A 51,191-nucleotide genomic window follows, 5' to 3' on the forward strand; every position below is an offset into this window, starting at 1 on the left:
CGCTGGCCGAACGCAGGCTTGAATTCGTGGGTAACCCGGCAGGACGCCGGGTTAGCCGCCCCGCGCCATGGATGGCGCGTGGCGGCGGCCCACGGATTCAAGCCTGTGTTCGGGCACACCGAGCCTAAGCGAGGTGCCGAGTGGTGGGGCAAGAGCGCTTTGGTTACTTTCGCGCTTTTCGAAAGTGACCCGCCGTCAGGGCGGAACCCTAAGTAGCCGTTACCGCAGGAATGGATATGTACACAATCCAGCTGTGTTGGCTGTCAGGCCGCTATCGCAGGCAAGCCAGCTCCCACAGTTAGATCGCGGGGGCGTCAGGTAGATAGCCATCGGCTGGCACGCCGCCATCGCCGCGATACGGCGACCCAACAAGCCAACTTTCATAGTGGGATCCAGGGCATCTCTCAGCGCTGGGTGGGAATACGAATATCGCCCCTCCGACACTGGCTCTTCACACTGCGCGGGCAACCGGCAAACGCGAGATCCTTGGTCAGGCACACCCGCACTTCCGACAGCACCTTGCCCTTGCAGATCACCGCCATACCGTGGTTGCCCATGCGTGGGTTGCTTTCGCGAAACAGCGCCTCGATCTCGTTGGCCTGCAATGACGGCGGCGTATTGAACGGCTGCAGTTGCTGCGGAATGGCAACCGCACCGAGCGCCACATCGGTCTTCTCCAGATACTCCAACGGCTCCAGCCCACTGCAGGTGCCATGCTTGGCCCATTCATGCTTGAGCAGCGTGCGGGTGGGAAACAGCGCCGCGCCCTTGTCCATTTCTGCCTCGCTCAAGCGCGTCTGCGGTGTGCAGGACGCCGGCCACCCTCCTCGCGCATATTGCGGCCACAAGCCATGCAGCACAAAGCCGTAGCCTTTACCTGAGCATTGCTCGTTGCCTGGGTGCGTGAGGCCAAACGTGGGTGACCACGAGAGCGATAGCACATAGAAATCAAACTCACCCGCCTGCCCTTGGCTGCGTGGCGCCGCCGTTGCCGCGGAGGCCATCAGCAGCCACACCACCATCCAGTATTTCATCCCGGTATTCCTTTAAAAGAGTAAAGCCTTACGCTATCGCCACGCCTAGGGATGCTGGGAGTAACGGTGTAACACCTTGTCCAGGATGATATCGGTCTTCAGCGCTTCGATGCCCAGCGACGGATGCTCGGCCTCGCCACGAATATGCGCGTTCATGTTCATGACATGGTGCCATTGAATATGGGTGTGACACGGCACGTCCAACACCTCGGTGGTCTCGCCTTCAAGACGCAGCGGCTGGTCCTCGAACACCGAAAACTGAATACGACCGCGACTGCCGATCAGTTCGACCCTGTCTTCGCGTCGGTCCGCCACAAAATTCCAGCAGCCCATGCCCAATGCACCGCTGGCAAATGTCCAGCAGGCCGTCACGGCATCTTCTGCCGCGTAGCGCCCAGCCTGTCGCGCCGAAAAGCCTGAGACCTCGACGATGTCCCCGGCCAGGTACTGGAACAGGTCGAACCCATGGCTCGCCAGGTCGGCAAAGTAACCGCCACCGGCAATGGCCGGATCGGTGCGCCAATTGGTAGCGTCGGAGTCTGTTACGGCAGCGGGTTTGCACAAGGTCCAGGTCAGGTGGCGCAACTCACCGATACGGCCTTCCTGCAGCCAGGTGCGCACTTGCTGGAAGCGTGGCAATGAACGCCGGTAGTAGGAGACAAACAGGTGCAGCCCGGCGCGCTCGAATGTGCGCTGCATCAACGCGCTCTGTTCAGCATTCAGCGACATCGGCTTTTCGACGCAACAATGTTTGCCCGCCGCGGCCACTCTCAGGGCGTACTCAAGGTGACTGGCGGGCGGAGTGGCGATGTAGACCGCATCCACCTCGGGGTCATCGATCAAGGCCTGGGCATCGGTATAACAACGGGCAATGCCATGGCGCGCCGCATAATCGCGCACCGCCTCGGCACGCCGCCCCATCACGGCGACCAATGCCGAACCTGGCGCTTTATAGAAAGCCGGTCCACTCTTCAATTCAGTGACACTGCCACAGCCGATCATGCCCCAGCGTATGGTCTTCATCTAATGTCCTCGGTCGTATTCGTCAATCGGGCAGTATCCACATACCGGCCCTAGCGCGCCATAACCACTTAGCATGACAATTGCATTACACTTTTATGACATTCATCCGGCGCGGGGGCACACTCGATGAAAATTAGGGCGACCGTCATTTGCGAACATGAGGGGCATATCCTCTTCGTACGCAAGGCCAGATCAAAATGGGCATTGCCCGGCGGGAAAGTAGAAGCGCACGAGCGCCCGGTAGGCGCGGCGGAACGTGAGCTGGAAGAAGAAACTGGTTTAAATGTGGACGGCTTGCTGTACCTGCAGGAGCTCAAGGCCCGCGACACCGTCCACCATGTGTTCGAGGCCTCGGTGGTCAATATCGACGAGGCACGGCCGTGCAACGAGATTGTCGATTGCCAGTGGTATGCCTACAGCGCCCTGGATGAGCTGGACACCACGGACGCCACCCGCCACATCGTCAAATCCTTCCTGCGGCGCCTCTGACGCGCTGGACGGCCGCTAACCTACCGCAGCAAACCCACGGCGCCCGGCCTTTATCTCGGTACGCAACTCACCAATCAGGTTGGAGATTGCACGGATGCTGTCCAGGCCCTCGGGCGATACACGGGTCAACAGCAAGTCGACACGACCGGACGTGGGCTCGAACACGCTGATGCGCAGCGAGCCGTCGCTGTTGAGGCAGCACTCGCACGCAAGCGGCAGGAAGCCTGAGGCCATGATGCGGTTGAATTCGGTGATGGAAATCATGATCAGCCCCCCGTCCCTGGGTTCTACCCGATTGAGGTGATGCAAGCAGCATAGATAAGGTTTTGCCGGCCGCCGGACAATTAATGCAAAAGTGTTAGCCAGCCCTCACTTTGTAGGGCGTCACCGGCCATGAACGACAGGCCGAGATTAAATCGCGGGCAAAAAAAATCCCAAGTAGCTGATGGAAACTTGGGATTTAAAAATGCATAAACCGTGGGAGGTGAACGCCCGGCTATAGTAGCGATTGTAAAAACATGTAACAAGATTATTTTAATCCTTTCGTCGGATTGAAAGCGTCGTAAGTCATTCAATAACCACATGTTTTTTAAGGTGGAAGGCAGTACTCGTGCTACTTTTTGGTGCGAGTAACGACAGTAAGTCCCTGTAGAAAAAATGGTTATTAACCGGGCGCAGCGCTTTCACGTAACTGTTCACTTAACTGCTTGCATGTTTCTTGAAGGGCCTCACGACTGGAAGCTGTGGCGCCCACCACGGCCTCCAGATGACGACACAGCGTCAGGCGTTCAGCCGCCTCTTTGCGCTGGCGGTCGACCTTGGCGTTAAGTTGAATGAAATAGAACCCCAGCAGCACGGCGACGCCAAGCACACCCACCGCGAGGTAGCGCAAGCTGTTGGATGATGGAGGCTCCGGGGCATTCATGGCCTTATGGCGCCCTGCGCTTTTCATAACGAACGTCATCACCATCGACCGGCCCCACAACGGACCAGCCGAGGCGCTGATAGAACCCATTGGCGCGGATTTCATCACGTCCATCAGTCAACAGGTAGAGCGTGTCGTGGTGCTCAAACAGGGCCGCCTCGGCCACCGCCATCAGTTGACGGCCCAGCCCCAGCTTCTCGTGCGATGGCAGCACGAACATTGCGAACACTTCACCTTCATCCAGGTCGACCATGGAAAACCCCGCCGCCTGGCCGTCCACTTCCGCGATCCAGCCGCAAGGTGCTGCGCGCAACGTATCGCTCAATACCTGCGGGGTAATCCCCAGGCCAGCCATCTGTTCAAGGCTCAGGTGGTTTTGCACTACCGAGGTGCGAATCGCGCACAGCGTGTCGACGTCATCAGGTGTCGCCGTTCGAATCAGCACTTGCATACCCGCCTCCATCAAGAAGTGCGCAATTGTATGCAAATACTCACACGGGGTTTGTCGTGGATTTGTAAAGGCCCCACGGCTGGTGCGGGCTACGGATTACTTGCGCGCGACCTTGTAGCGCAGGCAATCCTGGTAAAAGCTTTGACGAATCGCCTCGGGCTAGAGCCTTGAGCGGCTGTCATAGGTCTGCTCGGTGATGCCCATGGCCATCATGCGCATCCACGATTTGCTGAACTTGAGGGTCTGGATCTTCTGCCGGGCCGCGTATAGCGAAACGCCGGATAACTTTAGCTCCTGGGCCCTGGCGGCCGTGCCTGCGCCCCAACTGCACATGTACTTGTCACCCTCGCGCAATTCCCTGGCCTGCGCGACAGTCGCGCCGCCGGCCAGGGAGCAGGCAATCAGCATCATTCCCACAGAGCGCATTTGCATCCTCACCTAACCACCTGAAAATAAAAATGATTTTGGCGAGGATTTTGTTACAAAGGGGCCATTAAATTGCCTTACTGCGCAAAGCGACTCGTGGATGCTTCCTATCAAGGCTTGAGTTCGAAGAGCGCCGGCATCGGTGGCCACTGCGAAGGCACTTTACGAAAGCGGCTGAACCCGGCTGCCTCAGCCATCTGGCGGGCACGCTTCTCGCCCATGAATGCCCCCAGCCCTGCCCCACCATGGGACAGCGAACAGGTCATGCAATAGAGCGTGCTCTGCGGGTACATGACGCGCCCGAACAAGTTCATGTTCTCGTGCAGTTCTTCGGACAGGTTGAGCTCCACCATCAGGTAGGTACCGTCTTCGGCCGTGGCGGCGCGCAAATCCTTGAGCATCTGCTGAGGGTCGGTGGCATCGTGGATCACCACAAAGGTGGTCACGAAGTCGAATTGCTGGCCGCGCAAGGCGTCGGAGTCGTTCACCTCGAATTGCACCCGGTCACCCACGCCAGCCGCCTCGGCGTTGGCCCGCGCCAACTCGATGGAAGGCAGGTGGAAATCGCAGCCGACAATGCGCGCCTCGGGGTAGGCCTTGGCCATGGTGATCGCTGCAAGGCCTGCACCGCAGCCGAAATCCAGCACACTGCCGCCGGTCTTGAGCTTCTCTTCGACGCCGTCCAGGGATGGAATCCAGTGCTGGACCAGGTAGTGCTTGTACCAGGGCATGGTCATGCGCTCCATGCCTTTCCAGGTTTCCAGCGGGAACGCCTCTTCAGCGCAACCACCACCATGGCGGAAGGCCTCGATGACCTTGGGCGCCATGCTCACGAACGGCACGCTCAGCTGGATAATGCCACCGGCAAAATACGGCGAGTCTTCATCGGCCAGCACCGGCACAAACTCGGCGGGCATTTGGTAACGGCGGGTTTGCGCGTCGTAGGTCACATAATTGCCGGTGGCCATGCTGCCCAGCCATTCGCGCAAGTAACGTGCGTTGTAGCCGGTCTTGTGCGCCAACTCTTCAAGGGTCACCGCCTGGCCGTCGGCCAAAGCCTTGAACAAACCGAGCTGGTCGCCGATGTACAGCATGGCGCCGCGCAGCGTGTTGCCGTAATCCTCCATGATGCGCGCCGAAAACTGCTGGACCTTGGCTTTATCAACTTCCATAACGTTGGACATCTGTCGCTCCTTGATGAATTTGCGAATCTGTTCAGAGATCAATGGTTAGTGGCCAGCGAGTTTGGCCAGCACGTTGTCAACGATGCGCCCGGACATGCCCAGGTGCGTACGGGGCTCGAACAGCCGGGCCAGGGCGCCGTCATTCATGACCGCAAGCACCCGCGCATCGGCCTCGATTGCCTCGCGGATCGACACGTGATTGCGCTGGCTGGCCTGGGATACTTCGAAGATGATCTGGTAGGCGCTGCTCTTGCCCAGCTTGCGCGCCATTTCGAACACCACCGCTTCGGTGCAGATGGCATCGCCATAGGCCTGGGCGGTGCCTTCCATCTTCTGCACATTCACGGTGAGCCCATCGATGGTCTCGGTCAGAATCGAGAGCGCCATCAGCGCATAGTGGGAAACGTCCGCGACCGCGCACCACTCCAAGCGCGTACCGCGGTAATCGCGCTCATGCTCAAGAATCATCGCGTCCAGCGCGAGCATGACCTGGGCCTTGGCCAGCCGTGCCAACACCACCACCTGCTCGCAGCCTTCGGGGTTGCGTTTGTGCGGCATGGTGCTGCTGCCGATCTGCTGGTCGCTCCAGCCCACTTCCACTTCAGCGATTTCCCAACGATTGAGCGTACGGATTTCATCGGCTACGCGGGCCAGCGAGGCGGTGACCATGGCCAGGGTGCTGACGAACTCCGCAACGCGGTCACGGGACACATGCCAGCCTGTCAGGGGCACTTGCAGCGACAACCGCTGGGCAAAACGCTCCAGCATCGGCATGGCGTCCGGGCCGAACGCCGCCATGGTGCCGACCCCGCCGAACAGTTGCACCACCAGTACACGCTGGCGGGCTTCGGCCAAGCGCTGCCGGTGGCGCAACAGCTCATCGATCCAGCCGGCGACCTTCAGCCCGAAGGTGGTCGGCAAAGCGGGAATCGAGTGTGTCCTGGCGACCATCAGCGAGTCACGGTGCGCATCGGCCAGGGTCGACAACTTGCCCAGCAAAGTCTCCAGGGCCTGATCCATCGCATCAAGAACATCGCGCATCTCCAGGGATTGGGCGGTGTCCTGGATGTCTTGGGTGGTAGCGCCGTAATGCACGTATTCACGGGCACTGGGGCTACAATTTTTTTGCAGGGCGCTCAGCAATGGCATCAGCGAATGCCCAGTGGCAGCCACGCCCTCGGCCAGTTGGCGCACATTGATGCCCGATAGCAACGCGGCCTTTTCGATCTCCAGGGCCGCCTCGCGCGGGATGATGTTGACATCGGCCTGGGCCATGGCCAGCGCAGCTTCCACGTCCAGCCAACGTTGCAGGCGACAATGACTGCAGAAGATCTTGCGGCTCTGCGGGCCGGCATAACCCGAACCGTGGGTTTTCGAATCGAGGATGTGGCTGTGTTCGTGGCGGCATTGCTCGCCGTCATGATCAAAGCCCGGGTGGTCCGAACGTGCGGTGCAAGACGCACGGGCTGTCTTTTCCAATGTTTGCGCATCCATCACATACCCTCCGTAGCGTACAGGGACTGACTGATATTGCCTTGGGTTGCCATCACTGCTTCAGCGCCATCGCCTGAAGCGCGAGGTCGTGCTTTAGTTGCCACCAGATCGACCATCTCGGCCGCCAGCCCTGTGTAGGCTGTCGGGTCAAGCAAGTCATCGAGCGTTTGCGCGCTGAAACAACCGCGCAGCCGAGGGTCGCCAAGCAGCGCGTCGCGAAAGCAAACGCCCGCGTCCTGGGCCTGCAGGGCGATGTCGTGCACCAGATGATGGGCCGTCTGCTTGCCACACCGAGGCGCCAGCGCAAGCATCACGCGCTCCGACAGGATCAGCCCGCCCAGCAAGTCCAGGTTGCTGCGCATGCGCGCTTCACGCACCTGCAGCCCAGCCTGCAGCAAGCCTTCCATACGAGCGAGCAACGCACCGGCGTAAATGAACAGCTCGGGTAAGGCCGCCCATTCGATGCGCCAGGTGGTGCCGTCACGCTCGTGCATCTGGAAAGCGGCGTCGGTCAGCGCAACCATCTGCGCGCGCACCAGCCGCGACAGCGCGCTGATCAGGTCCACCGTCGATGGGTTTTGCTTGTGGGGCATGGTGCTACTCCCCACTTGCCCTGCTCGCCGCCCCTCGCGCACTTCGTCGATCTCGGTGCGCTGCAGGTGGTAGATCTCATTGGCGACACGGCCCAACGTCGCCGACGCCTGCACCAGCAACCACGCTGCTTCCAGGATTCGGTCGCGGGCGCTGTGCCAACTGCTCAACGGTGCCGACAGGCCGAGGCTTTCCAGGGTACGGCGCTGCACTTCCAAACCCTGCGGGCCAAGCCCGGCCAGGGTGCCCACGGCGCCGGTCAGGTTGCCGACCATCACCCGGGCGTAGGCTTCTTCGAAGCGTTCAAGGTGTCGATCAATCTCATCGACCCACACCGCCACCTTGTAGCCGAACGTGGTGGGCAGTGCGTGTTGACCATGGGTCCTGGCGACCATCGGCGTGTGCTTATGGCGCAGGGCGAGCGTGAGCAGATGCCCACGGATCCCGCGCAAGCGCTGCACCGCCAGGCCCCAGGCATCGCGGATTTGCAGGATCAGCCCGGTGTCGAGGATGTCCTGGGTGGTCACGCCGTAATGCACGTATTCGCCCAGCCCATCGGCGCATAACCCCTGCAATGCGCGCAGGGTCGGCACCAGGATGTGCCCGGTTTCCAGGCCTTCGCGCCCCAACGCGTCGAGGTCCAGCAGTTCCACGCTGGCTACTCGGGCAATCTCCCGGGCGGCCTCGTGGGGGATGAGGCCCATCTGCGCCTGGGTCGCCGCCAGCGCTGTTTCAACATCGAGCCACTTCTGCACCTGATTGGCATCAGAGAAGATCGCAGCAAATTCCGGGGACGAGTAAGCGCCCCCGTGGATACGGGATTCAGTGATATGACTTGGCATGTCGAGTTACTCGGGTTGTCCAGGGAGGGCTACTTCACGCGCTGTACTTCTTCCCAGACTGCATCGTAGTAAGCCCGCTCCAGCCGGAAGTGCTCGGCCAAAGACGTCAGGAACGCGTTCTGGAACCCGAGGTCCGGAATACGCCGTGAGATCAGTGCCCATTCACGCTTGGCCCGCGGCGGCACCAGGCTGATATGCACTTCGTAGTACTCCGCATCATCCTGGCTCAAGCCCGCATTGCGCAGGGCGTTGTACAGCTTGCCGTGGTTGCCCGGCACCACCAGTTCGGTGATGTAGAACACCGCCAGGCCCCAGCCGACATCGGGGTTGCGGAAACAGCGTGCGCGGTTGTTGAGGTAGGCGATTTCCTCGGGCATCGTCGAGAGCGCCTCGAAATCGGCATTCAGGCCCACGGCGGCAAGCAGCTTGGCCAACAGGCGGGGGTGGGAGCGCCGCTCGTCTTCTTCGCCCAACTCGCCGTAGAGATAACGCGCCAGGGCGGCCGCCTCGTCCACATCGGTCAGGTTGACCAGCAGGTCGGCGGCATCCCGGTACAGGCGGTACGTGCGGAACCATTGATGGCGCAAAAACACCTGCAGTTGCTCGCGAGAGGCTTTGCCTTCAAACACATACTGCGACATCGGATGGTTTTCCCGCGACTGCGCGGCAATCTGCTCTTCCAGGCGTTGCTGGAAACCAGCCTCGGACAAGGGTGATGCCAGGTCGGCTGACGGCATGAAACGCTCTTGCACGCTATAGACGGCATTGGCCAGCCAGCGCCGGGTCGAGGCGGTGGCCACGTCATCGCTCAGCGACAGGATGTACAGCAATTGCTGGCACTGCGCTGCATTCGCGGCGTCGCCACGTTGGCCGGTCTCGCACAGGGCGCGCAGCATATTGGCGGCAATTTCGATGCGATTGAACGTCGCGTCCGGCTTCAAGGCTTCCGCCAACAGACGGGCTTCGGGCGTGTGAATATTCTGCAATTGCGGCAGGGAAAAATTATGCGGGCTCATCATGTGCTCCATTATTTTTGTTTTCGGATCGCAGGTCGTTCAGGCAGACAGGCGTTGGGCCTGCATCTGCTGCCACAGGCTGTCGAAGTAGGCTTTGTTGATTTCGAAGTGGCGCTTGAGTGCGCGCATGAAAGTGCGCTGAAAGCCCTCCTCGCTGGCGAACTTGGCAATCAGTGCCCACATTTCCTCGGTGTCGATTTCATCCTGGGTGCCATGCAAGCGGTGGAATTCGCTGGGCTGCTCTGGAACGTCGAGGCGCTGCAACAGCTCGTAGATGCGCCGATGGTTGACGCAACTGACCGACTCCACCGCATACAGCAGCGCAAGGCCCCAGGCGACATCCGTGTGGCGCACACAGCGAATGCGATTATTCAGGTAGGCCTTTTCCAGCGCATGCAACGCGGGGAAGTCGATGGCCAGCGGAATATCGAAATACTCCATCAGATGGGCGAGCATCGCCGGGTGCGAACGCTCCGGTGTCTCAGCCCCTGCTTCGCCGTACAGGTTGCGGTAAAACACCGAGGCGTCCTCGATGGCTTCGAAGCGAAAGGCCAGTTCGGCCAGCAGGCTGTAGAAGTTGTAGGAACGGGTCCAGTGATGCTCCAGGAAGAAGCGCACATCCTGCACCGGCGGCGTACCTTGGAACAGGTGTACCGACATCGGGTGGTTGACCCGGCTACGTGCGGCGATTTCAGCGTCGACCTGTTGACGGAACTCCTCCACCGGCAACGCGGTGAAGCCCGGCACGTCGGCGGCGAACTCATCTTCGACGCGGTAGACCTCGCTGGCCATCCAGCGCCGGGTCGGCTCGGTGCGCGGGTCACCTGGAATGTGCAATTGCAGCAAGGCTGACTGATAGTGCGCGTAGGCGCCAGCGTCTCCCGACAGGCCTTGTCGAGTCAGTGCGAGCAGCGCTTCCAGCGCGCGGGTGACCTGGGTGTAGTTGGCGCCGGGTTCCAAGGCATTCGTCATCAGCCGCGAGGCGGTGGTGAACAGATCGGAATCCGAGCGTTGTTGCAGGGTAGCAGTATCCATTGATAACCCCTGAATCTTGTTTTTGTGGTTGGACATACTCGGAAAAAAGCCTAAAGGTTCCCGTAGTGGCAAGGTCAACACCTGTAGGAAAATTCTTTCAAGGCTTGGCGATGGGAGGTGATGGCCTCAGGGCGGAGCCCTAAGTAGCCGTTACCGCAAGAATGGATATGTACACGATCCAACTGTATCGGCTGTCAGGCCGTCTTCGCAGGCAAGCCAGCTCCCACATTTAGATCGCGGTGCGTCAGTTAGATCAGCGTCGGCTGTCAGTCCGTCACGGGAGCAAGCTCCCTCGCCACAGGTCCAGCGTCGCACCAAAGTTGTGTAGTTACCTATGGCCGTCGCCGGCGAGCCAGCGCCCACAGTTGGATCGGGGTGCCAGGTAGATAGGGTCGGTCATCAGACCAACGCCCTGCGCTCAAGCACAAAGCGCGGCAACTGATCCCCAGGCAGTGCCCTGCTGAAATACCAGCCCTGGATAAACAATTCAGGCCCGTTACTCAAGAACGCCAATTGCTCAGCCGTCTCGACCCCTTCCACTACCACGCCCAGGTCCAGGGCCTCGCAGAAGCGCAACATACCGGTGAGCACCTGGGCCCCTTTAGGGTCGTGCTGGGCAACCACAAAACTGCGGTCGATCTTGATGAAATCCACAGGAAACTGGTGCAGATAGCTCAACGCAGAAAACCCAGTGCCAAAATCATCCAGATAGACCTTGGCCCCCATGGCTTGCAACTTCTGGATGGTCTGGCGGGTGGCCGGGATGTCGCTGACCAGTGCGTCTTCGGTAATTTCCACTGAAACTTGCCCACGGGCCTGGCCCAGAATTTCCACCAGGCGGTCGCCATAGGCGGCATCCTTTAGTGTGGTGCTGGAAATATTGATGGTCATCGGCAGTTCAAAACCCACCTTCTGCCATTTCTGATACTGGCGCACGGCCTGGGATGCCACCCACACATCCACGTCCGGCATCAGCCTGGCGTGCGCCAGCCATTGCAGGAACTCCCACGGCGAATGCACCGTGCCCTGGCTGTCCCGGGCGCGCATCAGCGCCTCGCACCCGGTGCACAAACCGGTGCGGGTGGAGACCTGGGGTTGAAACTCAAGATAGAACTCGTAATCGCTGATCTGCTGGATGCGGTTCAACTCAGCCGCCTGGCGGGCCAATGTCTGGTGGGTGGCCAGCACCGGGTCGAACTCTAGCAGACGGCCTTTTTCCTCAAGGCCGCGGAACGTCATGTCCAAAGATTTGAGATACACCGTGCTGCCATCGCTGGACTGGCGATGAATCGCTCTCACGTAGGGCGCATACACCAGCGTCCCGGCCCCCAGCAGAACGATCTGCAACACCACCGCCGCCACGTCGCCGTGGGTGCTGAGGTATGCATTGAGCAGCACCGGGGCGGTAAACGGCACGCTGGCCACCGCCGGCGATACCCAGCCCAGTTGCACCACCATCAACGCCACCATCGCGTTGAACGCCGGTACCAGTAGAAACGGTATAAACAGGCGCGGGTTGAGGATGATCGGCAAACCGAACAACAGCACCTCGCTCACATTGAATAACGACAACGGCAAACTCGCCACCGCCAGCAAGCGCATGGACTGGCTTTTGGAAAACAGCAGGATCGCCAGCAGCAGGCATAAGGTTGCCCCCGAACCACCGATAAACGCAAAACTGCCCAGCAAGCCGTTATTGAGCAAGTACAGCACCGGCTCGCCCGCCGCCAACGCTGCGCCATTGAGCGCCACGGCCTGGTCCAGGGCATCGAATAACGGCTGCATGGCATACACGCCGTGAATGCCGAAGAACCACAGCAGCGAATTCATCAGTGTCACAAACAACCCGCTGCCGTAAGGCGTCTGCAACGCATCAAGCACCTGCGGCCCCTGGATTTGCGCCACATGGGGGATCAACAGCAGCAACGACAACACGGTCACCAACGACAAGGCCGTGAGTGCGCCGGGTATCACCATGTTGATGGTACCCTTGAGGTTATGGCCGACCAGGTCCTGGTTGACCAGGCGTGTCCAGCGAAAGCGGTGCAGCCAGGCAATGGCCGGCACGTTGATCAAGGGCGAAGCAATGGCAATAAACAGGAGGAATGTGGCCGAAGCACGCGGGTACTCACGCAGCACGAAGGTGGCGACCACCACATGGGCCAGGCACAGGAAGGCAACCGGCAGCTGTGGCAGACGGTGTTGAATCGCCAACATATAACCGATGGAGGCCGCGACCAGCAGTGGGATCACCGAACTGATCTGTTTATGCAACCCCGCCAGGAAACTCACCACTTGGGGATCGAACCCCAGCGCCAGGGCGCACTCGGACAGAATCAGGAAGCCGGCGGACACCAACAGGCACGGCAGAATCCACAGCAGCCCCTCACGAATTGCACGCAACGACTCCGTGCTGGCCAGGACCGCCAGGCGCTGAGTCAGGAAAAGTTTGAACAGGGTGTGCGCCATGGGCCGTCCTCTGCCTGTCACCGACTGCCGCTGAAGATCAGCGGCCGGAAACACCGCTAACGCTACACGCCCTGATAGCCGAAGCGAAAGCCTTTATCCCCGTCCCAACCCGGCTTTTTACCAGTGAATGCCGGGCTGCCAGGATAATTCCCTACAGATTTAACGAACTTTCTGACTTGAATCATCCCCTAAGGCTGTCTGAGTCGGTATCATCCGCACGGTTTGTGCGTGTTAAACGATGTTACAACCTGTCTGATAATGGGTACGCACTCAGGGAATCTTGCCTGGAACGACAACAGGCCAAAGGAGAGAACCTCACTATGCAAGACAAGCGCTCAAGTAACATGCGTCCTCTATTCGTCACCATTGTGCTGTGGTTGTGCAGCGTGGTGTTGCTGTTTGTGATCAAGAACGTCATTGAATTGTTTACCGGGCCTGTGGCTGAAACCTGGGTAGACCTGACGCTGGTGCTGATCGCCTACCTGATGTTTTTCTTGCTGGCGCCGTTGCAGAACTGGATGCGACGCAGGTCGCGCAAGCGTGCCCGCCATCACCTCAACGCACGCACGTCCGATGGCAGCTCTCATCCTTCGCGTTAAGGTGTCTACCTGTGTCGGCACCTAACGATACTTATCAGCTTGCACTGGACAGGTTCCTGCGCGAACAACCGCAGGTCGCTGCCGAGTTGGACAGTCTTAACCCGCTGGTAGCCCAGGCCAGGGGCGAAACCCTGGCGCAGTATCGCGCCGAACGCCTGCATGAGGCCTTCGAGGCACACGCTGAACAGCAGCAGCTGTTCGCCTGGGAATTGACCCTCAAGCTGACGGCCGATTCCACCGAAGCCTTCGAGGCCCAGCGCCGTGAAGTGCATAAAGAAGTCGCACAGATGGCGGGCATGGAATGGCTGGAGTACTGTCAGCTGCACGGCTTGGCCGTTTGACCTCTTCCCTACAAGCGCCAGCGTGGCCGGTTGCGCCCCATGACTTGGCGCAACTCGGCGACCGTTATGCTTCGGTGCTGCGGGTCCACCGCCAGCGCAGCCTGTAACGCCGTCCAGCAATGCCTGGGCAACTGCGCAGGCCGGGACAGTCGGTCCATTGCGCAACGTTCGCCAACACGCTTGCCATGGGCCAGTTCGTATAGGATGCAGGCCACGCCGTACAAGTCGGCGGCCGCAGTCAACGCCCCGCCGGCCAACAGTTCCGGGGCTGCGTAGGCAGGTGTCCAGGCATTGAAACGACTGCGGCTGACACTCGGCAAACCCACCCCAGCCTGCCCGGCGGCATGGCCCAGCCCAAAGTCGAACAAGCGCACGCCCTCCTCGCCCACCATGACATTGGCTGGTTTGACGTCACCGTGCAGCACGTTTTGCTGGTGGGTGTAGACCAAGGCATCCAGCAACTGCAAGGCGATGGGTTGCAATTCGCGCCAGGGCAACCCATAAGGGCATTCCAGCAGCAGACGGTCCAGGGTCAGCCCCTGCAACAACTCCATGGTGAAGAACGCGACCTGGCTGTGTGTGTCGACTTCGAACGAGAACGTCCGTACCACGCGGTCGTGCCGAAGGCTGCGGGTCAACGCAAACTCGTTGTACAACAACACATGCGCATCGGGACATTGGGAAATGGATTCGTCCACCAGCTTGAGCGCCACGTTCGAACAGCGCTCGCCTAATTGCTCGTGCAGCAGGTCGCGCGCACGGTACACAACGCCCATACCCCCTCTGCCCAAGACATGCTCAAGGTGATAACGCCCAACCAGCAGACGCAAGGCTTGTGGGGACGCGCTCAAGGCTGCACGACAACCGCAGTCAGGTCATCGTGTACCGGCCTGCGCAACGCCCCTGCAAATAGCCGATCCACCGCCTGCTGGGGCGTTTGCATACTCAACGCCCGTCCCAGGTCCACATGGCTGAGGGCCTGATACAAACCATCACTGCATAATAAAAATACATCCCCTGGGCGGGTACTGAGTTCCAATGCCTCAAGGTGCAACCGCGAACCCGCGCCCACGGCTCGGGTCAAGGCCCTGGCATCGGGGTAGGCCTGGGCTTGCGCGACGCTGAGGTGACGTTCGTCCATGAGCCGCTGCAGCAACGAATGGTCCTTCGACAATTGGTAGAGACTCTGCCCGCGCCATAGGTAGCAGCGACTGTCTCCCGCCCAGAGACAAGCCGCCCGGCCTTTCTCCAGCAGCAGTGCAACTACGGTACTGCCCATCGTCGCGTCACCAGGTGCGCCAGGTTCTGTCCATGCACGCCTCAACCCTTGGTTGACGCCTTGCAAACAGCTGCGAACGGCCTGGATACGCTGATCAAGGTTGCCCTGAGCCGACACGGCTGCCAACTGCCTGACCACCCATTGGCTGGCGACATCCCCGTTGCGATACCCGCCCATGCCGTCCGCAACCGCCCAGCAGCTTCGGCGCGGGTCGTCCAGGAATGCATCCTCGTTGCGCAGCCGCGCCTGCCCCTGCTGCGTACGACCAGCGCTGCGCCAGGGGGCTGCCATCTTCACAGTTGCTCCGGCAAGCGAAAGGTGCGCCATGTATCCACATCAAACGGGACAGGTGTGCGTTGGCTGGTCAGCAGGTAAGTGACGCGCAGGCCGGCGAGGTCTGCCTTGAAAACCTGAGCATTTTGCCCACTGGCGGGTTCTCTCTGCAGCTGGTCCAGAAACCGGAACAGTGACCAAGCCCCTGTGTTCTTCTCGATTCCCAAGGGTCGCTGCTCGGTGCCTTTCTCCAGGACGAGACTGCTGCGCCCATTGTCTGCATCGGTGGGCCAACGGAACGCCACGGGTACGATGGGACCGTGGCGATATTCCAATTGCTGGTCACCCACGCGCAGAATCGCACGACTGATCGATGGGTCCAGGCTGTAGGGCGCCACGGTAAACCGCACAGATAACTCCTCCGTGTCCTCGGTAAAAAAACCGCGGCGTATGGCCTGGGTTTTTGTCAATTGCTCCAACAGCGAACGCGAAACCGGCAAGCTCTGGCCATCCAGCCCACTCAATCGGTAGCGAGTGCCGTCGACACTGATGAAAGGCCGCAGGTAGTTCTCATAAAAGCGCGCCATCACCCCTCGTGGCTTGAAGAACTCCTGAAAATCATGAAGGGCTACGTCATTGCTCGCGTTGGCATGGAACGGGTAACGTCGTCCAATTGCCTTGGCGTAAGGGCTACGCACATCGCTCTGATAGCGTTGGTTGACGTGCACATAGGCCTGCTCCAGCAAATGCCGCCAACTCTCGTCGGCCAGGCCCTCAAGCCAGCCGGCAACGGGTAGCGGCAGACGCGCAGCGGCATCACGCAGGCTACCCAGCACATCCTGCTGCCCCTCCATACGCTGCCGGGCACGCAGGAAGGCTGCCTGCTCGGGTGCGCTGTCACGGTTCAATGCCGTCAGTTGCAAGTGCAGTTCATCCAACTGACGCAAAGCCTGGGTCAACTCTGCTCCGGGGTTGTTCTGCTCATCCAGCAATTGATGCAAAGGCTCGAATTTTTGTTGCAGCGCCCGCCGCGCAGCATCAGCAAACGCCACTGGCCCAGCCACCAGCGCCGCCTTGGCCACGTCTGCAGGATGTTGCACTGCTTTATCGAGCAGCTCATGACCTGGCAGCAAACGCGTGTTTTCACGCAGCTGTTGCAACAACCGAATCAAAGGGGACTGGGCCGAAGTCAGGCTCATGAGCTGCTCGGCGTCCTGGCGTAGGCTGTCGGTCTCTTGCAGCGTGATACGGCCGAGAACATCGCTCCAGGCATCGGCATATTCACTGAAATAGCGCTGCTGCAATTGCGCCATCAGCCGACTCAAATCTTGATGGCCCAGGTCGGTACCCTCACCGAGCACCCAGTTATCCCGGGCAATGGTGTCAACCAACCGCGGGCCCTGCGTCTCAAAGTACTGCAGATACCTTTTGGTATAGAAACCCGGTACGGAGGGCGCGATACCAGCGAATACATTGCCCTCGGCCAAGCGCAAGGGTTCCAGGTCGCGGGCTTGTTCGCGCAGTACCCGATACACCACGTCGGCCAATGACTCGCCCCTCAGTGCTTCGCGAGCCTGAGCCACCCGTTCCTCGTTGAGCGGCCCGACAAACGGGCGCTCAAGCAGCCGCGCAAAGTGATCATTCAGGCGCTTCTGTGTCGACAGGTCCCCGGCAAAACGCTCCGACCAGAGTCTCGCCATATGTTGTGCCAGCCAAGCAGCCTCACGGCGCTCGCGCACGTTGAGCATCAAATACGCGCGCAGATTGTCCAATAGCCGGTCCCGATCTCCCAGGCTGGCATATACCTGCTCGTCCAGTTGGGCGGTTATCCAACGCAGCAATTGCTGGTGCAGTGCCTGCTCATAGGCGTGTTCGACACTGGGCCGACTCAGCTCGCCCTGATACAGCCCAACGTGCTCGACCAGGCGCACATCTGCCGACCTGGGAAAAACCCGGGTCGCCGCCAGCCGCGTATCCAACAGCGCCAACAGCGCCGTGCTGTCATCGCTGGCTTGCGAGCCAAGCGGCGGGAGAGCTACCAGTGCCGCCAACTGCGCCAGTCGTTGATGGTTGACGGCATAACTGTGCCACCACAGCCCGCCGACACCGCCAATAACCAAGGCTACGGCCATCGCTTGCAACCCCTGGCGCCAACGGATTCGCTGTCGTTCCTCGGCCTGCAAGCCCGCGAGGTCGGCTTCGGCAAAGATTGCCTGGCTGAACAGGCCCTGCACAAATCGCGGGTGCCGGCCATCGGCGCAGGTCAGGAAAATCCCTCGCAGACCATTGATGGGTTGGTAGCGATGAGAGGAAAACGCCATTTCAGCGAACAGATTCACGCGTTCACCTATTCGTGCCACCTGCTGGGGGAATCCCAGCATCTGCCCCCGGCGCTCGACATTGCGCTCCTGGTGCAATCGCCCGATCAGCTCACTATTCAAGCGCTCTAACAATCGCTCGACCGCCCGGCGAACCTGCGTAGTGTCAGTATCCTCGACATGGGCGTCCAAGTGCTGCCCAAGCAAGCTGTCAGCACTCTCTGCGTGGGGCAGGTCGAAGAACTCAGCGAATCCCGACAACCGATCGGCCTGGGTCAAAACCAGGTAGATCGGCACATCCACATGCAACGTCTGCTGGATCTCCTGCAAACGTGAGTGCACACGGCGTGCGTGATGATCCAGGTCGTACTCGTTGATGCTCAACAACGTGTCGACCGACAGCGTCACCACCACACCATTCAGCGGACGCACTCGGCGCCGCCATCTGAGCAGATTGAGCAGGGTTGCCCAACCTGCGGCATCCACTAAACTGTCAGGCTGGGTAAGGTAGCGCCCCGGCGTGTCGACGAGTACGCCTGTGGCGGCGAAGTACCAATCACAATGAACGCTACTGCCCATTGGCCGACTTTGGGCAGGGTCGAGCGCCAACGGCAAGCCGGCGGCAGCCAGTAACTGCGTTTTGCCACTGCCCTGCTCGCCGATCAACAGGTACCACGGCAGATCATCGCGCCAGCGTGCGTTATGCACGCCATAATGGCTGGATGTTTTCAGCAGATGCACAGCGTTTTTGAATCGAGCGCTTACCTGACGGCGCTCATCCTCAACCCACTTCAACGGCTGCTGACGCGGGGGCCTTTGGCGCCTGGTAGCACTACCAGTATCCGTAAGCGCTATCACCAGCCCCCACAGTAAAAACACGATGCTGATGGTAAGCAGGCGAGCAGTCGTCCCCTGCCAGATACGATAGTCATCCACTGCCAACAGCGGCCCTAAAAACCACACGAGTGCCGCACAGGAAAGCGCCAGCAGGAGGCTCCAAACCCAAACCCTGCCCAGCACGGCGCCCATCCTTTTGAAGAATGCGCTCATTCATTGCTCCAGCGTTTACAAGGGCGTACGAATCAGGTCCGACGCCGAGAATTGAAGGGGTTGCAGTGCATTCGATCGCTCCTTGCTCAGTACCCAGGCAAATCCTGTATACAGAGCCAACAAACAGCTCAGGGTGAATGCCACACACCAGGTGACGGGAATGACACGGATCCGCTTGTGCAGGTCCTTCCCCTGTATGACAGGCAGTAGCGGCGCCTTCAGAGGTTCCCCACGTACATGCCTGATCTGGCGATACAAGGCATCACGAACAGCCTCAAGTTGTGACGCGCCCCGCTCCATGACCCGGTATTTGCCTTCGAACCCCAAAGACAGGCACAGGTACAAAAGCTCCAGCATCGCCAGGTGCTTGAGGGGGTCGCGCGACAGCCGCTCCAGCAGTTGGAAAACTTTTTCGCCCCCGAAGGTTTCGTTATGAAAGCGGCTCAACAGGCTCTTTTTCGACCACTCGCTCTGCGCCCCCCACGGAGTTATCAAGACCGCCTCGTCAATCACACTGCACAACACATAACGCGCCGATATTATCTGGCTGCTTTCCACGCCGCCCTGCAAAGCGTGGGTTTCAAATTGATTGACAGCCAACGACAACCGCTCGTTGAGCGTGTCCCAACTTTCACGGCCAGAACAGCGCCTGAGCCCTACGACCTCGGACAATACCGCCCAGGCCGCGTCGACTATAGGGTTGAGCCCAACCTGGAAGCTTTGCGTATCGAGCCTGAGGCCGGCGTAGATCATGCGATCTTCCAGCTGCTCATAACGCGGCGGCGACGGGAAGTCCGTTAAGGGTCCTTGGGCTGGCCCATGACTTTCCCGGTCGAGCAGGACGGTTTTTTCATCTTGAGTGCATTCACTTTCCATGGCATTCAATTCCTGATGGCCCAGAAGTCAAGTTCAAGCCCGGCGAACTCACCTCCTACGTGGAAAGCGAAACCACCTGACTGCTCCAGTTGTGCGATATCACGGGCACTCATATCGAGCATGAAGTAGGTCTTGCCGGCATGAAATGGAATCTGTCGCGGCGCCACTGGCAACGGCTTGACCTTGATACCGGCCAAGTGCAGGTTGACCAATTCACGTATGCGCTCAACCGGCGCGACTTTCAGGTGTGCCGGCAGACGCTGGCGCAGCTCCTGCGCCTCACACTGCGCAGTGGCCGCCAAAATGAAGGTGGCCGTACCAAGCAATTTCAACTCGCTGACTGGGCATACCAGGACGCCATATTGGCGCGGCTGCAAAGCCAACTTGATCGCCTGTTGCTCCAGCACCACAGACAGCACCAAGCGCACCTGCTCCATCAGCCCACGAAAACTGGCGCCCTGATCACCGTGTTGGTAATGAACGTTCAACTGCGCACGCTTACTGTCACTGGCGAACGTTGATAACTCACCGAGCAGCGACACCAGCGCACGGAACACTGCTTCGGGCCGCACCTGGGCCTGGCTCAGGCAGTGGCGAAGCTCCAACTCGGTACGATTGATTACTTGCAGCATCAGGAAGTCAGCGATTTGTGTGCCTGCGGTCGTGCTCTCGCCACGAATACGTTCAGCGATGGCATCGCCCCTGCTGACAAGCAGGCCGATCACCTCCTTGAGACACGACGCCACGTACCCATGCTCCTGCACGAAAATGAACGTAGGGATGAACGCTGTATCCAGGTTCACTCCTCCCTCGCCGGTGGCGTCCAGTACCTGGGCAATCTTGAGTTTGACGAAGTGCTCGTCATGCGGTTGTTCGCCCAACAGGAGACGTAAGTCGGGACGTGCGCAGTTGATCCGGCAACGCGTATCCACACCCGCATTGGCATCTCCCACTTCCACTTCGCAGCTGACGTAGCGTGCCAGCACATCACTCTGTCTTGGCTGGCGAACTTCAAGGTGGCTGCCACTGGCCAACGGGAGCGCCAGGAAAACGCCTTGTCTGCGCGCGTCGGTTGGTATCTGCAACACCAGAGGTTCCATCCCGGCGCTCAACTCAAACAGGCTACCGTCCGGCAAAACGCCGCTGGCCTGGTTGACCACCAGCTTGCCCAGCTTGAGGTACTGCAAATTGAGTTCCAGCGTGAGCAAGCCCCAGGTATCACTGCCCAACAAGCGCGTCTGGGTGAGTTGTTGATGATAATAACGGTCGTTGTGCTGCAAGTGCTGTGGCCGCAACAGCATGCCTTCTTGCCAGATAACTTTCTGAGCCTGCATGTCACTGCGCCTCCAGGCCGGCGAGTGAGCCAGCAACGCGTATACCCGTCTGATCCAATACCAGATCAGCACGGTTACGTTGTTGCACGGTCAGCGGGATCAGTAGCCGCCACTGGACATTGGGCAGGTCTCGATAAGCCGCCAGCACCCCCACGAAACGACTGTCAGGTCCGATACGAAGCTTGAGCCCCAGGCGGTCCCCAGGGCGCAATTCAAGTTCGTCGCTGTTTACCCAGTCCTTGGACAGCGTCTGCTGCGCATTGCCATACAGACCGAAGAAGTCGGCATGTTCAAAAGCGACGCCCTGGCGCAGTTCAATCAACTGCACCACAACTGGCGAGGGGCGGCCATGCAGATCCGGGTTGACGAGTTCACTGGCGGTCAGCGCCATGTCTAGCTTGGTCAGCTTAGAAAAAGGCGAGGCGGCGCTGCAACCCGCCAATAGCCCGAACATGAGCAACAGCAAAGCAAGGGTGACTCGGTACATGAGCATTATCCTGGAAAATCAATATGCAGGCTGGAGATCAGGCGCACCTGCTCCTCATAGGCCTTGGCGAAGTCGCCCCCCAAAGGACGATCATTCAATCGCTCTTGCGCCACCAGACGCTGGTAATGACGCTGGTATGCACGCCAATGCCCACCATCCGAGAAAAACCCGACCGACTTGCCCGAGGACTCGAAGCATCCCAACAGATAGCTGGGCTCAAAGGCCGCACGGGCGTTGCGCAAGGTGCTTTGACAGGCGGCCAACAGTGCGATCTGATGCGCTTGCAGTTCCCGGTGAGCCTGGGTAATAGCCTGTACAGCGGGCATCTGACCTAACGCACTTATATCCAACATCGCAGCTACCGCAGCATCGATGTCGCTACACGCTTTCAAGGGATTAAGGCCCACACCATGGCTGCCGAACGGCGCTGTATCCAACTCGTTATTCAATTCGTCACGGGTGCGCAAACTTTGTTGCAGCCCTTCGATCGTCAAGCGAAATAAGCGCGCCACCTTGATCGCCAGTGCTTGCCGACCCGGTTGATCGAGCGTATTCAGGTCCAGGCCCAAGGCTGCTGCAAATTGTGGCCAGAACTCTTCATCAGTCGGCACAGTCATCGCTGCCTGTACCGTAGCAACCTCTACCGCAGGTTCTTCCCGACGAGGGAAGACCACGTGCTCCCGGTCAGCCCCGTAGCGATCCGTCCACACTTGCTGCTCATCGGCGGACTCGTTCAATGCCTCCAGATCCTGCGAAAAGGCATGCATACGGCAATCAAGGTCCAACTGATGCGAAGGGCCCAGCGAGAGGAAGGCGTCTTCAGGGATCGTTACTGCCGAGGCGGCCTGCAGGCCGCCAGCAGGTTGCGGTGGCTCCAGCAAGCGCGCACGTATCGTCAACGCTCCCAACTCGAACACTTCGCCATCACTGATCAATCGCGCGTGCCCCTTGCGCAGGCGCTCATGACTCCCTGCCACCCTGATTCCGTTGCGGCTGATATCCGTGAGGAAATAGCGGCCCTCGCGGTATGCGACCAGTCCATGGTGGCTGGAGAGCACGCGGCTGGCGTCAGGTATTACCCAATCACATTCCGAGCCGCGGCCGATCACGCCACCGCTCACGTCAAACACTTTGCGGGCCAGGGGCACGTTCTTTTCGCTCTCGGGCGCGCAGATCTCAAACACAAGCTGCATCTTCATGACCCTCCATTCAGCGGCCACGAGTGATCGCCTGTGGGTCACCCACAGGATGGTACTCAGCGTCATCGAATACATAGTTGGCGTTACAGCCACCCAGCAAAAACAGTACAAGCACGACGATGTGCCATGGACGATCAGGCATCGGCTTTCTCCCATAGTGAAAATAAGGTGCGTCATTCAGCGTTCTTCCCTGGCATCGCCAAAGGGAATGTTCAAGCGGGCAAGACGGTAGAGCAGCGTACGCCGGGCAACCCCTAGCTCCCGTGCCGTACGGGTGCGATTACCGCGATTCTTGTGCAGGCAATCGAGCAAAAACGTGCGCTCCACTCGTTCCATGCGCTGGCGCAGGGTCGCTTCATCGGTAGCGGCTGGCGTCAGTGTCATTGGCAGCGCCAGATGCTCCGGTCGGATCACGCTGTCGTCACACAACAGCACGGCGCGCTCCACCAGGCATTTGAGCTCGCGTATGTTGCCGGGGAAGCTGTGGCTGGAAAGTTGATCAAGGGCGGTATTCGACCAATCGACAGGTGACCTTTTCAGCGCTTCGCAAACCTTGTCCGTGAAATAGCGCGCCAGTTGCTGTACATCGCCGTCTCGCTCGCGCAGGGCCGGTAGAGTGATGGGAAACTGAGCAAGCCGATAATAGAGATCCTCGCGAAAGCGCCCCTCGGCAACCATCGCCGCGAGGTCGCGATGGGTGGCAGCAATGATGCGGACATCAACCTTATGGGCTGCACTGGCACCCAGTGGGCGAACCTCGCCCTCCTGCAGTACCCGCAGCAACTTGGCTTGCAGTGACAGCGGCATATCGCCGATCTCATCCAACAGCAACGTACCGCCATGCGCAGCGTCGAACAGCCCCGCGTGATTGCGCTCGGCGCCAGTGAACGCGCCTTTTCGGTAGCCGAACAGTTCGCTTTCAAGCAACCCTTCCGGGAACGCTGCGCAGTTCTGCACGACAAAGGCCTTGGCCTTGCGCGGCCCGGCAGCATGGATGGCACGGGCCACCACTTCCTTGCCAGTGCCGGTCTCACCGTGCAGCAGCACGGTATAAGACGTGTGCAGTACTTTACTGATCAGCCGGCACGCCTGTTCCATTGCCGCACTGGTGCCAATCAAGCCATATGTTCCAGCCAACGGTTTGTCGCATCTGCGCTTTGTGCCAACGATGGGCTGGATATCGCGCAGTGCGAGTAACTGATTCAAGGCGAAGCTGCCCAAATGCCCCAAGGATGAGGCGTAGCCTCGCAACTGGACCGACTGTTGGCGGGCGAAGACCAGCACACCGGTCATACGTTTGCATCGGCTGAGCAGCGGCACGATCAATAGCGCACGCCAGGGTATCGCCATTGCCGGCAGGAAGCGGGTGTCATACCCACTGTCTTGCACATCCTCCAGACTCAGGACAGAGCCCTGGTTCAAGGTGTCGTGCAGCAGCCCTTGGTGGGACTGATCGGGACACGCAGGCGCAACGGAGAGCGATGGTATCTGGGCCATATGTTGAGCGGTCAGTTCAAGCCGGCCGGACACTTCGTCCAGCAGATACAACTGGCTGAGCTCACACTGGCTCAGCCGTGCCGCCCCGGTAACGCATCCTTCAAGTAACGAATGTTCATCGCGCTCGAACCCCAAGCGTGTGAAACAGGCAGACAGCGCGTCGACATAAACCAGCGGGTCGGCCTCTTTACCAAGCAGGTTATCGGTCATGGGCTGCACTCGTCGAAACACGCCAGGGCCAGCACTGTGTCGGTCTTGCCGACAGCGCGCCGATCAGTTGTTGCAGGTCCGCATTAGTCATGGTCATTAATCCCTGATGAATTGTGGGTCAGCGTGACCACGCCATCGGCCTGTTCATGCGCCAGCCAAGTGGTCCAGCCCAGGCGGCAAACCGTGTTCTCACCAATATGCAAGGCCTTGATCTGGCCCTGCGCCAACATCAGGCTCAGGTCGTAGTCCAAGGGGTCCCGCAGGGTCAGGCGCACCAGCGAACGCAGTGGTTGGTAGGCACTTCCGGTGGGCAGGAAATCGTGGAAACGCTCCCAGCACAGCGCCCGGACATGCACCCTGAACTTGCCACTGCGGTCAGCGATGCGGTGCCCCAGGATCAGGTCATCGCCAAGAGCGCTATTGGCCCGCCCCAGATGATTGCGCTGCGTCTGGCAGACCTCGACCGTACGTGCAACCCATTGCTCTAGAAACAACGCCTCGTGCATGAAGTAGTAACGCAGGACCGACTCGATCAACGCCGCCGAATGCACCCGTAAGCTCAGCAAGCCAAGGTAAGGCAGCAGGCGCTTGCAATCGACTTGGCAAACGCCCCGTATCGCAGCTGCGCCTAGCCCCATCAAGGCAAACATCTGCTCGGAAAACCTATCGTTGGCACCTGCCCGGAAACACGCCCGATAGCGGTACTTGCGCCAGATCGGCAGCATCAGCCGATGCAGCCGATGGTGGAACAGGTCGAGGAAATCCCGAGTCGGGTTGCCACCCGAGCGCTCGGCGAATGCCTGCTCACCATAAAACGCGGGCAGTGGTGACCCCGCACCGAATAACCCCAACACATTCAGACGCAGGCGCGCGCGCAATTGGCCCTGATCCATAAAGAACTCCACCCGGTCAATATCGTGCGCGGCAAACCCGAGACCAGGGTTGGCCTGGAATTCCAACTGGTCGTACAGCGCGTCGTCATCTAAAAGCGGATGGGCCTCGCGCAAATGCTCGGTGACCTGCAGAACCGCCTGAAATAACGTGTACTCACGGATAACGCGACAAAGCTGAGTCAGAGCAGGGGTTGCTGTCCCATCTGGGATGGCCATAGATACACGTCTCCTTGTGTGCTGATGACCCGCAACTCGTGATACGAATTGAGGCTGGCATAAAGCGCAAAAAACTCATTTAGAACGCAAGCGAATACAAACAGGTCGCCCTGGCCAACAAAGCCCTGGGAATCGACCGTCAGGTCGATCCGCACGCCTCGGATGGGCAGCCCCCGGTGCAGGCGATCCACTGGCTCTTGGCGGATGGAGCGCAAGGCGCCCACTCTTTTCTGGCTGACCTTCAGCGCCTGGCGATCGTAATAACGCGGCAAATCGTAGGACTCCAGAATCACTCTCAAGGCATTGATATCGGTCAACGACAAATAGTTGAGCGACATGTTGCTGATGAGCTTCCACAGATAGTCTTGGTCCAGTGGTGGTGCGAAGCTCGCCGTTGGCGCGGTGATGTTGCGGAACGTCAACGACTCCGGCGTCTGCTCACCGGGCAGATTGATATCACCCGCACGCAGTTGGCGCGGCAGGTTGCAATTAGTACAGGTCAGTTCGACCGACAAGGTTTCATGGCCCCGTTCGCGGCGGTTGCCAAACCCCATCCAGGTATCGAGCCCGGCATGTTGAACCGACGAGCGTTGGCGAATGCTGTAACTGGGCGGTGCCGCCAGGGGCTCAGTGTCGCAGTCATGCTCAAACGACTCGAACGGCACGTAGGTTTGATAGCCCAAGCCACCGGGGCGCCACCCGGTGACCTGATCCACGGAAAAGACGCTGGCATTACCCGGCGTATATTCCCCGGGCACCAAGAGGTACTCATCCTGCTTTCCATCCAGGCGAATAGGAATCGCATCCTGCTTGAACAGGTTGACGATGGGCGTGCAGTACAACTTTATGTTGTCCAGGGTGGGGCGCTGAGGTTCACGGCCGTGAGTGCGATGTTCAAAGCGCATTACCATGCCATGCGCCTGCCGGAGCAGCTCGTGAGACAGCGTGTGCAGCACACCCAGACCTTCAACGTCGACAAACAGGTACTTCTCGGGAAAAGCAAAGTACTCCTGCAGGTGTCGATAACCTTCCAGGGTATTTTGCGGATAAGGAATCAACGCCTGCTCCTTGGAAAACCCCACCGGCCGGACCTGGCCAGCAGCGAGCCGTAGCGTCACGGGCTGGCCATCGCTGGCGATGATCGGCAGACCATCGTGATCCAGTAGCAGCAGGCAGATCCCATCGAGATGACGCAACAGGTTCAGATACAGGCCCTGACTGACATAGGGATCTCCGGCCAGGTGCAAGCGCAGTGAATCAAATGCCAACTCGCTGAAGTTACCTGCGACACTCATACTCAGGTGCAAATCCAGACGGGCCCCTTCGCCCTGGCTCCGGTATTCCAGGCCACTGAGCTGCAGGGGCATGACATCGGTGGCGTAGCATGTACGGAACCGGCAACGCTCGCCGTGGATGGTGGCGCTTTCCACGGCGGTGTCCCGACCCACTCGAACACCGGGGCCAGCGCGTTTCAACGGATCGAATTGCAGGATGCTGAAGGCCGGTATCGGCCGCATGTAATGAGGCCAGAGCAAGTGCATCAACGAATGCGTCAACTCCGGCAGTTCGTCATCCAGCTTCTGGCGCAGGCGCGCAGTCAAAAAAGCAAAGCCCTCCAGCAAGCGTTCGACATCCGGGTCCTGGCCAGCCTCGGCGAGAAACGGCGCCAGGGCGGGATTACGCTCTGAAAAACGCCTACCCAGTTGGCGCAGGGCACTGAGTTCGCTTTGAAAATATCGGTCAAGCGTCATCGGTAAAAACCTCAACCCGCCCGGCATCCGTGAGGCGGGCGTGGAACACCACGGGCTGCAGGATGCCGTCAATGGCCCGCTCAGCCTCGATGGCAAACGCCAACTCCAGGGATTCACGCGCCCCCGGCAACAGCCTGACACGTGCATTCGTCAACCGCGGTTCATAGGCCTGGATAAAGCGCTCGATATGTAGACGCGACTGGCTCAAGGACTCATGCAAGCTAAGCCGCATGTCATTGAGGTCAGGCAGCCCATAATCAGGCAGTGTCTTGACACTGCCCGCGCGAGTGCTGAGCATTTTCCCCAGATGGGCAGCAATGGACGCCGCCCCGCCCTCCGGGGGCGACGCACCGCATTCGAGGCGTTCGAAAAGGCTTCTGTGCTCTGGCGTGCCGTAGCCTCTGCTCATTCTTTATCCAGCTTACCGACCAGGGACAAAGTGAAATCTGCCCCCATGTACTTGAAATGCGGGCGCACAGTCAGGTTGACCCGATACCAGCCAGGTTCGCCATCGACATCACTGACGACAATGCGTGCAGCTCGCAACGGGCGCCGCCCACGTACTTCGGCACTAGGGTTTTCCTGGTCCGCCACGTACTGGCGAATCCACTTGTTGAGTTCCAGCTCCAGGTCTGTGCGCTCTTTCCATGCGCCCAACTGCTCGCGCTGCAGCACTTTGAGGTAGTGCGCCAAGCGGTTGACTACCATCATGTAAGGCAATTGGGTGCCCAGCCGGTAATTCAGCTCTGCGGCCCTGCCCTCCTCACTGATACCAAAGGATTTGGGCTTCTGCACGGAGCTGGCGGAAAAGAATGCCGCGTTATCGCTGCCTTTGCGCATGGTCAAGGCGATGAAACCTTCTTGTGCCAACTCGTATTCGCGTCGGTCCGATACCAGCACCTCGGTAGGAATCTTGGTTTCGATCTCGCCCATGCTCTGGAAGTGATGCAGCGGGAGGTCCTCGACCGCTCCGCCGCTTTGCGGGCCGATAATGTTCGGGCACCAGCGAAATCGCGCAAAGCTGTCGGTCAGGCGGGTGGCAAAGGCATACGCGGTATTGCCCCACAAGTAATGCTCGTGGCTATTAACCACATTCTCCTGGTAGGCAAAGGTCTTGACTGGGTACTCAAGGGGGTCATACGGGGTACGCAACAGAAAGCGCGGCACGGTAAGGCCGATATAACGGGCGTCTTCGCTCTGCCGGAAACTTTGCCACTTGGCAAATTGCGGACCTTCGAAATGATCTCGCAGATCCTTCAGGTCCGGCAGCCCTGTGAAACTTTCCAAACCGAAGAAACCGGGCCCGGCAGCGGCGATAAAAGGCGCATGGGCCATGCTGGCGACGCTGGATGCGTACTGCATCAGCTTCACGTCGGGTGCGTTGGGCGAGAGAAAGTAGTTGGCAATGATTGCGCCCACCGGCTGTCCGCCGAACTGGCCGTATTCAGCGCTGTAGACATGTTTGTAAAGCCCGGACTGGGTAATCTCCGATGAGTCTTCGAAGTCGTCCAGAAGGTCCTGGCGCGAGACATTCAAGAGCTCGATCTTGATGTTCTCGCGAAAATTGGTGCGCTCGACCAGCAACTGCAAGCCTCGCCAGGAAGCCTCCAGTGCCTGGAAGTCCGGATGGTGCAGGATTTCATCCATTTGCTGGCTGAGCTTGGTATCTATCTCGGCAATCATGCGGTCGACCAGGTATTTCTTTACCGGCTCATCACAGTTATGTGGCTTCACCAGCTCTGCAATGAACGCCGACACACCGCGCTTGGCGATGCCGTAAGCCTCGTCGTCGGCACTGAGCAAGGTCTGGGCAATGATGTTATCGAGGATGCTGCAGGTTTCGGTGGTTGGTACGAGTTTCGAACTGTGTTCAATCGTGTTCATGGTGTCAGTGTCCCTTTACTGAAACGGCAATGCTTGAGGGCTGTCCAGCCCCAGTTCGGCCAGGACTCGAGCGCGGGATTCGTCATTGGCCAATGCCTGCTCGATAGCCTTGCGAAAGTTCGGTGTGTTACCCAGCGGCCCCTTGAGCGCCACCAGGGCTTCACGCATTGCCATCAGCTTTTGCAACGCCGGGATCTGCTCGACCAGGTTTGCGGGGTTGAAGTCCCTCATGGCGTTGATCTGCACCTGGATCGGCAACTCCTCCACATCAGCGGTATCCTGCAGGCGATTGGGTACGCTCAGCGTCAGGCTCAAGGCTTGCTTGGCCAACACCTCGTCAAAGGTGTGCTTGTCGATACCGATGGGCTTGCGATCCTCGAGTTTGCGTGGGTCCGCACGCTGGGAAAAATCTCCCAGCACCAGCAGCTTCAACGGCAGCTCGACTTCTTCCTGGGCCCCACCGACGGCGGGTTTGAAAGTAATATTGATACGTTCCTTGGGGGCTACCGAACCGTCTTTGGCCATGGTGCTTTTCCTTTTTGATGAGGCGCTATTCAAGTACTGCTTCAAGATCGAGATGGCACAACCTGCGATGCAGTGCGTCTTTGCAGTCGCATATGGGCTGGGTTTGTGGCAACAGCTCATAGCAGCGATACAGAAGCTTGCCGACTTGCAAGGTCAGCGCCGGCTCCCAATTTTCCAGGCCTGTGCGCTGTAATTGAAGGTCCAGTTCTTCCAGCTGAAGCCTGGCCAGCTCATGCTTGCCAGCCGCCACGCACAACCTGGCCAGCGCCAGGCGCCAATGAAAGCGCGCTCGATCACCGCACGCCGCCTGCAGCCCTTGCTTGAGTACGGCCACTGCTGCCTTGAGGCCGTCCTTTCGCAGACAAGGCATCACCGCTTGCAATGTGGTCTCCCAGGGCTGCGTGTCACTGTCGGCGACAACATGGGAGGGCTCGGGCTTGTGCACGTGACGCATCACATGCAGCGCGATCCACTCACCTGTCGCAGGGTCGGCAAAGGGGGTGCCGTCGTTGAACCGATATTCAGGCAGGTGCGGCAGGCGCTGCAGCAGCAGAGCCAAATGCATCTCCAGTTCAGTCATGGCCAGGTTTGCATGCAAGGCGTCCAGGCACTCCCAGACCATGCGCAAACCATCCAACCAGAACAACGCACCCGCCAGGCTTACCTCAAGCTCAGGCAAAAGATCGGCGTGATGGCCTTGGCTGAGACGTTCTTGATAGCGCTTGCGCTTGTCCGCGACCAACGGGCGCAACGCCGTTACTCGCTCACTGTTGGCGTCGGGATAATTGACGAGCATCAACCACGCCAAGGTTCGACCCAGGCGCAAGGCACGCAGGTCGGTTGCGTCCTGGCGCAACCACCAGGCACATAACGGGCGGGCCTGCTCCTGTAAAGTGCGCAGCAGTCTGTGCGCGTCTTTTTCGTTGTTGATCGGTTGCCCGGGACTCAGCAACTGGGTCGTCTGCTTGACCTGGGCAATGACGTTCGCGACACCGCCAGGTTCGGATACACCCTGCGCCAAGCGCTCCGACAATTGCCGGCGAATCGGCAGCAGCAAAGGTGCATCGCTTCCAAGTTGTTCGCCCCATAGCTGGTCGAGACATGCCAGGTGTTCCAACAGGGCCTGGAATAAAGGCCGTTGATCGCTGAGCGACGGGTTGAGTGCAAACGCTTGCTCAAGGCGCGACACCAGCCAGCCAAACGCCGCAGCACGGGTTCGTAGCTTGCCAGGGTAAACCTGCTCCCAATGGAGCTCACACAGGTCACGCAGCAAACCGAGACCGGCCAGCAATCCGGCAAATGAATCACGTTGATACAGGGCCCAGACCAACCAGACGGCGACGCGTAGATCCTTGGAGTGATCACGCAGCAAATGCTCGCTGATTTCGCTGACCTTCTGCCAATCCGGCTGGCCCGCAACATGGATAGACTGGGCTTTGCCAAGCTCGGCCTCCAGCGCTTCAAACTCGCTCGAAAAACGCACATCACTACCAACAAAACTGCTTGAGCAACATGCTGTCCGTGCAAGCTTGCGGTAATGAACATAAAGTTCTTCTGAATAAGCCATTTTGAGTTGCACACATCCGTCCGAGGTAAATAGGAGGACTTAACGCCATTGTCGAAACGCCCTTGAACTTCCATTCAAAACTCATCGAAGTGAGTGAACCTTAGCCACGACAAAAACAATCAGCAAGTAACGGAACGAAACTTAAGAAACGTCCTACACACCCAACAAATAAAGGAATGCGCAACTATTTGCGCACCTCTTCATCGGAAAAAACCACGCTTTATCTCCGACAGCCGCGCATTTACAACTTATAGGGCATGAGCAACTAAGTGCGCGCAGGCGTGAAACTAATAGCGCTGAAATCCACCTACCGTTCGACAATAAGCTCTGAACAAACGAACACAGAGCCGCCTTCGTCTTTATTTCATTGGCTTTCATACTTTCAGGCACGCTTCTTGTTATAGGCCTCTGCCCCTTCAGCGCTTTTGCTGTTCGGCAATACCTACTCAATCAGGCAAGGAAACCCGTCATGCCAACACCCGCGTATCTCTCCATCACCGGTGTCAAACAAGGTTTGATTACGGCAGGCACATTTACTCAGGACTCGGTAGGCAGCATTTATCAGGAAGGTCATGAGGACCAGATACTGGTACAGGCATTTGCTCACCAGGTGATCATTCCTCGCGACCCGCAATCCGGCCAGCCAACCGGTCAGCGCGTGCACAAACCGCTGATGATCAGCAAGGTTTTCGATAAATCCTCACCCTTGCTGTTCAGCGCCCTGACTACCGGCGAAGAAGTGTCCTGCCGGCTGGAATGGCTGCGCAGCTCTTACTCCGGGACCCTGGAGCACTACTTCACCATTGAACTGGAAGGCGCGACCATCGTGGACATCCAATCGCGCATGCCCAACTGCCAGGACCCCGACAACGCCCACTTCACCCATCTGGAGGACGTGCACTTCAGCTATCGCAAGATCATCTGGACTCACGAAGTCGCCGGGACGTCCGGTTCGGACGACTGGCGCAATCCAGTAGCCGGCGGCTAAGCAGGGCGATAGGGCCCCGCTAACGAGGTGCCGAGTAGTGGGGCAAGAGCGTTTTGCTTGATTTGCCGCTTTTGCAAAGTGAGCCGCCGTCATTGCGGAACCCTAGGTGGCCGTTGCCTGAATAACGGATATGGACGCGGTCTGATCTGACATCTGGTCGGCTATCAGGCCGCCTTCGCGAGCAAGCCCGCAGTTTTGTTATCCTGGCGCTCCCGCCCACACGGACGCGCGCGTATGCACATCGACCCGGCCTTCATCCTTCACCAGACCGAGCACTGGCAGCTCAACCACCACCTGGCGTCGAAGCTGCCGGGCTACCTGATGCTTGGCGCCAAGGTACCGGTTGACTCCCTCGCTGACATGCCAGAAGCCGCACTGGCCGAAATGGGCGGTTTGCTCGCCAACATCCAACGAGTGATGCAAGCCCAGCTCCAGCCGAAGTGGCTATATATCAGCCGCTACGGACATATGCCGGGTTTCCCGTTGCACTTTCACTTCATTCCTGTCTATGACTGGGTGGAGCGAGCGTTCTGGCAGGACGAACGCTACCGCTCGCTTTACGCTTTCGGTACGCCGCCCCTCGAACCCCTGACCGATGGCGCTGAACTGACCCTGTTTGTATGGCGAGAGTTTGGCGAGAGCCTCACCCCGCCGCAGGTTCAAGGGCCAGGGGTGGCGCAGGTGATCGAGCAATTGCGCGCTGCATTCAAGCGGGACTCGTAACCCGCAGCCGCTTCACCATCGGCACACACGCCAGCACCAACCCGGACGGAGAGCGATACACCGCTTGCTCATCGCCTACATACCCGCACGCTCTATAAAAACTTACCGCGTTCAAGGTCGCATCCAGCACAACCTGTTCAATCGCATGCTGGCGTGCCACGCCTTCCAGATGAGCAAGCATTGCCTTGCCAAGGCCTTGCCCCATGTAAGCGGGCAATACAAACAAGGCCCCTATTTCACCGTCGGCAAGATCGAGCATACCGGTGACGACAGGCTCGTCATTCAGCCAGCCCATGTAGAACTGTTTTTCCATCAACACGCTGTAGCCATCGCTGGCGCGACCTCGGGTCCAGAGCGCCATTTGCTCAGCGCTGTAGGCGCCAATGCATTGGCCGCGAATGGCCTCGCGTCGAATCTCGAACGCACGCTCGGCGTCATCCGGCGTGGCACGTTTTATCTCCAGCATCGCAAGCTCCTTCCATGACCTCAAACTGCCACTAGCCCATTTGTGCTAATCGACCCCACCCCACGGCGGCGCTATATTCCGCGGCACTTCCAACGTTCTCACCCACACCGCGCACTCAGTGCGCGCGGGTTCTTTGCGCGTTGGAAAAACCAAAACAACCCCAAGGAAGAAGCACCATGAAACTCCACTCCCCTGTCACTCGTCTTGCCCTGGTGGGCGCCTTGATCATCGGCGTCGCCGGTTGCAGCAATATCAAGCCCACCGAAGATCATCTCAAGAAGCTTTCGGAAACCAATCTGGGCGAGCCGGTAAAACGTATTTCCAATGTGCGCAGCGACTCCATGACCACCTACTACGTCGCTAACACAGCCTCCGGCGAGTACAACTGCTCCGTGCCCAGCGGTGCGAGCGGCGGCGCGTTCGCAATTGCCAGCTTCGGTCTGATGAAGCCCGCGGCCTACTGCATGCCCAAGGGCGCAAAAGGCAATGGGTTGACGCCGTTCATGCAGTAATTTTTTCCTGACTGAGCTCACGCAGGGTGCCGCGCAATTCCGCAGGGCGTACCGGTTTGGAGAGGATAGCGATCTGACGATCATGCAACGCGGCCTGGATTTTCTCCACATCGTGCCCGGTGAGGATCAGCGCTGGCACCGCCCAGCCGCGTTGCTCGCGTAGCTGGTCGATGCATTCAATGCCGGTGGCATGGTTGCCCAGATCGTAGTCGGCAACGATGATGTCGCAGTCGCTGACCAAGCCCTGCCCCGTGGACTCGGCCTGCACCTCGCACCCCCAGCGCTCGAGCAAGGCTTGGGTGGCGAGCAGCACGTTGTAGTCATCCTCCACCAGGCACACTTTCAGACCGCTGAGCAGACCGGCCTGGCGAGCATCCTCACGCACTGCCGGTTGACGCGGCGCGGTGGCCAGGGCCAGGCCATGCAGACTCACTGAGGTGCCATGGCCCACCCGTGAACGCAGGCTCACCTGCAACCCCATCAACTGCCCCAGGCGCTTGACGATGGACAGCCCAAGGCCCACGCCTTCAACGTCCTTGTCACGCAGTTGGCGCACGCGATAGAACTCTTCGAAGACCTTTGACAGATGCTCCCTGGCAATGCCCCGCCCCTGGTCGTGCACCTCCACCACCAAGCCGTTATCGCGAACACGCACACCGATCAGCACTGGTCGTTGCGCGCCGTATTTGAAGCAATTGGAGAGCAGGTTCTGCACCATCGTTGCCAACATGGCCGGGTCGACCAGCACCCAGTGAGCGCAGGCGCGCAAGCGCAACTGCACTCCAGCCCAACGCGCAGCCTCGGCGTTCTGGCGCACCAGGTCGGCGAGAAAGTCACCCAGGTGAATCACTTGGTATTTGGGCAACAGGCGTCCGTTGTCGAGGGTGTAAAGATCGAGAATCGAACGAAACAATTGCGACACGTTAAGCAAAGAGCGGTCGATATTGTCCACCAGGCGCTGTTCGTCCTCCCCCAAGCGGGCTTCGCGCAAGCAGGCAGTGAACAGGCCGATGGAGTGGATCGGCTGGCGCAGGTCATGGCTGGCCTGGGCAAGAAAGCGCGACTTTTCCAGGTTGGCGGCGATGGCTTGCTCGGAAGCCTTGCGTGTGCGCTCCAACAGGATATGGGCGTACACCGGGATCACTGTGCTGGTGATCATCAGCATCAGCATCATGAAGGGTTGCGCCTGCCACAGCGGCGTGAGTTGGTACACGATCAACAGCGCCAGCAACGCCAGCCCCGTCGCAATTGCCAGGTAGCGCGAACCGTAGCGCATGCCGTTGCCCAGGTTCACCCAGACCATCACCGCATACAGCGGCAATGCCGCCTCACCGCCCACCACCAGGCCGAACGAAGTGCCCGTGTAGTCGTGGATCATGCCGAAGATCCGCCGCGCCGGATAATGCCCGGGCCAGCGTGCGATCACCTGGCGCAACCCGATGGATGCCAGCAGGAACACGAAGATATACAGGATCACCGGCAGGTAGGTGTCCAACGACTGCCCAGGCAGGAAACCCAATAGGCTTATATACACAATGGCGATGGTGGCCACCACGATGCGCAGGTTAGCCTGATCGAGTTCGGAGTTGGTCTCGGGACTCATAGTCATATCCTTGACATATCATCTTAGAAAAGGGGCCCTTGGCCCGCTGGTAAAGTAGCATGCCTCGACACAACCTGGCCCCAGGAAGGAGCTCGCCATGACCGGCCGGATCATCATCGCCGACGACCACCCGATGTTTCGCGAAGGCATGGCGCGCACCGTGCAACGCCTGCTGCCCGACGCCCAGGTGCAAGAGGCCGGCGACCTGGCCACGGTGAATACGCTGCTGCGCGAGGCGGGTGAGGTCGATACCCTGATCCTCGATTTACGCTTTCCCGGCCTGACCTGCATCAGCCAACTGGCCGAACTGCGCCAGCAACTGCGACGCACCACCTTGGTGGTGGTGTCGATGGTCGACGACCCTGCGCTGATCGAACAAGTCATGGCCTTGGGCGTCGACGGTTTTATCGGCAAGAACATCGCCCCGGACGAGATCGGCCAGGCGCTGCTGGCGATACGTGCCGGCGAAGTGCTGGTCAAGTTCGCGCCGTCGGGCCTGCTGCCGCTGGACACTCATACCCTTACCACCCGCCAGCAGGAAGTGTTGCGCCTGATTGCCCAGGGCAAGACCAACAAGGAAATCGCCAAGGCCCTGGATATCTCGCCGTTTACCGTGCGCATCCATGTGTCGTCCCTGCTGCGCAGCCTGAAGGTACCATCGCGGGCGGCGGCGGCGGTGAAGTACTCCGGAGAGCTCTAAGCTGTTTGTAGGAGCGAGCTTGCTCGCGAAAAAACCACAGGCGCCGCGCTGATTCAGAAAACACGCGTTCGCGTTGACGTTTTTCGCGAGCAAGCTCGCTCCTACAGCCCCTCTGCATCCGATATTTATGCTCAATTCCCAACTTAATAATATTTTATTAATCACCGCCCGCCCCCTAACTTGACGTCATGCCCAAGCTGAATCCAACTGCATTACGCAAGGACAGACACATGACTCAAGCAATAACAAAAATAGACACGCTGGTAGTGGGCGCAGGTCAGGCTGGCGTGGCCATGAGCGAGCATTTGAGCAAGCAAGGCGTGCCGCACCTGGTACTGGAGCGCAGCCGTATCGCCGAGCGCTGGCGCACCGGGCGCTGGGACTCGTTGGTCGCCAACGGCCCGGCCTGGCATGACCGCTTCCCCGGTCTGGAATTCGACGACGTCCATGCCGATGGCTTCGCGCCAAAAGAGCGTGTCGCCGATTACTTTGAAGCCTACGCACGCAAATTCAATGCGCCGATCCGCACTGGCGTGGACGTGACGTCAGTGGTACGTAACATCGGCCGCCCCGGCTTCACCGTGCACACCAGTGAAGGTGTGATCGAAGCCAACCGCGTGGTCGCCGCCACCGGGCCATTCCAGAAGCCCGTGATTCCAGGCATAGCGCCTACAGGCACGGCTCTGCACCAGATCCATTCCGCCGACTATCGCAACCCTGGGCAACTGCCGGCAGGCGCCGTATTAGTGGTGGGCGCCGGTTCTTCCGGCGTACAAATCGCCGATGAACTGCAGCGCGCCGGTCGCCAGGTCTACCTGTCGGTAGGCGCCCATGACCGCCCGCCCCGCGCCTATCGCAACCGGGATTTCTGCTGGTGGCTGGGGGTTCTGGGCGAGTGGGACCAGGCGGCGATGAAACCTGGCCGTGAACACGTGACCATTGCTGTGAGCGGCGCCCACGGCGGCAAGACCATCGACTTCCGTGAACTGGCCCAGCAAGGCATGACCCTGGTTGGCCTGACCCAAGCCTTCGACGGCACGGTGGCGACGTTCCAACCCAACCTGGTGGAAAACCTGGCACGCGGGGATGAAAACTACCGGGCCCTGCTGGACGCGGCCGACGCGTATGTCGAACGCAATGGTCTCGACCTGCCCCAGGAGCCCGAAGCACGTCGCGTGTTTCCAGACGCTGAATGCATCAAGCAGCCAATCCTGACGCTGGACCTGGCCCAAGCGGGCATCACCTCGATCATCTGGGCCACCGGATTTGCCGTGGACTACAGCTGGCTACAGGTGGACGCTTTCGACGCCGCCGGCAAGCCGCAACACCAACGCGGTGTATCCAGCGAAGCCGGCATCTACTTCCTCGGTTTGCCATGGCAATCGCGGCGTGGCTCGTCGTTTATCTGGGGGGTGTGGCACGACGCCAAATACGTAGCCGACCATATCGCTATCCAGCGTCAGTACCTCGAGTACCGCGCAGCTGCGCCGGTTGCCCGCCAGACCCCTGTCAGCGCCTGATCACTTTTTCCTGGAGTTTTTTGATGCCTACTCACACTCGCATCCGCATGTTCAACACCAAAAAAACCTATCCCAACCAGAGCCTGGATAACGACCTGTGCCAGGCCGTGCGCGCCGGCAACACCGTGTATGTACGCGGCCAGGTGGGCACTGATTTCGATGGCAACCTGGTGGGCCTCGGCGACCCTCGGGCCCAGGCCGAGCAGGCGATGAAAAACGTCAAGCAACTGCTCGAAGAAGCCGGCAGCGACCTCAGCCACATCGTCAAAACCACCACCTACTTGATCGACCCACGCTACCGCGAGCCGGTGTATCAGGAAGTGGGCAAGTGGCTCAAGGGCGTATTCCCGATTTCCACCGGGCTGGTGGTCTCGGCCCTGGGCCAGCCGCAGTGGCTGATGGAAATCGATGTGATCGCGGTTATCCCAGAGTAAGGAGGCTAACCATGACCTTTTCAATCGTTGGCCGCTGCGCGGAAACCGGCCAGTTGGGCGTCGCCATCAGCTCATCAAGTATCGCCGTAGGCGCTCGCTGCCCATGGCTGCGGCCCGGCGTGGGCGCGGTATCGACCCAGAACATCACCTTGCCGGCCCTCGGCCCAGATGTGCTCGACGGGCTGGAACAGGGCCTGGCCCCAGCCGATGCCGTGGACAAAGCACTCACCCGCAACGGCTACAGCCAGTATCGGCAACTGACGGCGATAGACCACCTGGGCCGCAGCGTGCATTTCAGCGGCAGCCAGACCCTGGGTACCCATCACGCGGTATCGGGCGAGCAATGCGTGGCGGCGGGCAATATGCTCGCCGACCGTGAAGTCATCACCGCGATGGTCTCGGCCTTCGAACAGGGCGAAGGCCAGCTCGCAGACCGGTTGCTGGCAGCGATGCATGCCGCCATCGCCGCCGGTGGCGAAGCCGGCCCGGTGCATTCCGCCGCGCTGGTGGTGGTGGGCGAGTTGACTTGGCCGATCATTAACTTGCGCGTGGATTGGGCCGACGAAGCGCCGATTGGCGAATTGCAAAAACTCTGGGACGCCTACCGCCCACAGGTACAGGACTATATCGATCGCGCCCTCGCCCCCGACCGCTCCCCCGGCTACGGCGTGGCCGGAGACGAGCGATGAGCCGCAGCCGCGACCTGCTGGAAACGCTGGTGGGCTTCGACACCACCAGCCGTGAGTCCAACCTGCAGTTGATCGAGTTTGTGCGCGATTACCTGGCCGGGTTTGGCATCGCCAGCGAGTTGGTCTACAACGCGCAACGCACCAAGGCCAACCTGTTTGCCAGCGTCGGCCCGGTTGAGCTGCCAGGTATCGTGCTGTCGGGGCATACCGACGTGGTGCCAGTGGATGGGCAACCCTGGACCCTGCCGCCGTTCACGTTGACCGAGCGTGACGGCAAGCTGTTCGGGCGCGGCACTGCCGACATGAAGGGGTATATCGCATGCGTGCTGGCGTTGGTACCCGAACTGGTCAAAACACCGTTGCGCCTGCCGGTGCATATCGCCCTGTCCTACGATGAAGAAGTCGGATGCCTGGGCGTACGCTCATTGCTCGCTGTTCTGGAACAGCGCCCGGTGAAACCCATGCTGTGCATCATCGGCGAACCGACCGAACTCAAACCGGTGTTGGGTCATAAGGGCAAGTTGGCGATGCGCTGCGACATACAGGGTCAAGCATGTCATTCGGCGTATGCGCCCTCGGGGGTGAATGCGATCGAACATGCCGCCGATCTGATCTGCGAACTCGGGCGCATCGGCCAGCGCTTGCGTTCGCACCAGGACCCACGTTTCAATCCACCTTTCAGCACGGTACAGACCGGCCTGATCAGTGGCGGCAAGGCATTGAACATCGTCCCGGCCGATTGTCGCTTTGACTTTGAAGTACGCGCCCTGCCCGCCTCGGACCCCGCTGAAGTCGCTCAAGAACTGCAAGCGTACGCCATGCAGCAGGTACTGCCGCGTATGCAGGCGGTCAGCAAGCAGAGCTCCATTCGGTTCACAGAGCTGTCGGCCTACCCGGGGCTGGTCACGGATGAGCACAGCCAGGCGGCGCAGCTGATTGCGGCGTTTTGCGGCTCGCAAGCGTTCGGCACCGTAGCGTTTGGCACCGAAGGCGGGCTGTTTGATGCGGCAGGCATTCCCACCGTGGTATGCGGGCCCGGGAGCATGGAGCAGGGGCATAAGCCGGACGAGTTCGTGAGCGTAGCGCAATTGGCGGGATGTGATGCCATGTTGGGGCGCATGCTGGACTCGATCCGCTGAGCCAAACACTGCTTCCATACGGGTTTGTATTGCCCACAGAATCAGCGCCCGGCACAGATCCCCTGTGGGAGCGGGCTTGCCCGCGAAGGCGGTGTGTCAGTCACTGAATCTTCAGCTGAACCACCGCCATCGCAGCATAGGTATCTACATAATTTTGGCGCTACGCTGGGCCTGTGGCGAGTGAGCTTGCTCCCGTGACGACCTGCCAACCGACGCTGATCTACCTGACACATCACGATCCAAATGTGGGAGCTGGCTTGCCTGCGAAGACGGCCTGACAGTCAACACAGTTGGACCGTGTACATATCCATTCCTGCGGTAACGGCCACTTAGGGTTCCGCCCTGTCGGCGGCTCACTTTCGAAAAGCCGGAATGCCGGCCCAGACAAAAGTAAGCAAAGCGCTCTTGCCCCACCACTCGGCACCTCGCTTAGGCTCGGTGTGCCCGTAATCCGCCAGCGTGGTTTGACGGGGCGCCTAAGATCAAAAGCAGATCAAGAGCGACTCGCTTCGCATCGTGGTTACCGTCTGCCGTTACAGCCCACAAAGTTGTGTAGATACCTCTGACCATCGCAGGCAAGCCAGCTCCCACAAAAGGCCAGCCTCCAGTCAGACCAGCTCCCGAGCAAGAAACGGCGCAGTCCGGCTGGTCTTGCTCTTGGCCACTTTCTGCGGCGCCCCACACGCCACGACTCTCCCGCCCAAGTCCCCTGCTCCCGGCCCGATATCAATCACCCAGTCACTTTGGGCCACAACGCGCATTTCATGCTCCACCACAACCACCGTATGCCCCGCATCCACCAACTGGTTCAGTTGGCTGAGCAAACGATCGACGTCCCTGGGGTGCAACCCGGTGGTCGGCTCGTCCAGCACATACAAAGTGGCGCCCCGGGCATTGCGTTGCAACTCGGTAGCGAGCTTGATGCGCTGTGCCTCACCGCCCGACAACTCGGTGGCCGGCTGCCCGAGGCGCAGATAACCCAGGCCGATATCGCGCAGCACGACTAACGAACGCAGGATGCCCGGCTGCTCGGCAAACACCTGCACCGCTTGCTCCACCGTCAACCCCAGCACCTGGGCGATGTTCAAGCCCTGCCATTTGATCGCCAGGGTGTCGGGGTTGTAGCGCGCGCCATGACAGGTCGGGCATGGTGCGTACACGCTGGGCATGAACAGCAACTCGACGCTGACAAAACCTTCACCCTCACAGTTCGGGCAACGGCCCTTGGCGACATTGAAGGAGAACTGCCCGGCATCGTAATTGCGCTTCTTGGCCGCTGGCGTGGCGGCGAACAGTTTGCGCACGTTGTCGAACAGCCCGGTGTAGGTCGCCAGGTTGGAACGCGGCGTGCGGCCGATGGGTTTCTGGTCCACCTGCACCAGGCGCTGAATGTGCTCGAGCCCGGCGCTGATGCGCCCGCCACTGGTTTGCGGTGCAGCATCTTCCAGGCTCGGTTCGTCGTCGCTTTCCAGCACACGCCCCAGGCCCGTGCCCACCAATTCCAGCAGCGCCTGGCTGACCAGGCTGGATTTGCCCGAGCCGGAAATCCCGGTCACCGCGGTGAAACAGCCCAGCGGGAAATCCACGTTCAAATCTTTCAGGTTATTTCGCGTCACGCCTTTGAGCTTCAGCCAACCGGCCGGCTCGCGGCTTGGCGCATTGGCCGGGCGAGGTGGGGCAAACAGGTATTCGCGGGTCTGCGAGGCCTCGACATCCGCCAACCCTGCGGGCGGCCCGCTGTACAGCACTTGCCCGCCATGCTCGCCGGCAGCCGGGCCCACGTCGATCAGCCAGTCGGCGCGGCGCATGGTTTCCAGGTCATGTTCCACCACAAACAGCGAATTGCCCGCGGCCTTCAAACGATCAAGCGCGGTGAACAATGCTTCGCCATCCGCCGGGTGCAGGCCCGCCGAAGGCTCATCGAGCACATAAATAACACCGAACAACTGCGAGCCCAATTGGGTAGCCAGGCGCAGACGCTGCAGTTCCCCGGACGACAGGGTCGGCGTGCTGCGCTCCAGGGACAGATAGCCCAGGCCCAGTTCGATCAGGGTGTTGACCCGTTCGAGCAGGTCCTGGGCGATGCGCTGGGCCGCCAGGCGTTTTTCCACCGACAGCTTCATCGTGTCCTGCCCCGCGGCCACCGGCTGCAGCAACTCGGCCAATTGCGCCAGGGACAATTGCGACAGCTCACCGATATCCACCCCGGCAAACTTCACCGACAGCGCCGCCTGGTTCAGGCGTTTACCCTCGCACAATGGGCAGGCACTGCCTTGCATGAACTGCGATACACGCTTTTTCATCAGCGCGCTTTGGGTGTGGGCGAAGGTGTGCAGGATATAGCGCCGAGCGCCGCTGAACGTGCCTTGGTAGCTGGGTTCGAGCTTGCGTTTCAACGCCTCGCGGGTCTGCTGCGGGGTGAAGCCGGCGTACACCGGTACGGTGGGGGTTTCTTCGGTGAACAGGATCCAGTCGCGCTGCTTTTTCGGCAGCTCGCGCCACGGGATGTCCACGTCATAACCCAGGGTCACAAGGATGTCGCGCAGGTTCTGGCCCTGCCACGCCAACGGCCAGGACGCCACTGCGCGCTGGCGGATAGTCAAGGACGGATCGGGCACCATCAGCGCTTCGGTCACTTCATACACGCGGCCCAGGCCGTGGCATTGCGGGCACGCGCCCTGGGGCAGGTTCGGCGAGAAGTCCTCGGCGTACAACATGGCCTGCCCTTTCGGATAACGGCCGGCGCGGGAATAGAGCATGCGGATCAAGCTCGACAAGGTGGTGACACTGCCCACCGACGAGCGCGCACTGGGTGTACCGCGTTGCTGTTGCAGGGCCACGGCAGGCGGCAAGCCTTCGATGCTGTCTACGTCCGGCACGCCGACCTGGTCGATCAAGCGCCGCGCATACGGCGCCACCGATTCGAAATAGCGGCGCTGGGCCTCGGCGTACACCGTGGAAAACGCCAGGGACGATTTGCCGGAGCCAGACACGCCGGTAAATACCACCAGGGCGTCCCGGGGAATATCCACATCGACATTGCGCAAGTTATGTTCACGGGCGCCACGCACCCTGACGAAGCCCGTTTGCCGGGCGGTGAGCGGTGGGATGTTGCGCTGTGAAGTCATGGGCAACCTTGTCTTGCGCCAAGCACCCTGCGCACGCGTTGGGTCAGGGCATCGGGGCTGTAGGGTTTGCTCAGCAGGTGGATATCGGCGCTGAGCAGATGATTGGAAGACAGAATGTCGCGGGTGTGACCCGAGGTAAACAGCACCGGCACCGGCGGGTTCTGCGCGCGGGCCCAGGTGGCCAGGTCGGTGCTCTTGACCCGACCGGGCATCACCACATCGGTGAAGATCAGGTCCGGCGACACGCCGCGTTGCAACACTTGCATCGCGCGGTCGCCATCCTCGGCGGTCAGTACGGTATAGCCCGATTGCTGCAGCAACTCGACCACCGTCAGGCGCACGCCTTCGTTGTCCTCGACCACCAGGATGGTTTCCTGGCCGCCGCCTTGCAGGTCCGCATCACTGTAGTCGTCGAAGCATTCAGGCTCCAGGCAGTGGGGGAAATACATCTGCACCACCGAGCCCTTGCCCTCCTCGCTCCACATGTCCACGTGCCCGCCACTTTGGCGCACAAAACCGAACACCATGCTCAGGCCCAGGCCGGTGCCGTGGCCTTCGCGCTTGGTGGTAAAGAAGGGTTCGAATGCGCGCTTGAGGGTCGCCTCGGACATGCCCACGCCGGTGTCGGCCACTGCCAGGCGCACGTACTCGCCGGGCTTGATGCTTTTACCGATGCAATCGTCCGGGTTGAGGATGACGTTTTCCCCGGTGATACGAATCACACCCTCGCCCTGCATGGCATCGCGGGCGTTGATCGCCAGGTTGAGCAGCGCGTTTTCCAGCTGGTTGCGGTCGACATTGATGCACCAGGAGTCCTGGGGCAGTTGCACGTCGATATGAATGGTTTCCCCCAACGCCCGTTGCAACAGCTCGCCCAGGCCGGCGTAGATGCGCTGCGGGTTGTACACCGCCGGAGACAAGGGCTGGCGACGGGCAAAGGCCAGCAGTTGCGACGACAGCTTGGCCCCTCGCTCCACGGCGGCGATGGCCGCGGTGACGCGACGTTGCACCTGACAATTGTCCGGCTCATGCCGGGCGAGCAAATGCAGGTTGCCGGCGATCACTTGCAGCAGGTTATTGAAGTCATGGGCTACGCCACCGGTCAGGCCGCCAATCGCTTCCAGCTTCTGTGACTGGCGCAACTGGTCTTCTGCGGCAGACCGCGCCTGCACTTCAGCGGCTACGCGTTGCTCCAGATTATGGGTGAGCTCCTGGCGCACCCGCTCGGACTTCACCAGTTCGGTGGTTTCCACCACAATCGCCAGCACCCCGGCCGGCTGTTGGTTGTCCCCGGCCACGGGGCTGTAATAGAGGTCCAGCCATACGCTTTCCGGTTGGCCGTGACGCGATAACACCAGCTCCTTGTTATTGAACGACAAGGTACCACCCGCCAGGCACGTATCCACCACATGCCGATTGAACTCGGCCACTTCCGGCCAGCCCAGTTCTACCGGAGTGCCCAAGAGGTAGGGATGGCGCCCGCCGGCAAATACCGAATAGCTGTCGTTGTAGATCATGTACCCAGCCCGCCCCCACAGCATCACCATCGGCACGGGTGAGGCGAGCATCATTTGCACGGTGCAAGCCAGGCTCGTGGACCACTGATCCAAGGGGCCAAGGTCGGTACTTGACCAGTCAAACGTGCGAATCCGCTGGGCCATTTCGCCGGCCCAGCCTTCACAGCCATGGGGGTTGGATAAAAATTGCATGATTGGGCTCTGTGCAGGGACAAGACAGTCGCAAGTTTTGGAGCGCGCCAGCGGTGGATGGTTTCATCCTGAACACAGAGGAATGCACAAACCCCTGGAACTCAATGAAAATCCCGGCTGCGCATCACCATTCCATCCAGCAACGGCGTCAAATCGGTGAGGCGCCCCGCGATCAAATGCCGCACCTCACCCACCGCCTCCCAACGGCCGTCCACCTTGAGCAAACGCGAGCCCACCAGCGCCTGGCGCTGACGCTCGGCCAGGTCGCGCCAGACCACCACATTGAGGTTGCCGAACTCATCCTCCAGGGTGACAAAGGTCACGCCGCTCGCCGTGCCTGGGCGCTGGCGGCCAGTGACCAGCCCGGCGATACTCACGTTGCGCCCATGTTCCACCGTCAGCAACTCCTGGGAACTGCGGCAGCGGCGCCGGCGTAACTCGGCGCGCAACAACGCCAGGGGATGGGGCCCCAGGGTGGTACCGAGGGTGGCGTAATCGGCGTGCAAATCTTCGCCTACCGTGGGCTCGGGCAATGCCACCCGCGTTTCATCGGGGCTCGGCAGGCCGGCAAACAAGCCCAGTTGCTGATGCACACCGGCCACGTCCCAGCGCGCCTGATGGCGGTTGCCGGCCAGGGCGCGCAAGGCCCCGGCATCCGCCAGCAGCGCCTGGGCACGCGTATCCAACCCGGCGCGCGCGTCCAGGTCAGCGATGTCATTGAACAGCCGCTGCTGCCTCGCCGCTTCGATACGCCGCCCGTCGTCCTCGCGAAACCCCGAGATCATGCGCAAGCCCAGGCGAATCGCCGGTTGCTGGCCGTCGATGGGCTCCAGGCTGCATTCCCAGTCGCTGGCCTGCACATCCACCGGGCGGATCTGCAAGCGATGGCGCCGAGCGTCCTGCAGGATCTGGTCCGGGCTGTAAAAGCCCATGGGCCAGCTGTTGATCAGGGCGCAGGCGAAGGCCGCCGGCTCATGGCATTTGAGCCAGCAACTGGCATAGGTCAGCAAGGCGAAACTGGCGGCGTGGGACTCCGGGAAACCATAGCTGCCAAAGCCCTTGATCTGCTCGAAAATCTGCGCGGCAAAGGCTTCGGTGTAGCCGTTTTTCAGCATGCCGGTGCGCAGGCGCTGCTGATGCGGCTCCAGGCCGCCGTGGCGTTTCCAGGCGGCCATGGAGCGGCGCAACTGGTCGGCCTCGCCGGGGCTGTAGTCGGCGGCGACCATGGCGATTTGCATCACCTGTTCCTGGAACAGCGGGATGCCCAGGGTGCGTTCCAGCACGGCCTTCAATTGCGGCGACGGATAGGTGGTGGGCTCTTCATTATTCCGCCGACGCAAGTACGGATGCACCATGCCGCCCTGGATCGGCCCAGGCCGCACAATGGCAACCTCGATCACCAGGTCATAAAACGTCTGCGGCTTGAGCCGGGGCAACATCGACATCTGCGCCCGCGACTCGATCTGGAACACACCGATGGTGTCGGCCTTGCTGATCATGGCGTAGGTGGCCGGGTCTTCCTTGGGAATCGTGGCCAGGCTCAAGTCCCGGTGGCGATGCCGGCGCAGCAAATCGAAGCAGCGGCGGATCGCGCTGAGCATGCCCAGGGCGAGGATGTCCACCTTGAGCAAACCGACGGCGTCGAGGTCGTCTTTGTCCCACTGGATAATGGTGCGTTCGGCCATGGCCGCATTTTCCACCGGCACCAGGGTGTCCAGCGGGTATTCGCTGATCACAAAGCCGCCAGGGTGCTGGGACAGGTGCCGCGGAAAACCGATCAGTTGCTGGGTCAATGTCAAGACACGCCGCAGCAGTGGGCTGTCCGGGTCGAAGCCGCTTTCACGCAGGCGCTCCAACGGCGGCGCCTCATCGCTCCAGCGCCCGCAGCAATCGGCCAAGGCGTTGATCTGGTCCGCCGGCAGCCCGAGGGCCTTGGCCACATCACGTACCGCGCCCGTGGCGTGGTAACTGCTGACCACCGCCGTCAAGGCTGCACGGGTGCGGCCATAGCGCTGGAACACGTATTGCAGCACCTCTTCGCGGCGCTCGTGCTCAAAGTCCACGTCGATGTCCGGCGGCTCGTTGCGCTCTTTGGACAGGAAGCGCTCGAACAGCAGGTTGGTCAGGCTCGGGTTGATTTCGGTGATGCCCAGGGCAAAACACACCGCCGAGTTAGCCGCCGAACCACGGCCCTGGCACAGGATCGAACGGCTGCGGGCGAAACGCACGATGTCATGCACCGTAAGGAAATAGCTTTCGTAACCCAGCTCGCTGATCAGTTGCAGTTCACGATGGATTTGCTGCAAGGTCTTGTCGTCGATGCCTTCGGGCCAGCGCTGGGCGATGCCTTCTTCGGTGAGGGTGCGCAGCCAGGATTGGGCGTCATGCCCCGCGGGTACCAGCTCGCGTGGATAGTGATAGCGCAACTGGCCGAGGTCGAAGGTGCAGCGCCGCGCGATGGCGAGGGTTTCATCCAGCAAGGCCTGGGGGTACAGCGCCGCCAGCGCGTCGAGGCTGCGCAGGTGGCGTTCGCCATTGGGGTGCAGGCGCGTGCCGGCTTCGGCCACCGGCACGTGGTGACGGATGGCGGTCATGGTGTCTTGCAGGGCACGGCGGCCTCGCGCATGCATATGCACATCGCCGCAGGCCACGGCAGGGATTTGCAGGCTGTGGGCCAGTTGCAAGCGCTGTTGCAGATGGCGCGCATCGTCCTGCCCACAGTGCAGGTGCACCGCCAGCCACAGGCGCTGGTCGAAGGTGCGGCGCAGCCAGTCGAGGCTGGCCTGGGTGTCGCTGTCTTGCGCCACCCACAACGCCAACAGGCCGGGCAACGGTTGCTGGAAATCTTCCTGTAGCAGGCGATAACTGCCCTTTTCAGCCCGACGCCGGGCCAGGGTGATCAGCCGGCACAGGTGCTGATAACCGCTCAGGTTCTCCACCAGCAGCACCAGTTTCGGGCCATTTTCGATGTGCATTTCGCTGCCGATAATCAACGGCAGGTCCACCGCTTTGGCGGCTTGCCAGGCGCGCACGATGCCTGACAGCGTGCATTCATCGGTGATCGCCAGGGCGCTGTAGCCTTGGCGCTTGGCGCGCTCGAAAAGCTCCAGCGCACTGGAGGCACCACGCTGGAAGCTGAAATTGGACAGGCAGTGCAGCTCGGCATAATTCATGCGTCCCCACCCCCTGTTGGAGCGAGCTTGCTGTGGCGAGGGAGCTTGCTCCCGCTGACTGCGCAGCAGTCTCCGGCTTTTATTGGGGGCGCTGCGCACCCCAGCGCAAGCAAGCTTGCTCGCCACAGTAAGTGCGCTCCAGCTGAGGGGATGCTCATGCAAACCACCCTTGCAACCACAACCCATCGCCTTGCCCCACCGTGCGATAGGCCCAACCCTGCTGGCCGGCGCGGGTCTGGACCAGGTAATAGTCGCGGCGGACATCGGCGCCATCCCACCAGCCCGATTCAATACGCTCCGGGCCCATCAGGATCTGTACGCCGTGGTCGGCCAGCAAGGTCGGTTGCGGCAATAACCAGCCTGGGCGGCGGACCTTGTTCAAGCTCGGGCACGCCTGATGGTCGGTCGCGGCCTGCCAGGCGCATTCGGGGCGATGGTCGGCCTGAAAACGCAGGCCCTGCACCGCCTCATCCCCCAGGCGTGCACGCAGGCGTTCGCGCAACTGTTCCCACGGCAGGGTTTGTTGCGGGCGGTCGTCGAACAGGTCCTGGCGTTGCGGCACGAACACCGGCAAGTCCTCGGCCACCAGGCGCACACCCCGCACTGGCGCGGTGACCTGTACCTGCTCCAGGCGCCCACGGGCCAGTTCGAACAACATCGAAGGCTCGCGCTCGGCGCTGAGCAGGCCTACCTTGATCACGCTGTCTTGTGCCTGGGCATGTTCCAGGTGCAGGTCAAAGCGCTGCACGCCACTGTCACGGCCGCACAGGAACGCGGACAGATCGCCGGTCAAGCGCCGCAAGGGGAACAACAGCGCCTGGTGGGATTGCACATCGAAATTCAACTCGATGCGTGCATCGAACTGGTCGGGTGGTTGATAAAAATCCAGGGCCAATGGCCGCTGCCCGCTCAGGGCGTCGAGGTGCTTGAGCAGGCTGGCGTCAAAACGTCGCGCCAGGGTATGCCGGGGCAAGGCCTGCACCTGGGCCAGGCTGCGCAGGCCCATGCGCGACAAGGCGGTGGCGGCCTGGGGTTCAAGGCCTGCACGGTCGACAGGCAGCGACGCCAGGGCCTGCATCAGGGCGCTGTCATCGGCCACGGCCAGGCCGTCGTAGCCGTTTGCCAATATCCGCGCCGCCGCCGGGTTGGGCGCAGCGACGATGCGATGACGAAAGCCAAGTTCGGTCAGCTCTTTGCGCAAACGCGCCTCAAGTTGCGGCCAGGGGCCGAACAGGCCCAGGCTCGATTCGATCTCGAACAACAAGGCCCGTGGGTAATACAGGCTGACCTGGGAGCTGAATCGGTAGGCCCAGGCGGCCAGAAACTGCTGCAGGCGCTCGATCTCCAGCGGGTCGTATTCGACACAGGCAAACTGCTTGACCAGGGCATGGGCTGCCGTCAACGATTGCCCGGGGCGCAGGCCCAAGGCGCGGGCGGCGGCGTTGACGGTTTGCAACACGCGCCGCTGCGGCGTGCCGGCCAGCAGCGCCAGCGGCTGCTCGGGTTCGGGATGCACACGCTGTGCCCCGTCCAGCGCCAATTGCGGGAAGACAATACACACCCAACGCATGGCAACCTCAATGCCCCGCCAGGGCAATCGGCGCCGGATGGGCCAGCCCGCCACGGCACTTGAGCACCCGCACTTGCGCGGGCCTGGCCTCGACCGCCAGGCGCAGGGCGGCAGGCGAGGCATTGATCGCCTCGCTCAGGGAGCGCCAGGCAAACGCCAGGGTCTGCCCGGTTTCGGCCGCCACCTGCAAACGCCGCAAGGCACGATCATCGGCCTTGCGCGGCCAACACAACACCGCCCCGCAACTGCCAGAACGCAGGCATTGCTCCACCGCCCACAGCGCGTCACGCTCCTCGGCCCGGATGATGGACAGCTGGCGCACATCCACCCCGGCGTTCTGCCACGCATGGGGATAGGGGGTATAGGGCGGCGCCACCAGCACAATGCGCTCGCCCAGGGCCGACAGGCGCGCCAGGGTAGGCAGCACCAGTTGCAACTCGCCCACCCCGTCCTGGGCCATCAGGATTTCACTCAAGGCCGATTCAGGCCAGCCGCCACTGGGCAGCACCGCATCCAGCGCCGCCAGCCCCGTGGGGTGCACGCTGGCCGGGGGCGCGGCGGGCCGGCCCTTCCAGACTCGCCCGCCATTGAACAGCGAGTCCAGGGCAACCACGGCGCCCATCAGCCTTGCCTCACCAGGCCGCAGAACACGCCTTCGATGGCCAGGTCCTGCTCGGGCCCGACCACGATGGGTTGATAGGCCGGGTTGCGCGGCAACAGGCGAACCCTGTCGCCGTTGCGCTCGAAACGCTTGATAGTGACGTCGCCGTCCAGGCGCGCCACCACAATCTGCCCGTTCAAGGCTTCGGCACTGCGGCGCACGCCCACCAGGTCGCCGTCGAGGATGCCATCTTCAATCATCGAATCGCCCTGCACCCGCAGCAGGTAATCGGGGGTTTTGGCGAAAGTGGCGGGGTCCAGTTGCAAGCGGCTGTGCACCTCGGCATCGGCGCCAATCGGCCGACCGGCCGCCACACGGCCGAGCACCGGTACATCCAGCCACTCGGGACGCGCAGGTTGATTGAGCAAGCGAATGCCACGGGCCTGATTGGGGTTGACCTCGATAAACCCAGCTTCGGTCAGCGCCACCACATGCTTGCGGGCAACGCTGCGAGAGGCGAAGCCGAACGCCTCGGCGATCTCGGCGAGGCTGGGAGGCTGGCCTTGTTGCGCGATGCGTTCGCGAATGAAGGTCAGGATGGCGGTGCGGCGGGGAGTCAGGTTTGTCATGGAGTACATTTGTACTCCTGTGGGAAATTTCTGACAATAACCGTCAGTCTGCTAATTGCCAGCTCCCACATGAAGGCATAGGTATCTACTTAAGTCTGTAAGCTCAACGGTTACAACGATGCGAAGCGAGCCGCTCTTGATCTTGATCTGCTTTTGATCTTAGGCGCCCCGTTAAACCACGCTGGCCGGAATTCGACAGGGGTTTGGGGGGTAAACCGGCAGGGATGCCGGTTTAGCCGCCCCGCGCCATGGATGGCGCGTGGCGGCGGCCCCCCAAATCACTGGCGGATTACGGGCACACCGAGCCTAAGCGAGGTGCCGAGTGGTGG

Annotated in this window: 45 protein-coding genes and 1 pseudogene; 11 read left to right on the forward strand and 35 right to left on the reverse strand. The window is 60.6% G+C overall.

Going from position 1 to position 51,191, the window contains the following annotated elements; genetic code table 11:
• Nucleotides 1-404 precede the first annotated feature (404 nt).
• Both JJD66_RS21020 and JJD66_RS21025 read right to left on the reverse strand, forming a co-directional pair.
• Nucleotides 405-1,034, reverse strand: a complete 630-nt coding sequence (locus JJD66_RS21020; RefSeq protein WP_200648931.1) for a ribonuclease T2 family protein — start codon at nt 1,032-1,034, stop codon at nt 405-407.
• Between the two features lie 45 nt (nt 1,035-1,079).
• Complete coding sequence (locus tag JJD66_RS21025; protein WP_200648932.1) at nt 1,080-2,057, reverse strand: Gfo/Idh/MocA family protein; 978 nt, start codon at nt 2,055-2,057, stop codon at nt 1,080-1,082.
• Nucleotides 2,058-2,183: 126 nt separating this feature from the next.
• Between JJD66_RS21025 and JJD66_RS21030 the strand changes: the two genes are divergently transcribed.
• The gene (locus JJD66_RS21030) at nt 2,184-2,546 is read left to right on the forward strand and encodes an NUDIX hydrolase (protein WP_014718243.1); all 363 of its coding nucleotides are present in this window, start codon (nt 2,184-2,186) and stop codon (nt 2,544-2,546) included.
• A gap of 15 nt (nt 2,547-2,561) precedes the next feature.
• Here the strand turns inward: JJD66_RS21030 and JJD66_RS21035 are convergent, their stop codons facing one another.
• The 10 genes and pseudogenes from JJD66_RS21035 to JJD66_RS21080 all read right to left on the reverse strand — a co-directional run bounded on the left by JJD66_RS21035 (nt 2,562) and on the right by JJD66_RS21080 (nt 12,979).
• Nucleotides 2,562-2,810, reverse strand: coding sequence for a DUF1652 domain-containing protein (locus JJD66_RS21035; protein WP_105227060.1), 249 nt, complete (start codon nt 2,808-2,810; stop codon nt 2,562-2,564).
• 400 nt (nt 2,811-3,210) lie between these two features.
• Nucleotides 3,211-3,498: a hypothetical protein gene (locus tag JJD66_RS21040; RefSeq protein ID WP_234452290.1), complete on the reverse strand. Its 288-nt coding sequence runs from the start codon at nt 3,496-3,498 to the stop codon at nt 3,211-3,213.
• A complete protein-coding gene (locus JJD66_RS21045; protein WP_200648934.1) occupies nt 3,476-3,922 on the reverse strand; it encodes a GNAT family N-acetyltransferase in 447 nt (148 codons plus the stop codon). Before JJD66_RS21045 ends, JJD66_RS21040 begins: the two co-directional genes overlap by 23 nt.
• A gap of 96 nt (nt 3,923-4,018) precedes the next feature.
• Nucleotides 4,019-4,348 (reverse strand): annotated as a pseudogene (locus JJD66_RS21050) (hypothetical protein).
• 110 nt (nt 4,349-4,458) lie between these two features.
• Nucleotides 4,459-5,532, reverse strand: coding sequence for a class I SAM-dependent methyltransferase (locus JJD66_RS21055; RefSeq protein WP_014718237.1), 1,074 nt, complete (start codon nt 5,530-5,532; stop codon nt 4,459-4,461).
• Between the two features lie 45 nt (nt 5,533-5,577).
• Nucleotides 5,578-7,026, reverse strand: coding sequence for a class-II fumarase/aspartase family protein (locus tag JJD66_RS21060; RefSeq protein ID WP_105227063.1), 1,449 nt, complete (start codon nt 7,024-7,026; stop codon nt 5,578-5,580).
• Nucleotides 7,026-8,459, reverse strand: coding sequence for an adenylosuccinate lyase (gene purB / locus JJD66_RS21065; protein ID WP_200648935.1), 1,434 nt, complete (start codon nt 8,457-8,459; stop codon nt 7,026-7,028). The genes JJD66_RS21060 and purB overlap by 1 nt, the downstream gene beginning before the upstream one ends.
• 29 nt (nt 8,460-8,488) lie before the next feature.
• Nucleotides 8,489-9,475 (reverse strand): HOASN domain-containing protein, encoded by a 987-nt coding sequence (locus JJD66_RS21070; protein WP_105227065.1) that lies wholly within the window; start codon nt 9,473-9,475, stop codon nt 8,489-8,491.
• 39 nt (nt 9,476-9,514) lie between these two features.
• Nucleotides 9,515-10,510, reverse strand: coding sequence for an HOASN domain-containing protein (locus JJD66_RS21075; RefSeq protein ID WP_105227066.1), 996 nt, complete (start codon nt 10,508-10,510; stop codon nt 9,515-9,517).
• 399 nt (nt 10,511-10,909) lie between these two features.
• A complete protein-coding gene (locus JJD66_RS21080) occupies nt 10,910-12,979 on the reverse strand; it encodes an EAL domain-containing protein (RefSeq protein WP_198716124.1) in 2,070 nt (689 codons plus the stop codon).
• 344 nt (nt 12,980-13,323) lie between these two features.
• On the opposite strand from JJD66_RS21080, the gene JJD66_RS21085 reads away from it, so the two are divergent.
• Both JJD66_RS21085 and JJD66_RS21090 read left to right on the forward strand, forming a co-directional pair.
• Nucleotides 13,324-13,578: a hypothetical protein gene (locus JJD66_RS21085; RefSeq protein WP_232914494.1), complete on the forward strand. Its 255-nt coding sequence runs from the start codon at nt 13,324-13,326 to the stop codon at nt 13,576-13,578.
• An 11-nt stretch (nt 13,579-13,589) separates the two neighbouring features.
• Nucleotides 13,590-13,919, forward strand: a complete 330-nt coding sequence (locus tag JJD66_RS21090) for a DUF6388 family protein (RefSeq protein WP_198716125.1) — start codon at nt 13,590-13,592, stop codon at nt 13,917-13,919.
• 8 nt (nt 13,920-13,927) lie between these two features.
• Here JJD66_RS21090 and JJD66_RS21095 read toward each other — a convergent pair whose 3' ends face one another.
• From JJD66_RS21095 to tssA, 15 genes are all read right to left on the reverse strand, one after another.
• Entirely contained in the window at nt 13,928-14,770 is an 843-nt protein-coding gene (locus tag JJD66_RS21095; RefSeq protein ID WP_200648936.1) for a serine/threonine-protein kinase, read from the reverse strand.
• Nucleotides 14,767-15,489, reverse strand: a complete 723-nt coding sequence (locus JJD66_RS21100) for a PP2C family protein-serine/threonine phosphatase (protein ID WP_105227070.1) — start codon at nt 15,487-15,489, stop codon at nt 14,767-14,769. Before JJD66_RS21100 ends, JJD66_RS21095 begins: the two co-directional genes overlap by 4 nt.
• A gap of 2 nt (nt 15,490-15,491) precedes the next feature.
• On the reverse strand, nt 15,492-18,839 hold the full coding sequence (gene tssM / locus JJD66_RS21105) for a type VI secretion system membrane subunit TssM (RefSeq protein WP_200648937.1): 3,348 nt from the start codon (nt 18,837-18,839) through the stop codon (nt 15,492-15,494).
• A 15-nt stretch (nt 18,840-18,854) separates the two neighbouring features.
• Complete coding sequence (gene icmH, locus JJD66_RS21110; RefSeq protein ID WP_200648938.1) at nt 18,855-19,715, reverse strand: type IVB secretion system protein IcmH/DotU; 861 nt, start codon at nt 19,713-19,715, stop codon at nt 18,855-18,857.
• A 5-nt stretch (nt 19,716-19,720) separates the two neighbouring features.
• A complete protein-coding gene (gene tssK, locus JJD66_RS21115) occupies nt 19,721-21,049 on the reverse strand; it encodes a type VI secretion system baseplate subunit TssK (protein WP_200648939.1) in 1,329 nt (442 codons plus the stop codon).
• Nucleotide 21,050: 1 nt separating this feature from the next.
• Nucleotides 21,051-21,536, reverse strand: a complete 486-nt coding sequence (gene tssJ, locus JJD66_RS21120) for a type VI secretion system lipoprotein TssJ (RefSeq protein ID WP_105227074.1) — start codon at nt 21,534-21,536, stop codon at nt 21,051-21,053.
• Between the two features lie 5 nt (nt 21,537-21,541).
• A complete protein-coding gene (gene tagH / locus JJD66_RS21125; RefSeq protein ID WP_200648950.1) occupies nt 21,542-22,735 on the reverse strand; it encodes a type VI secretion system-associated FHA domain protein TagH in 1,194 nt (397 codons plus the stop codon).
• Nucleotides 22,736-22,745: 10 nt separating this feature from the next.
• On the reverse strand, nt 22,746-22,877 hold the full coding sequence (locus tag JJD66_RS28160) for a hypothetical protein (protein WP_034126102.1): 132 nt from the start codon (nt 22,875-22,877) through the stop codon (nt 22,746-22,748).
• A 35-nt stretch (nt 22,878-22,912) separates the two neighbouring features.
• Nucleotides 22,913-24,442, reverse strand: a complete 1,530-nt coding sequence (locus JJD66_RS21130; protein ID WP_200648940.1) for a sigma-54-dependent Fis family transcriptional regulator — start codon at nt 24,440-24,442, stop codon at nt 22,913-22,915.
• Nucleotides 24,443-24,525: 83 nt separating this feature from the next.
• The gene (gene tssG / locus JJD66_RS21135; protein WP_105227077.1) at nt 24,526-25,551 is read right to left on the reverse strand and encodes a type VI secretion system baseplate subunit TssG; all 1,026 of its coding nucleotides are present in this window, start codon (nt 25,549-25,551) and stop codon (nt 24,526-24,528) included.
• Nucleotides 25,515-27,302 (reverse strand): type VI secretion system baseplate subunit TssF, encoded by a 1,788-nt coding sequence (gene tssF, locus JJD66_RS21140; RefSeq protein ID WP_200648941.1) that lies wholly within the window; start codon nt 27,300-27,302, stop codon nt 25,515-25,517. The genes tssG and tssF overlap by 37 nt, the downstream gene beginning before the upstream one ends.
• Nucleotides 27,292-27,711, reverse strand: coding sequence for a type VI secretion system baseplate subunit TssE (gene tssE / locus JJD66_RS21145; protein WP_200648942.1), 420 nt, complete (start codon nt 27,709-27,711; stop codon nt 27,292-27,294). The genes tssF and tssE overlap by 11 nt, the downstream gene beginning before the upstream one ends.
• Nucleotides 27,708-29,186, reverse strand: a complete 1,479-nt coding sequence (gene tssC / locus JJD66_RS21150; RefSeq protein WP_200648943.1) for a type VI secretion system contractile sheath large subunit — start codon at nt 29,184-29,186, stop codon at nt 27,708-27,710. Before tssC ends, tssE begins: the two co-directional genes overlap by 4 nt.
• Before the next feature lie 15 nt (nt 29,187-29,201).
• The gene (tssB, locus tag JJD66_RS21155) at nt 29,202-29,711 is read right to left on the reverse strand and encodes a type VI secretion system contractile sheath small subunit (RefSeq protein ID WP_105227081.1); all 510 of its coding nucleotides are present in this window, start codon (nt 29,709-29,711) and stop codon (nt 29,202-29,204) included.
• Between the two features lie 25 nt (nt 29,712-29,736).
• Entirely contained in the window at nt 29,737-31,278 is a 1,542-nt protein-coding gene (gene tssA / locus JJD66_RS21160) for a type VI secretion system protein TssA (protein ID WP_200648944.1), read from the reverse strand.
• A gap of 469 nt (nt 31,279-31,747) precedes the next feature.
• Between tssA and JJD66_RS21165 the strand changes: the two genes are divergently transcribed.
• Both JJD66_RS21165 and JJD66_RS21170 read left to right on the forward strand, forming a co-directional pair.
• Nucleotides 31,748-32,266 carry an Hcp family type VI secretion system effector gene (locus tag JJD66_RS21165; RefSeq protein WP_105227083.1) on the forward strand — a complete coding sequence of 173 codons (519 nt, stop codon included), beginning with the start codon at nt 31,748-31,750 and terminating at the stop codon, nt 32,264-32,266.
• 234 nt (nt 32,267-32,500) lie between these two features.
• Nucleotides 32,501-32,989 (forward strand): HIT family protein, encoded by a 489-nt coding sequence (locus JJD66_RS21170; protein WP_060764841.1) that lies wholly within the window; start codon nt 32,501-32,503, stop codon nt 32,987-32,989.
• Here the strand turns inward: JJD66_RS21170 and JJD66_RS21175 are convergent.
• The gene (locus JJD66_RS21175; protein ID WP_198716134.1) at nt 32,973-33,455 is read right to left on the reverse strand and encodes a GNAT family N-acetyltransferase; all 483 of its coding nucleotides are present in this window, start codon (nt 33,453-33,455) and stop codon (nt 32,973-32,975) included. The genes JJD66_RS21170 and JJD66_RS21175 overlap by 17 nt on opposite strands.
• A 176-nt stretch (nt 33,456-33,631) precedes the next feature.
• Here JJD66_RS21175 and JJD66_RS21180 point away from each other — a divergent pair, with 176 nt between their 5' ends.
• On the forward strand, nt 33,632-33,967 hold the full coding sequence (locus tag JJD66_RS21180) for a hypothetical protein (protein WP_198716135.1): 336 nt from the start codon (nt 33,632-33,634) through the stop codon (nt 33,965-33,967).
• Here JJD66_RS21180 and JJD66_RS21185 read toward each other — a convergent pair.
• Complete coding sequence (locus JJD66_RS21185; RefSeq protein WP_198716136.1) at nt 33,957-35,570, reverse strand: ATP-binding response regulator; 1,614 nt, start codon at nt 35,568-35,570, stop codon at nt 33,957-33,959. The two genes, JJD66_RS21180 and JJD66_RS21185, sit on opposite strands and share 11 nt — an antisense overlap.
• Nucleotides 35,571-35,667: 97 nt before the next feature.
• Between JJD66_RS21185 and JJD66_RS21190 the strand changes: the two genes are divergently transcribed.
• The 5 genes from JJD66_RS21190 to argE all read left to right on the forward strand — a co-directional run bounded on the left by JJD66_RS21190 (nt 35,668) and on the right by argE (nt 40,052).
• The gene (locus JJD66_RS21190; protein WP_034126113.1) at nt 35,668-36,270 is read left to right on the forward strand and encodes a LuxR C-terminal-related transcriptional regulator; all 603 of its coding nucleotides are present in this window, start codon (nt 35,668-35,670) and stop codon (nt 36,268-36,270) included.
• Between the two features lie 188 nt (nt 36,271-36,458).
• Nucleotides 36,459-37,790 carry a flavin-containing monooxygenase gene (locus tag JJD66_RS21195; RefSeq protein ID WP_423812546.1) on the forward strand — a complete coding sequence of 444 codons (1,332 nt, stop codon included), beginning with the start codon at nt 36,459-36,461 and terminating at the stop codon, nt 37,788-37,790.
• A gap of 23 nt (nt 37,791-37,813) precedes the next feature.
• Nucleotides 37,814-38,224: a RidA family protein gene (locus JJD66_RS21200; RefSeq protein ID WP_200648946.1), complete on the forward strand. Its 411-nt coding sequence runs from the start codon at nt 37,814-37,816 to the stop codon at nt 38,222-38,224.
• Between the two features lie 11 nt (nt 38,225-38,235).
• Nucleotides 38,236-38,913 (forward strand): DUF1028 domain-containing protein, encoded by a 678-nt coding sequence (locus JJD66_RS21205; RefSeq protein ID WP_200648947.1) that lies wholly within the window; start codon nt 38,236-38,238, stop codon nt 38,911-38,913.
• The gene (gene argE, locus JJD66_RS21210; RefSeq protein ID WP_034126116.1) at nt 38,910-40,052 is read left to right on the forward strand and encodes an acetylornithine deacetylase; all 1,143 of its coding nucleotides are present in this window, start codon (nt 38,910-38,912) and stop codon (nt 40,050-40,052) included. The genes JJD66_RS21205 and argE overlap by 4 nt, the downstream gene beginning before the upstream one ends.
• A 608-nt stretch (nt 40,053-40,660) precedes the next feature.
• Here argE and uvrA read toward each other — a convergent pair.
• The 6 genes from uvrA to lexA all read right to left on the reverse strand — a co-directional run bounded on the left by uvrA (nt 40,661) and on the right by lexA (nt 50,871).
• Nucleotides 40,661-43,180, reverse strand: coding sequence for an excinuclease ABC subunit UvrA (gene uvrA / locus JJD66_RS21215; protein ID WP_200648948.1), 2,520 nt, complete (start codon nt 43,178-43,180; stop codon nt 40,661-40,663).
• Entirely contained in the window at nt 43,177-44,889 is a 1,713-nt protein-coding gene (locus JJD66_RS21220) for an ATP-binding protein (protein ID WP_198716140.1), read from the reverse strand. The genes uvrA and JJD66_RS21220 overlap by 4 nt, the downstream gene beginning before the upstream one ends.
• A 101-nt stretch (nt 44,890-44,990) precedes the next feature.
• The gene (locus JJD66_RS21225) at nt 44,991-48,062 is read right to left on the reverse strand and encodes an error-prone DNA polymerase (RefSeq protein WP_200648949.1); all 3,072 of its coding nucleotides are present in this window, start codon (nt 48,060-48,062) and stop codon (nt 44,991-44,993) included.
• Nucleotides 48,063-48,216: 154 nt separating this feature from the next.
• Nucleotides 48,217-49,632, reverse strand: coding sequence for a Y-family DNA polymerase (locus tag JJD66_RS21230; RefSeq protein WP_198716142.1), 1,416 nt, complete (start codon nt 49,630-49,632; stop codon nt 48,217-48,219).
• Nucleotides 49,633-49,639: 7 nt separating this feature from the next.
• Complete coding sequence (imuA, locus tag JJD66_RS21235; RefSeq protein WP_003191873.1) at nt 49,640-50,254, reverse strand: translesion DNA synthesis-associated protein ImuA; 615 nt, start codon at nt 50,252-50,254, stop codon at nt 49,640-49,642.
• Nucleotides 50,254-50,871 carry a transcriptional repressor LexA gene (gene lexA / locus JJD66_RS21240; protein WP_072448369.1) on the reverse strand — a complete coding sequence of 206 codons (618 nt, stop codon included), beginning with the start codon at nt 50,869-50,871 and terminating at the stop codon, nt 50,254-50,256. Before lexA ends, imuA begins: the two co-directional genes overlap by 1 nt.
• Between the last annotated feature and the right edge of the window lie 320 nt (nt 50,872-51,191).

This window comes from Pseudomonas sp. MF6751, from assembly GCF_016613265.1.
GTDB lineage: Bacteria > Pseudomonadota > Gammaproteobacteria > Pseudomonadales > Pseudomonadaceae > Aquipseudomonas > Aquipseudomonas fluorescens_BV.

What these genes read in the sequence shown, in the direction of transcription:
- JJD66_RS21130 (WP_200648940.1), bottom strand. Translation starts at nt 24,442, where the DNA reads ATGACCGATAACCTGCTTGGTAAAGAGGCCGACCCGCTGGTTTATGTC.
- JJD66_RS21185 (WP_198716136.1), bottom strand. Translation starts at nt 35,570, where the DNA reads ATGAGTCCCGAGACCAACTCCGAACTCGATCAGGCTAACCTGCGCATC.
- lexA (WP_072448369.1), bottom strand. Translation starts at nt 50,871, where the DNA reads ATGTACTCCATGACAAACCTGACTCCCCGCCGCACCGCCATCCTGACC.
- tssE (WP_200648942.1), bottom strand. Translation starts at nt 27,711, where the DNA reads ATGAGCAGAGGCTACGGCACGCCAGAGCACAGAAGCCTTTTCGAACGC.
- JJD66_RS21205 (WP_200648947.1), top strand. Translation starts at nt 38,236, where the DNA reads ATGACCTTTTCAATCGTTGGCCGCTGCGCGGAAACCGGCCAGTTGGGC.
- tssJ (WP_105227074.1), bottom strand. Translation starts at nt 21,536, where the DNA reads ATGTACCGAGTCACCCTTGCTTTGCTGTTGCTCATGTTCGGGCTATTG.
- uvrA (WP_200648948.1), bottom strand. Translation starts at nt 43,180, where the DNA reads ATGACTTCACAGCGCAACATCCCACCGCTCACCGCCCGGCAAACGGGC.
- JJD66_RS21180 (WP_198716135.1), top strand. Translation starts at nt 33,632, where the DNA reads ATGAAACTCCACTCCCCTGTCACTCGTCTTGCCCTGGTGGGCGCCTTG.
- tssC (WP_200648943.1), bottom strand. Translation starts at nt 29,186, where the DNA reads ATGAACACGATTGAACACAGTTCGAAACTCGTACCAACCACCGAAACC.
- JJD66_RS21075 (WP_105227066.1), bottom strand. Translation starts at nt 10,510, where the DNA reads ATGGATACTGCTACCCTGCAACAACGCTCGGATTCCGATCTGTTCACC.
- JJD66_RS21225 (WP_200648949.1), bottom strand. Translation starts at nt 48,062, where the DNA reads ATGAATTATGCCGAGCTGCACTGCCTGTCCAATTTCAGCTTCCAGCGT.
- JJD66_RS21025 (WP_200648932.1), bottom strand. Translation starts at nt 2,057, where the DNA reads ATGAAGACCATACGCTGGGGCATGATCGGCTGTGGCAGTGTCACTGAA.
- JJD66_RS28160 (WP_034126102.1), bottom strand. Translation starts at nt 22,877, where the DNA reads ATGCCTGATCGTCCATGGCACATCGTCGTGCTTGTACTGTTTTTGCTG.
- tssK (WP_200648939.1), bottom strand. Translation starts at nt 21,049, where the DNA reads ATGCAGGCTCAGAAAGTTATCTGGCAAGAAGGCATGCTGTTGCGGCCA.
- tssF (WP_200648941.1), bottom strand. Translation starts at nt 27,302, where the DNA reads ATGACGCTTGACCGATATTTTCAAAGCGAACTCAGTGCCCTGCGCCAA.
- JJD66_RS21030 (WP_014718243.1), top strand. Translation starts at nt 2,184, where the DNA reads ATGAAAATTAGGGCGACCGTCATTTGCGAACATGAGGGGCATATCCTC.
- JJD66_RS21060 (WP_105227063.1), bottom strand. Translation starts at nt 7,026, where the DNA reads ATGGATGCGCAAACATTGGAAAAGACAGCCCGTGCGTCTTGCACCGCA.
- JJD66_RS21055 (WP_014718237.1), bottom strand. Translation starts at nt 5,532, where the DNA reads ATGTCCAACGTTATGGAAGTTGATAAAGCCAAGGTCCAGCAGTTTTCG.
- JJD66_RS21200 (WP_200648946.1), top strand. Translation starts at nt 37,814, where the DNA reads ATGCCTACTCACACTCGCATCCGCATGTTCAACACCAAAAAAACCTAT.
- JJD66_RS21165 (WP_105227083.1), top strand. Translation starts at nt 31,748, where the DNA reads ATGCCAACACCCGCGTATCTCTCCATCACCGGTGTCAAACAAGGTTTG.
- JJD66_RS21085 (WP_232914494.1), top strand. Translation starts at nt 13,324, where the DNA reads ATGCGTCCTCTATTCGTCACCATTGTGCTGTGGTTGTGCAGCGTGGTG.
- JJD66_RS21195 (WP_423812546.1), top strand. Translation starts at nt 36,459, where the DNA reads ATGCCCAAGCTGAATCCAACTGCATTACGCAAGGACAGACACATGACT.
- JJD66_RS21170 (WP_060764841.1), top strand. Translation starts at nt 32,501, where the DNA reads ATGCACATCGACCCGGCCTTCATCCTTCACCAGACCGAGCACTGGCAG.
- tssM (WP_200648937.1), bottom strand. Translation starts at nt 18,839, where the DNA reads ATGAGCGCATTCTTCAAAAGGATGGGCGCCGTGCTGGGCAGGGTTTGG.
- JJD66_RS21230 (WP_198716142.1), bottom strand. Translation starts at nt 49,632, where the DNA reads ATGCGTTGGGTGTGTATTGTCTTCCCGCAATTGGCGCTGGACGGGGCA.
- icmH (WP_200648938.1), bottom strand. Translation starts at nt 19,715, where the DNA reads ATGGAAAGTGAATGCACTCAAGATGAAAAAACCGTCCTGCTCGACCGG.
- JJD66_RS21045 (WP_200648934.1), bottom strand. Translation starts at nt 3,922, where the DNA reads ATGCAAGTGCTGATTCGAACGGCGACACCTGATGACGTCGACACGCTG.
- tssB (WP_105227081.1), bottom strand. Translation starts at nt 29,711, where the DNA reads ATGGCCAAAGACGGTTCGGTAGCCCCCAAGGAACGTATCAATATTACT.
- JJD66_RS21100 (WP_105227070.1), bottom strand. Translation starts at nt 15,489, where the DNA reads ATGGCAGCCCCCTGGCGCAGCGCTGGTCGTACGCAGCAGGGGCAGGCG.
- tssA (WP_200648944.1), bottom strand. Translation starts at nt 31,278, where the DNA reads ATGGCTTATTCAGAAGAACTTTATGTTCATTACCGCAAGCTTGCACGG.
- imuA (WP_003191873.1), bottom strand. Translation starts at nt 50,254, where the DNA reads ATGGGCGCCGTGGTTGCCCTGGACTCGCTGTTCAATGGCGGGCGAGTC.
- JJD66_RS21040 (WP_234452290.1), bottom strand. Translation starts at nt 3,498, where the DNA reads ATGAAAAGCGCAGGGCGCCATAAGGCCATGAATGCCCCGGAGCCTCCA.
- purB (WP_200648935.1), bottom strand. Translation starts at nt 8,459, where the DNA reads ATGCCAAGTCATATCACTGAATCCCGTATCCACGGGGGCGCTTACTCG.
- JJD66_RS21035 (WP_105227060.1), bottom strand. Translation starts at nt 2,810, where the DNA reads ATGATTTCCATCACCGAATTCAACCGCATCATGGCCTCAGGCTTCCTG.
- JJD66_RS21175 (WP_198716134.1), bottom strand. Translation starts at nt 33,455, where the DNA reads ATGCTGGAGATAAAACGTGCCACGCCGGATGACGCCGAGCGTGCGTTC.
- tssG (WP_105227077.1), bottom strand. Translation starts at nt 25,551, where the DNA reads ATGGCCATCCCAGATGGGACAGCAACCCCTGCTCTGACTCAGCTTTGT.
- JJD66_RS21020 (WP_200648931.1), bottom strand. Translation starts at nt 1,034, where the DNA reads ATGAAATACTGGATGGTGGTGTGGCTGCTGATGGCCTCCGCGGCAACG.
- JJD66_RS21070 (WP_105227065.1), bottom strand. Translation starts at nt 9,475, where the DNA reads ATGAGCCCGCATAATTTTTCCCTGCCGCAATTGCAGAATATTCACACG.
- JJD66_RS21080 (WP_198716124.1), bottom strand. Translation starts at nt 12,979, where the DNA reads ATGGCGCACACCCTGTTCAAACTTTTCCTGACTCAGCGCCTGGCGGTC.
- argE (WP_034126116.1), top strand. Translation starts at nt 38,910, where the DNA reads ATGAGCCGCAGCCGCGACCTGCTGGAAACGCTGGTGGGCTTCGACACC.
- tagH (WP_200648950.1), bottom strand. Translation starts at nt 22,735, where the DNA reads ATGAAGATGCAGCTTGTGTTTGAGATCTGCGCGCCCGAGAGCGAAAAG.
- JJD66_RS21220 (WP_198716140.1), bottom strand. Translation starts at nt 44,889, where the DNA reads ATGCAATTTTTATCCAACCCCCATGGCTGTGAAGGCTGGGCCGGCGAA.
- JJD66_RS21190 (WP_034126113.1), top strand. Translation starts at nt 35,668, where the DNA reads ATGACCGGCCGGATCATCATCGCCGACGACCACCCGATGTTTCGCGAA.